Origin of the sequence: Paenibacillus sp. FSL H8-0332, assembly GCF_037963835.1 — a bacterium.
GTDB classification, from domain to species: domain Bacteria; phylum Bacillota; class Bacilli; order Paenibacillales; family Paenibacillaceae; genus Paenibacillus_AQ; species Paenibacillus_AQ rhizoplanae.
On record NZ_CP150145.1, the window covers coordinates 1,267,464 to 1,325,134 of the forward strand.

Sequence of the window (57,671 nt, forward strand, 5' to 3'; positions counted from 1 at the left end):
GATTCGGTCCAGGTATGCTTGCGTAATTTGTACCGAAGTAGCTTTACCGCTAATCATGTCCTGCTGCATGTCTGCAATGGACTTATTCGTAACATCATAAGGGGAGGAGGTTACGAATGATTTGGCTGCAGGAGCCTCAGGAATAACCAGGGTATCTCCAGTATCAAGCCCCTCGATAGCAGATATATCCCAGTTACTTATGGAACGGATCTGGGCGTTGGTTAAGCCGGTTACATCCAGCTGGCTATTCAGTCCATTTAGCACAGTCACCAGCTTCTTCAGCCCATCTTCACCGGCCTCACCAACTTGTACATAATGCACCAGGGATTTGGACTGACCCGGCTCCATATTCAGTGTATTAATGAACCCGTAGAAATTCGCCTCATTTCCCGACTTGGCTAAGGGGGTGGTGAATGGATTCTGCTGCTGATTGCCCAGGCTGGTTAATCCATTAGCAAATGGATGTGGAGACCCGACTGCAACGCCTAACGGCTTATTGTCTTTGGCGCTGCTGTCTACAACAATCCATGAATCATCCGTAGATACCTCCAGATCATTGGAGTAGGTTGCCTTGACTACGGAAGCATTCGCCCCGGTACCATAGCCTAAAGAGCCGCCGAAGGATACATCAACCTTGACAGCTACATCATTCTTATTCGTAAAAGTATCAAAGAATCTGGTTCGATTATTAATAGTATCCACATAGACATCACGGGTAACTGTTACATTGCCCAGATTAACAGATTGCGTCGAAGTGAATCTATTAACGCCATCGTATTTGAGGTCAAAGCCGCGCATCATTTGTCCATTCATCAGTGAAGCGGAAGGCGAGGATACCTTCACGAAGATATTACCGAAGCCTTGTACTTGTGTAGTACCAACTGTACGTAAACTTCCCGTGTCTAAGCTGGGAGCAAAAACATCGTGAATCTCCCATACGGTGCCGCTTTCGGAGGTCACCCTGGTTAAAGCATCAGCGGTTTGAAACGGAATGACTCCCGACGCAATGACAGATAAGGCGATAGAAGTAGCTATTACTTGCTTTTTGGTTCTACGCAGACGCTTTAGCTTACTCATGTAGGCAAATCTCCTTTTCTCTTATGTAAATTATTTAGTATGTTAGGAAATATAACATCGTTAATCTATTCAGTCAATAAATATTATAAATTTAATATATTTATGCAGTTTTGATACAGACTAAATACTATATTTATTAAAATGTGTAATTTTAATGGTGATTAATAGATATGTTAAATAACACTATATGTCATGTATTACTCGTATTGAGCAATTTTGTTGCACGAGCCCATTTCGCCACTTAAACTATACATTAAGAAGAGGACCAGGTTTCCTGGTCCTCTTCTTAAAGCTGGAGCTAATTTTGGCGGTATCAAATATCAAGATCCTGCTCACATGTTATATGATAATAAGTAAATTCTATTCTTATCAAGATTCATCATTCCAATTATTACATTGTCGAAGCTGGAGTTAAATACATCAGTCCCTGAAATTGAAGCGTTGGTTTGGTTATTTCTTATCACAAAGTATCCTTTGTCAGCATTGAGTGGTATTAGTTTAGAAGTTGTCTCATCTGTTATCGCCCTGATCTTTTTGAAGAATGAAGCCGCAAAATCTGAAGGAAGCGGGAGTTCGGACCAATGATTCTCCCGGCCCTTTTCTGCTATTATTTTCATGTTCTCAGAATCGACTTGATAGATATACACCCGATACCCATCTCCCATTGCCCCATATGATTTCTTACTCAGTATAATTTCGCTTTTTTTTGGCAGTTGTATTCCGAACGTATCGTTGAAAAATTCTATTTCTTTACTACTGTCAAAATAACCTTTATACAACACGGCCAATAAGATTATTAAAATAACGAATCTACCAATGATTATTCTTGTGTTTTTCATCATTTCATATCCTCTATTTTAATAGTGAGAGTAGGATTTGGGAATATACGGGCATAATTTAAATTCATATTATTTAAGAATGACTAGAAATTCATTACTACAGTGGATTGAGTAGTTCTAAGTCTTGCTAATTCGGCAGTTCCATTTGCCTGACTTTTATAGTATGGAGTGTATGAGCCCCCATTTGAAGATTGTTTGGCATAAGTTAGCAACTCAGAAGCCAATAGATAACCTTGTACATTAAAAAAAGCAATTATTGAACTTACCGCAGGAGATAGCACAGAGTCAGATACCCCAGCAGTTGAAAATCCATTTTTAAGTGAATTCTGTTGGGAAATATAATTTTCATATTCAGCGATATTTGTATCATAACCCGCAATTAAATCTGATAATTTACTTTTTCGGTTTCGTCAGTTTCATTCTCAAAATCCTTTTCAAGTCTTTCTTTGCCTTTAACAAGCTCATTTAAAACGGTTGTTCCTTGAGTTTCCATAAATATTTCAATCTCATTAATATTGTCTGTTAATTTTTGTTGAACTTGGGAATTGGTCAATTGATTATCTGAGATATGACTATTAAAAGTGGAAGTAGGGTAATTTTGCGCCCCTACTTGAGTAAGACCTGTTGTTCCAGCTAGAAATGTTGCAGTGCTCATCAATAATAAAAATTTTTTAATAGTATTCTTCATTCATCTGCCTTCAGTGAAATTTAATAAAACAGTCTTAAAACTATAAAGTTATTATTCCCTTACTATATATATTATTCCATTTAACTTACATATAATATCATAAATATGTATATAAAGTAATGGAAATCTAATTATGTATTAAATATTCTCGGCTCGTTAGTGGACGATGTGATCGATCTGATTAAAGAGGTGGATTTGAAGATTGAAAAAACAAGATCTATCATAATTTGGATATCTTTAATGATTGGAAGAAGGAAGTCGTGGGGGGCTTCCGGCTGGACACAGGCGGGGAAGAAAGGACGCAGCGTTAAGGAGAGAGATCTGTTAGTAGAAAGGTCTCTTCTTTTATTTTATGGGTGCACTATCAGTGGAGTGGATTCGGGGAAACGTAAAAATAAACCAATTCGAATCGGAAACGATCGCGATTGGTTTATTTTTTTACATCATATTGTTTCCATAACCTGATCAAGTTCATCATGAGTTCTATAAATCTAAGTAGTGAGGTCATGCATAAATTAGGAGATTGAACCGATAAGTTGTTAGAAGGATTAGAGAAGGAATAAGAGGAGTAACTCATGGTCATTAGTCTTTTTTTTGTTATTTGCAGTGCCGCTTGGGGGGCTTGGATATGGTATTTAATAATCAGGATATTATTATCTTTAGGAGGCGGTTTATTCGTAACACTTTATGATTCTGTATTCTTTTACATTACGATTCTGATAATATGGACTGCAACCGGACTTCTATTTGCGAATCATCTGAGGGAACAAAAACTGGATCTGTTGTTGTTTGTGTGTGGGATAACGTCACTTCTAGCTTTTTTTGTAGCAGCCATGTCTTTTCTGTTGTGATTTGATCTTCATTGGTATAATTGGGCTGATTAAGTTAACGAGAGCTATCGCCCGAACACGAAGCAGGTTGGTCTTTTTCTCGAATTTCTCAAAAGCTTCAAACGTTAAAAACGCAGCGATTCTTCCATTATTGGAGAATCGCTGTTTTTTGTTTTTGGTCGATTGCTTGATTCAATAGATTATAGATGTTGAAAAGTGTTTTCGTATCCCGCTTAAACAGCGGAAAGGACGGAACGATTGTGTAAAAGCGTCAGCGGTCGCCTTTGTCCCCGGATTTTCACCGCTAAGGAGAATCAATAAAATCTGGGGACAACAGCGATTGGAACAACGGTCCGTTCGTGGAGCGTCCACCCAAGTGCCTCCGTCGATCTTACTCTCAACATATATAAAATTTTAATCAAAACGATAAAAAAGTTTGATATATTTACATTTATTAGGATAAAGAGGTATGATTCGATATGTAATTATTTTACTTTAATTAGAAAAATATATGAGAATATGCCTTAGGAGGTGAGAGATTTGATCTACGACAATGTGCTGCAATTGATTGGGAACACACCGATTGTTAAATTGAATTACCTTCCGGAGCCTCTTGGGGCGCAGGTATTCATCAAGCTGGAGGGACTTAATCCCGGAGGCAGCATGAAGGACCGCACGGCGCTGTACATTATCAGCCAAGCGGAGGAAGCGGGTCTGCTGCAACCCGGCGGCACGATTGTTGAATCTTCCTCCGGGAATCTGGCGATCGGGCTTGCGCTTGTGGCCCGGCAAAAAGGGTACAAGCTGATTTGTGTAGTCGATCCCAAAATAAGCCCGGTCAATCTCAGCATTATCCAGGCTTATGGCGCAGAGACCGTGATGGTGGAGCAGGCTGACGAGTATGGAAACTTTCTGAGAGCGCGCATAGACAAGGTGCAGGCTCTCGTTAAGCAGCTCGGGGCATTCTGGCCGAATCAGTATAATAATCCCAGCAATCCGGAAGCGCACATCCAAACCACCTCACGGGAGATCTATGAAGCCTTCGGCAAGGAGCTTCACTGGGCGGTGATTCCCGCAGGGACCTGTGGCTTAATCACCGGTTGCAGCTTGGGGCTGAAGGAACATATTCCGCAGATCAAAATAATGGCTGTGGATGCAGTCGGCTCCGTTACCTTTGGAATGCCGCCGGGTGTCCGGTATCAGATCGGCATTGGTTCGGCCATTGTCCCGGGCAATATGCGGAGACATTTGTACGATGAGGTTACCCATGTGTCGGATGCTGAGGCCTTCGCTACTACCCGCAGACTGGTGAAGGAGGAAGGGCTGCTGGTTGGAGGTTCTGCAGGTGCGGCGGTGTTCGCTGCGCTTAAGCTTGCAGAGCGCCTGCCCGCTACCGAGAAAGTGCTGGCGATTCTGCCTGACCGGGGAGACCGCTATTACAATACTATTTTCTCGGATGAATGGCTGGAGAAGAACGCGATTGAACTGGATAAACACGCTGTCAAAATTTGAGCCGGGGGTGGACCCAATTTCTGTTTCGTTACGCCGCAATGTCGTTGACCGTGCAGTAAGACAGGCCCGACAGCAGCTTACCAGGCTGGCCTCATTGCCGCCCTCAGAGGAGATCAGACTTCCTTATGTCACGCATCACGGAAAATATATTCTCGGGGATAAGTGGTCGTCCGGATTTTTTATCGGCTTGCTCTACCGGCTCTACCAGCTGACCGGCGATCCAATCTATCTGGAGGAGGCGGACCACTGGATCGGCCTGATCGAACCCTACAAGAATCAAGGCGATTATCAGGATATTGGATTTCTGTTCTATTATTCTTATGCGCTGGGGTATGAGCTGACCGGTAAGGATGCCTATAAGGCCACCGCGCTTGAAGCTGCCGATCATCTCTTTGATTCTCAGCTTCCGGGCGGGTATCTGGAATGTAATTGGCTGCCCGAAGGGAAGCATTATGCCGGCATTGACAGTATGATGAATATCCGTTTGTGGTTATGGGCCAGCCGGGTAACCGGTGAGACACGCTACCATACCGCTGCCATGGAATCCGCACGTATTACCAGTGAAGCGATGATGAGGGAAGACGGCTTTACTTACGAATACATGCGAATGAACCCTTTTACGGGAGCCGCAGAGCAGCCCTATAACAAGAATGCAAGATTCGGCACCGAATCGGTCTGGGCCAGAGGTCATACATGGGCATTGTATGGAGCTGTACAGCTATATGTATTGAACCGTGAAGAGGAGTGGAGACACAAGGTCCAGCAGCTCTCCGCCTTCTACTTATCCCATGTCTGCACAGATGGTGTTCCGGCATGGGATCTGATGTTGTCCGGCGAAGATACAGCCTTGAAGGATGCTTCGGCCGCTGCCATTGCCTGCTCTGCATTTTTTCAATTCGCCGCAGCCTTAAGCGATCAAGATCCCTTGCGCCAGCCCTTCCTGCAACACGCAGAGCGAATACTGGATACTTTGACTTCTGCGGAATATGCTCCTTCGGGTCCTGACCACGAGGGAGTGCTGGTGCACGCCAGTTCACCCCTGCATATCGTTCAAACCGCAGGAGAATCCCAGATCTGGGGCGATTATTTTCTTCTGGAGGCTCTATATTACGCATTGGAGGTCGGTTCTTAGTGAATGTTAGTGTCGGATCAATAGAATCTAGCGATATTAAAATAGTTATCGAAGAGGGGCATCCTGCGATTCAATTCATCAATATGGTGCCGGAGCTCCCGGACCAGCAGGTCTATGATTATGTCGTCCCTCTATTGGAGCAATATGGACTGGCGGGCAGGTCCCCTCAGATCTGGTTCAATGGAGCCAATGAGTGGGTGGTCCGCAGCCGCTGCGAAGCATTAGCCTACTCTCTGAATCCTGTGAATCAGCGGGAAGGGGTAACGGGATGAGTCTAGCTGCCGAACAACTCGTCTATTTCTATGTTCCGGGATACAAACCGAATTACATAGAGTATGCTATGACCTTCTATCCTATGAATATTATTCTCTGCCTGGAAGACGGCACGCCGGAAGACAAGAAGCTGGAAGCCAGATACGTGGTTAAGAATGCGCTTCAGGAGTTCACAGACTCGGAGCATACTCTCATTGTCCGCATTAACAGTGTTCATACCCCGCACTGGGAGCGGGATCTGGAAGAGGTTGTGCCGCAGCGCCCCGACCGCATCCGCTTGCCAATGGTCAAGACGGCGGATGATCTGCGTCAGATTGAACGCAAGGTGCAGGAGATGTTGCGGGACCTGGGTCTGGACTATACTCCCAGCTATGAAGTCATGATCGAATGCTGTGAAGCTATTGCCAATATCGGCGACATTCACCAGGCCAGCGACAATATCTATGCCTTTACCTTTGGAGGAACAGATTATTTCAATGACTGTGTAGCTAAGGGGCTTGTGGACCCGGCCCGGGAGGTGCTTAGCGCCAAGCAGAAGCTGGGAGCTTACTGCCGGAGTATGGAGCTGCAGTGTTTTGACACCACTTATATGGCCTTCCGTGATCTGGAGGGGTTCCGCGAGGATTGTCTGCTGTCCAGGGAATATGGCTTCACCGGACGTTCAGTCATCCATCCTGACCAGGTTGCCGTTGTCCAAGAGATTTACGGAACTTCATTAGCGTAGGAGGCTGTTATGTTCACAACATACCGATTGGAATTACCTGAGCCTGTGACTCTGAATAAGCTTCAAATCCCTGTTTTCACCCATATGTTCCTGCAAAATGTATCTGCCCATAAGGTGCAGGTCGATCCGATTCAAGGGAAGCGCATCAGCGTCACTTATTTATCCGCCTATCCCAGGGAGCAAATCGAACAGGAAGTCGCTGGTTTTCTGGAACGGTTCGCCCCGAAGCACCTGGAGGATTCCTTATCATCCGATGAAGTACAGGAGCCTGCACTGAATGTGGTCGAACTGCCTGAGCCTCCATTAGAGCATCTGTGTTCCTGCTGCAAGCCGGGCAACGATCTGAACATCTCGGACGGCCTGCTGGAGCAGGGATGGCTCACTCTGCTGAAGAATCAGGAGCTGGCCTACCATCGCCCGATCATCCGTCTGCTGGAGTATTTTGACCAGAGTTATGTGGATTATGTCGGCCGGAGGATCGGGGATTGTCAGGAACGGCAGTATTCAGTTTTGTTGCCTGCTGCGTTCGCCGAGAAGATGAATTACTTCCATAGCGCACCGATGCATTTGCTGCTGGCCACTCATTTAAGCCATGATCATGAGACAATGAAATCCTTCGCTACAGATGTATCCGTGAATAACGGGAAGCTGCCGCAGGACTGCGGTCCTTATCTGGAGACGCCTCCCTATATCCTGCAATCTGCCCCCTGCTATAAAGTCTATATGGAAATGGAGGATCAGATGTTTGAGGACAATACCGCTTTTGTGCTCAAAGGCCAGTCCTTCCGCAATGAAGGCAAACGTGTATATCTGCTTGAACGGTTATTGAATTTCACCATGCGGGAATTCGTATTTCTGGGTACTCCCGAATACGTCACCCGGATGCGTGACTTGACATTAGGGTGGACCATCGAGTGGATGGAAGCCGTAGGGATGAAAGGCGAGTGCGCCTTAGCCAATGATCCATTCTTCCTGCCGGGTAAGGTGAAGCAGAATTTCAAAGTGCCCAAACATGTGAAATACGAGGTTCGTGCGGATATTCCGTATAAAAACGACACGATTTCTATTGCTTCCTATGATACGCATGGCGATTTTTTTGCGAAAACCTTTAACTTTAGACTGAGGGACAATACGGAAACGTGGTCGGGTTGCATCGGGCTAGGACTGGAGCGGGTAGTCTGGAGCTTCCTCCAGCAGTATGGCCTGGATCATGACAACTGGCCTGAGGCGATCCCGGAGAGCGCACAATGACAGCTTCGCAACAGGATACATCCTATTCGCTTGCTGAGGCGATGACCTACAGTGTTCTGGCGGAGGCGGTGAGCTGGCCTTCTCCCGGACTGGTCTCCGCCGTCAGCACGGGTTCTCACGGGGATATGGATATCTACACTTTTCTGCGAAGCGCACTCCGCATTCAGCCGTATTACCAGGCCGCAGCCCGCTTGGGCATAGAAGAATCTGCGGACAGAACCGGCAGGGAAGATCTGTTCAGAATGCTCCAGAAGCTCGGGCGGCGTGCCGAGGCTGGCATGCTGAGGGCTACCGGGGGAGTGAATACCCATAAGGGAACGATCTTCCTGGGGCTGATTCTATGTGCGGCTGCGGGAATAACCAGCCAAGGGCCATCCGGCGGCGCAGAACCACAGGACATCTGCCGGCTGGCCGGAGGGATCGCCGGGAGTCCGCTTCGTAAGCAGCTAACGGACATCCTGAAGGAGACACAGATTACAAGTACAGGCGGACGCGCGTACAGGGAATGGCGGATCAGAGGCATTCGCGGAGAAGTGATCGACGGATTTCCTTCCATTCTCCAGCAGGGTCTGCCTTCCTTCCGTTCTGCGCTTGATCAGGGGGCGAACATGCGAACGGCGGTTATTCATTGCTTGTTCTCCCTGATGTCTGTGGTTCAAGATACAACGCTTCTGAACCGTGACTTTGACAGGACGCGGATCAGTTATACGCAAGCGTGTGCGCTGGAGGCTCTGGACCGGGGGAGCCTGTTCACCTCTGAGGGCAGGGCCTATATCCGCAAGCTGGAGAAGGATTTCCAGCTTCGTTCCTTGTCGCCCGGGGGATCGGCCGATCTTCTGGCCATGACGGTTGCCCTGCACTTGTGGGACGAGCATCAAGGGGGGGAAGTATGTGGAGAACCACTCCGTTATGTCTGCCATTCTTCGTGACCGTGAGCGCCTCCCTGAGCTTAGAGAGGCGAGGGTTCCGGCGGCAGGCTCGCTGATCCAGATCATGATGAATATTCCCGGACCATCCAAGAGGCTGGATTGCACTTATGAATTGTTCGAGCTCTGTATCGGGGCTATGCAGAAAGCGCTGGCTTCATCAGCTTGTGAGGTGATGTCCGTGGAGCGGATCGACTTGAGTGTTGGTCCGGTAGCCTATATGCAGGTGTCATGGGAGGCTACAGCGTTGAAACGGTTCTGTTTGTCATTCGAACAGGGACATCCGCTGAGCGCCTATTGGGATATTGATATTTACAGTTCTTCGGGAAGAGCAGTGGGCAGGAGGGAGATCGGGGCCCCGCCGCGCCCCTGTTATCTGTGCAGCCAATCTGCCAAAGTGTGCGGATCACAGCGGCGCCATTCGCCGGAGGAATTAATAGGCCGCATGACCGCTGATCTGACAGCCTACAGACAGGCGCAGATGGGTGTGCCGATTGCAAGGAAGGCAGTCACATGAATCTTTTCCGAAAGTTAAAGGTGCCCCGGCCGATATTCTCCATTTGTCTGAACACGCTGGTTACCCATCTTGGCTTCTACGCCATGACGGCGATATTAACGGTCTATCTGTCTCAGGTCAAAGGACTGCCGCTGTCGGTTACCGCTGTAGTTACCATGATCTTCACGGTGTCTTACCGCAGTGCGAGATTCCTTACCGGACCCCTGCTGGACAACATGGACCCGTTCAAATGCATGTGGTTCGGCTGCCTGCTAACAGGGGTCTCCATCGCTATGGTAGATTTCTGGCAGTCTCCGGTGTTGATTACTATACAGCTTATCATTGCAGGGATCGGCTACTCTGTCCGAGGCTTATCCTCCAAGGCTTCTTTATCCTTCGTGGGGAGTAAGGATGGCAATGCCCTGTTTTATTTTGCGAATTCCAATATGTATACGAACGGTGCAGCCATTGCCGGGCCCTTAATCGGCTCCTTTCTGCTGACAAGCTCCTTGAAGAGCTTCACGTTGTCCTTCGTTGGAGGGTTTTATATTGCGGGTGCCATCCTGCTCAGTATCTTCCCGCCCGGGTGCAGCCTGCAGGACCGGGAACGGAAGCCGGTAAGCTTCTGGAAAGGATATCAGACCGTTCTGCTCGATAAAAGCTTCCGTAAGGTGCTGCTGTTCAATATGATCGGCTGCTTTTTCTTCACCCAATTGTTCAATTCCTTTCCTTATTTAATCGGCACTTATTATAACGCTCCGGAAAGGCTGGGAAGTCTGCTGATGCTGAACGGAATCCTTGTGGTGCTCCTGCAGATTCCTGTCGGGCGCTGGATGAATACCGCGTTGTCAGGCCAGCGTGAGGGATACCGGCTGATGCTGGCGTTTCTGCTGTTCAGTGTTTCTTTTTCTATGAATGCGTTCATCGGCTCAATCTGGGGTTATTACGTATTCGTCGCGCTGTTCAGCCTTGCAGAAATGTTATTCATACCCACGATAGATGCGTATGTCTCTAACGCTGCCCATCCGGATCTGCGTATCACGTATTTCAGTATCATCGGATTGTCCACAGCCCTTGGCGAAGGAATCGGTGTATATACCGGGCTACAATTCATACATATGTGGAGCATCTACGGAGAGCTGTCTTACTTCTGGTTATCATTAGCTGTTCTGTCGGGGCTGTCCCTTGTACTGTATGTAATGTTAAACCGGTCACCTGTTCATAACAAGGAGGAGGGGAAACTATGGCGGTATTAATTCTGAATCAAAGGAGGCGAGCCTTCGCTCCTTATCTGAGCTGGCTGGAGGATCTGGATGAAGAGGTATACCTGTATACTTCTCCGGCATATGGTGAGACAACGGAACCCTATGCCCTTGTACAGGTATTTGACAACTGGGTGACCAATGACCGGGTAGAGATTGATGCGCTACGTTTGTATGAAGATCATCCTTACCGTCTGATTATAGCCCTCGATGAGAGCGATCTGATTCGTGCAGCCCGGCTGCGTGATCGGCTACACCTGCCTGGACAACGGCTGGACAGCGCAACTGCTTACAGGGATAAGGCGGTGATGAAAAGTCTGGTAAGGCAGTCTGTGTTATGTCCGGCGTTTCGCAGACTGGATTCGCCGCTTCACTTGTATGATTTTGTACTGGAACATGGATTGCCGGTTGTGGTCAAACCGGTTGACGGCATGGGCTCCATGAATACGGAGATTATATGGACCCCGGAGCAATTGAACGAGGTGTGGGAACGCGGGCTTGGCAGCGGATTAATGGTTGAAGCATATGTGGAGGGAGAGATGTATGAGATTGACGGCCTTATGATGGGCCAGGAGATCCGGTTTGCTTCTGCGGGCAAGTATTCCTGCAAGCCGCTGGAGATTCTCCAGCAGGATTGCTTCGTAGAATTGCTCAGCCCCGGCTGCGCGGTGTATGAGCGGCTGGTTCATGAAGTTCAGCAGGTCATTGAAGCCTTGCCCTCACCGGGAGTCTCAACCTTTCATTGTGAAATGTTCCATACCCCGGAGGATGAATGGGTATTCTGTGAAATTGCCAGCCGGACCGCAGGCGGGCGGATCAGCGAATCCGTCAGTGCCATGTATGGTGTTAATCTGAACCGGGAGTGGGTCCGGGCGCAATGCGGTCTGCAGCTGAAGCTGCCCGCGTCCAGTCCGCCGCAGGTAGCGGGGGTCTATCTAATGCCGAAACGTCCAGGGACAGTAAAAACCATTCCGCAGACGCTGCCCTTTGAATGGGTAAAGGAATATGTGCCCCGGGTCAGAGAAGGCGAACAACTGGACGCTGCCCATTCCAGTGTGGATGCAGTGATGACCGTAATCATCGTCGGCGGGGATTCGGTCTCACTGCAAGCCAGGCTGTCACAGCTCCTGCAATATTTGGAGAGAGAAGTACAAATTCTGCCTGCACTGAAGGAGGTTGCATGGAGTGAAGCATCTGTTATTGGTAGAAAGTAATGAATCTATTACAGGCATTCAGGCTTGCCGAGAGCTGGGGTATACCGTTACTTTGATTACCCAGGATATCCAGCATTATCTGAAGGGCCAGCCGCTGGCGTCTCATCCGCTACATATGGTTGATTACATACATGAAGTGGATACCTTCAATGAAGAGGCTGTGGTCGATTTTGTAAAAGAGTACCACAAAGTACATCCGCTAACGGGAGTCATGTCTTTTGCGGAATTCTACGTGGTTCAGGCAACGGCTGCTGCGCATGCTATTGGTGTGCCGACCATGCATCCGCTGGCCGCCAAGAATGCCCGGAATAAATATAAATCCAGAGAACTATGCCTCCAGAACGGTGTTCCGGTTCCGGTCTCTTTGTTGGCAGCCAGCGTTGAGGAAGCTTGTCAGCATGCACAGGCCATGGGCTATCCCTGCATCATTAAACCCTGTGACGGGGCAATGAGCATTGGCGTGGTATTGGTTAACAATGAGAGAGAGCTGCGGCTCTCGTACGACAGCTATGTGAACAACCGGAATTATGGTCGGAATCTCTATGGAAGTGCCGATGTGCTCATTGAGGAGTTCGCAGCAGGGCCTCTGGTTAGTGTGGAGATGGTTACGTATCAAGGGAAGGATGTTCTGATCGGGATTACGGACCGCCGTCTGGTCGGGTTTCCTTATTTTGTGGAGACAGGGGCGAGCTTCCCGGTTCAATTGAGCAATGAGACGGAGATTGTTGAGGCTGTGAGCCAAGGATTACGTGCGCTTGGGGTTGATTTTGGCCCGACCCACACGGAGGTGGCCCTTACCCCTGAAGGTCCCAAGATCATTGAGTTCAATCCCCGTATGGTCGGAGGTCCTGTTCCGGAGATGATTAAATACGCAACCGGCATCCATCTGCCCGCTGAAGTGCTTCGTATGCATATGGGGGAAGAGCCGAATCTGACGGCAACGGTCTCCCGCGGAGCCGCTTCCCGGGAATTCTGTTCGCCGGTGGACGGGACGTTACTGGAAGTTACCGGCCTTAAGGAGTTAGAGGGGCGGCCGGATATCCTGAAGTCGCATTTCATTGCTGCCGGGCGCGAGGTATCCTATCCACGGTCTAATTTTGACTGGATTGGCAGAGTTACCGTTGGAGGGGACGATGCAGAGCAGGCTGAGCAGAAATGCAGTGAAATCCAGAATGGGATTGGTCTGCATATTGTTGCCAGACCTTTAAGCTGAGGAGGCCAACGATGTTATTCTTAAATACTGCAAATTTACAGAGCATTCAGCTTCCCTGGAGCAGAAGTGTCGATATGATACGAAGAACGGTTCAAGTGATGGCAGCGCACGAATTCTCCCAGCCTATTAAACCCTATCTGCTCTTTGATAAAGATCCAAGCAGCCGGATTATTGCCATGCCTGCTTATGTGGGCGGAGAGATCGGGATGGCAGGCATCAAGTGGATCGCCAGTTTTCCCGGTAACCATGCCAGGCAGCTTCCCCGTGCCCACTCGGTTACGATCCTGAATGATTCCGGCAGCGGGAAGCCTGTGGCTATAATCAACAGCCCGCTTATCTCCGGGATTCGCACAGCATCGGTCAGCGGGCTGATGATTCAGGAATACGAGAAGGTACACCCTTTTGCCGGTAAAATTATTGCCGGTATCGTCGGGTTCGGGCCGATCGGTCAACTCCATCTGTCGATGCTGAATCAGCTGCTCGGGGACCGGCTGGAGGAGGTTCGGATCTTTGATCCGAATCAAGATACACTGCAACCCATCCCGGAAGAGCTTGGTACAAGGGTGCGGCCTGTGGATTCCTGGGAGGATGCCTACGAAGGGGCTGATCTGTTCATCACCTGTACAATTTCTAGCTCCGGTTATATTGACCGCAAGCCCAAAGCACAGAGTCTGCTGCTGAACGTGTCTCTGCGCGATTTCACCCCGGCTATCTTAAGCTACACCTCTGCCATTATTGTTGATGACTGGGATGAAGTGTGCCGTGCGAATACGGATATTGAACATATGCATAATCAAAGAGGGCTGCGGAAGGAAGACACGGCGTCCATCGTCGAGGTGGTCTGCGGCAACGCGCTGGCGAAATTCCCGAAGGAGGAAGCGGTCATGTTCAATCCGATGGGAATGGCCGCCTTTGATATTGCTATCGGCGCCCTTTATTATCAGGAAGCGCTGAATCGCGGGTGTGGTAAGGAGTTAGAGGAGTAGGGGGCAAAATCAGCATATAAAATAGCCGGGCCGGATAAGAGATACTCTTGTCCGGCCCGGCTGTGTACTGCCTCGTCACAAGGCTACGGATTCTTGCGGTTCCTCTTCTCTTCCAGATCTGGTGCAAGGCCGGGAGCCGCTACCTCCGTGTCATTCCCCAGCACGGCGCCTACGATCTCATCCAGCTTGTCTGTTTCCGATTGACCGTCTGCCGGACTGGATTCGCCCTCCGGGATCGGGTGGACACCTGCGGTGCGTCCGTCAAGCGGAGCTTTTTGATCATCCTTCATCTGTCAGTCTCCCTTCTAAGTGCAGGTTCTGTCTTAGGATGTGTCTGCGATAACCGTTCTATGTAACGATAACCGCTGCGGAGGCTGATGAACCATACGGCTGGTTAGGATTGGTGGACCACTTCCATACTCTTTTCCAGGGCAGTCTTATAATAGTGGCATTTATGGTCTATGACTTCCATCGTTTTTCTTAATTCCTCCATTTGCGCTTCTACAGAAGCCTTCCGCTCCAGGAACATGTCGTATCGGCGCTGCAGGGTGGAATCTCCTTCGGAGCACCATTCAATGAAATGCTTAATCTCTTTGATGGGCATCCCGGAGGCCTTCAGGCATTCAATGATCCGCAGGGCCTCCATATCGGAGGGCTTGAATACGCGTTTGCCGCTGGGAGTTCTCTCTATAGAAGGGAGCAGGCCCTCTTTGTCATAATAACGCAGGGTATGCGGGGTCATGTTGAAATGCGCTGCGGCTTCGCTTATGGAATAGGTCTTCATCATCGTTCTCCTGTCCTGGATATTTCGGGCTTGACTTAGAGTTAACTTTAAGGAATATCATAGGCTTTGTAAAGCTTAAGGAATGATGTCTACTATTCTATTGAAAAGAGGTCTCACTATGATACAAGTTAACGCACGCGCTGCATTCAGCCAGGAAGGCCCGTTCAAGCTGACTACGATCGAACGCCGGGAGCTGCTGCCGCAGGATGTTCTGATCGAGATTAAATACGCCGGTATTTGCCATTCCGATATTCATACCGTCCGCGGGGAGTGGGGACCGGTGAAATATCCGCTGGTTCCGGGGCATGAGATTGCAGGTATTGTCAGCCAGATCGGTTCTGGAGTGACGAAATATGCTGTTGGCGACCGTGTCGGGGTAGGCTGTATGGTCGATTCCTGCGGTGAGTGCAGCAGCTGCCGGCAAGGCGAGGAGCAATATTGCCTGGAGGGGAACACGGGAACCTATGGAGCGACTGACCGCCACGGGCACTATACACAAGGCGGATATTCCACACATATCGTTGTCACTGAAGACTTCGTGGTGCGGATTCCCGACAGCCTTCCGCTTGACGCTGCTGCACCGCTGTTGTGTGCCGGAATCACTACTTACTCACCACTGCGCCACTGGGGAGCTGCTCCCGGCAAAAAGGTAGCTGTAGTGGGTCTCGGCGGGCTGGGGCATATGGCAGTGAAAATTGCTCATGCCATGGGGGCTGAGGTTACGGTGTTATCCCAATCCCTGAAGAAGAAGGAAGACGGCCTGCAATTGGGCGCAGATCATTATTATGCCACCACTGATCCGGAGACATTCAAGCAGCTGGCCGGTTCCTTCGACCTGATCATTAATACGGTCAGTGCGCAGGTGAATATCAATGCTTTCCTGTCACTCCTGGCGCTGGACGGGACGTTGGTGAATGTCGGTGCACCTGCTGATCCTTTGGCTGTTAATGCCTTCTCGCTGATCGGACACCGCCGTTCCTTTGCCGGTTCGATGATCGGGGGAATCCGCGAGACACAGGAGATGCTTGATTTCTGCGCTGAACATCAGATCGCTTCCGAGATCGAAGTGATTTCGGCTGACCAGATTGACGAAGCCTGGGAGCGTGTGCTGGCCTCGGATGTGCGTTACCGGTTTGTGATTGATATCAGCACGATGGGGAAGGCATAAGTATTTAGAGGAGCAAGATTCTTAATCTATACTGTTTGAAAAACAGCCTGCGGGAATGGAACTACTCCATTCCCGCAGGCTGTTGGTATTTCTGCCTAGCTTCTCCTACGAGAAGCTATATAACCGTACCCCGTGCGGAGGCACGGTGGTTTGTAGCACGCCGCCGCTAAGCTCAGCAGGCGTCTGGCTCCACAGCTCCGTACCTGCGGCCACGCCGCCGAGGCCGATCTCTTCGAGGCTCAGGTCAACCGGCAGCGGACTGTTGCTGGTGTTGAAGACGGCCGCATACCGGGTGCCGTCGTCATGAGCAGCAGTCCAGACAATCAGCTCATCGCGGTACAGGGCTTCCTTGGCGCCATGGCTCTCGCGCTGCATGCGCAGCACCTCGCGGTTGGTGAGCAGCGACAGGGTCCAGTCGTCATTGTCCCGCAGCTCGCCGCCGAAGATCAGCGGCGAACGGAAAATACTCCAGAGCGACATCATCGTCAGCTGCTCGTCCCGGGTGAAGCGGGTCCAGCGGTCATCCCCGCCGCCGTCGACGGAGCGGACGCCGATGTGGCCGAGCGGCAGCATGTCGCAATCCGGCCAGGAGCCGGCTTGCGGGACGCCCTGCCAGCTGCGGCAGCGGCTGAACATGTCCAGCAGCAGCTCCCAGCGGTCCCAGAAATCATCCGTTATGCGCCACATGTTGGCATGTTCGGTGAAATGTTGTGCGTATTCTACCGGAGCAGGGCCGGGTGAGAGGCTTAGCACCATTGGACGGCCGCAGTTCTCGATCGCCTGGGAGATCAGGTCAATCTCCGGCTGATGGGTATCGTACAGTCTGGAGGCGGCGATGTCATCCACCTTGATCAGATCGACGCCCCACTGGGCGTACAGTTCAAAGAGTGAATTGTAGTAGGCTTGAGCGCCCTCCTTGGAGGCATCGACTCCGTACATATCTGTATTCCACGGACAAATGGAGTTCGTGTGCGCGATCTCGCGGGCGGTTGCATCTGTACCCAGAACAGCAGTGCCTGCATGGGCCGCCTGGCGCGGAATGCCGCGCATAATATGAATACCGAACTTCAGCCCCAGGCTGTGGACATAGTCGGCCAGCGGCTTGAATCCCTGCCCGCCCGCTGCCGAAGGGAAGCGGTTCTCGGCAGGCATCAGCCGGGAGTATTCATCCATGATTAGAGGGACGAAGGGGCGGTACAGAGAGGACACGGCACCAGGCTCATACCACTGGATGTCAACGGTGATATAGCTCCAGCCGAAGTCTTTGAGATGCTCGGCCATGTATTCGGCATTGCCGCGGATTTCCGCTTCTGTTACGGCTGCGCCGTAGCAGTCCCAGCTGTTCCAGCCCAGCGGGGGGACAGGTGCTGCAAGCTTATGATTCATTGTGTAATCTCCTTGTCAGATGGATTATTGCTCCTCATAAGTCCATCATAATCAAGGATAAATCCAATATCTATAGTAATCTTATAAGCCGAATAGCACTATATTGCGCTTAGTCAAAAAAGAGCTGCCGGTAGGTCAGGCTCTCGCCCCCGCTGCGGAAATCGCCCGGTGTCAGTCCGGTCAGGCTGCGGAAGGCCTTGATAAAGTAGCTTCCGCTGGAATAGCCGATCTGCTGTGCAATAGCTTCAATGCTTAAGCTCGTCCCCCGGAGCAGTTCCATCGCCTTCTCCGTTCGGACCCGGGTCAGATAAGCGCCGGGCGTATGGCCGGTGCTGGCCGAGAAGCGGCGGATGAGATGATACTTGGACAGGGAGACATGCTCCGACAGCTGGTCGATGCTGATCATCTGTGAGTAATGCTGTTCGATGAATTCGGCAGCGCGCCTGATATTCTCTGACCAGTTGTCCCTGTCACGCAACGTAGCTGCCTGCATTCGGGTCAATTCGGTCATGAATTGATAGACGCTGGACGAGGCGATCAGCGGATCGGAGATTCTTCCTGCTCCGGCGTCCATTACAATCATCCGCGCCAGCCGGACGGGGGCACAATCTGCGGGTAACCAGGGCACCTCGCCCGCTTCGCGCAGGAATCTGCGCCAGTGGGGCAGGATTAGGCTTGGGCGCAGCAGCAGGAACAGGAACTCCCAGGGCTCTGCCGCATCCGGCGGATAGTAATACCGGTGAGGTCCCGGGATTTCCGCCAGCAGAGCCTGTCCGGCCCGGACCCGGTAGGTCCGGTTCTCTGACTCGAACACGCCTTCACCGGAGAGCGTATACTGGAACAGCAGCAGCGGGCCGTCGCTGCGCTCCATGCCGTCCCAGCGGTAAGCGGGATCGGAGACGGAATCATAACCGGCTGCGAACAATACGCACAGCTGCAGCTCCTTATCTTCGGCAAAGCGAAAGCCGTAAGTCCCTCTGGGGATGTCCATGGATATCCTCCTTTTTTCAAAATATAGAATTTATATGTTTCCGCTTGACAAGTACTTAATATCTTAACATATCATTGAAAATATAAAGCGCCTTTGCTACTGTTACGAATAGAAACGATAGAAGGAAGGTTATGGAATGTCCCAGATGAAAACGTACCAACCGGCAGCTAATCATGTCAGACTGATCGGACGGACCCACTGGATGGGGGAGGTGCTGTGGCTGGCTCTTTCGGGGAGCGGGGTGGAATTCTCATTTTACGGCCGGGCGGCCCGGATCACTCTGCAAGGCGATGATATCGCTGCAACCGGCAACAATCTGGCCCGGATTGGAATCAGTGTTAACGGCCAGCAGGTGATAGACGATCAGGTGGATCAGCTACGCAAAACGTATACAGTGTTCGAAAGCGACACCGAGCAAGAGATTACTGTAAGAATTACGAAGCTGTCTGAAGCAGCCATATCAACGGTTGGCATTGCAGAGATCGCGGTGCAGGCTGAGGAAGGGATTAAGCCGGCTCCATCTGCGCAGCATACGATCGAATTCATCGGCGATTCCATTACCTGCGGGTATGGCGTGGATGATGAAGAGGCACTGCATACCTTTTCTACGGCTACAGAAGATGTAACGAAGGCTTATGCCTACCTGAGCGCAGAACATCTTGGTGCGGATTACAGTATGGTGTGTTACAGCGGCTACGGCATTATTACCGGCTATACAGAAAATGATCAGAAGCTGACCACGCATCTTCTGCCGGATTACTACGAGAAGGTAGGTAAGTCTGAAGGGAGGTTCGGCGGCAGTCTGCTGCCTCAGGAGATAGCTTGGGATTTCAGCAGATTCACGCCGGAGCTGATCGTCATTAATCTGGGGACCAACGACGATTCTTACACCAAGGATGACCCCGCCAAGCAGGCGGATTATGCAGAGAACTATGTCGCTTTTCTACAAATGGTCAGACGGAATAATCCCGATTCGGCCATACTATGTACGCTCGGGATCATGGGGGACAGGCTGTATCCTGTCCTGGAGCAGACGGTGGACCGCTATGCCCGGGAAACCGGCGACAGCAGGATCTCAGTGATGAAATTCGAGGTGCAGCGCGAAGAGGACGGCTACGCCGTTGACTTCCACCCTTCCCGGGTGACCCACCGCAAAGCAGCAGACAGACTGACGTCCGAAATCCGGAAGCTGATGAAGTGGTGAGCTGGCGGAGTATGGCTGGTGAGTAGGTAAGCGGCTGGTTGGCACGGAAAGCAGGCTGACTGGCTGGGAGCTGAAATGAAAGGGGAAATCCCTTTGGATCGACTGGAAGTGGGCTGGCTAGTGAAGAAATGGAGCGGGTAGTCCAGTGGTGATTGCACTATGTGCAATAGAAATTCATAAAACACCTCTAAAAACAGTCTCTATTGTATTTAGTACAGTAGAATGCTGGAGAGAAGCTCAATATGGGCAAAATCTCTAAATTCTGCTGTACATAATACAGTAGAATGGCTAGAAAGGTAGTTTTATAGCTAAATCTAATGTATAAAGTACAATAGGCGCATACTTAAGGGTGATACTCCGCCCGCGCTCATCACAACCCCGCCGATTCCCCGCCCGTCGCCCGCGTCTAACTCAACCCCGATGAATCCCCTTCTCACGTACAAACTTCTCCAGCACCCCAAACTCCTCCGTCACCTTGGTGAACGGCAGGGCGGCAAGGACTTGTTCCCGGTACGGGTTGCGGGCTCCGGCCGACAGGCGGGAATCCAGGATGCTGAGTACACCGAGGTCTGTCTCGCTGCGGATCAGGCGCCCGGTGCCTTGCCGCAGGCGGAGCAGCATGTCCGGTACGTAGACCTCCATGAGCGGATTCGCCGCCTGCGCAGCCTTGTATTCGTAGACGGGATCGGCCGGAACCGGGAACGGCAGCCGGAAGACGATCAGATGCGACAGGTCCGCCCCTTCGATATTCACGCCTTCCCAGAACACACCGGTACTCAGCAGCACGCCCTTGCTCGCCCGGAATTCAGTGATTACCCCGTCCTGGGATGAGCCTTCCCGCTGCATATGCAGCGCCCACTTCAGCTTCTCTGCGCTCAGCTTTTTGTGAATGTACTTCATATCCTCTTTGGCCGAAAAAAGCACCAGGGTCCGCCCGTCCGTTACATTGCATAGCCGCAGCAGCTCCTTATATGCCGCTTCCAGATAAGCTTCCCGGTTGTTGTGGTTATAGTAAGGGACGTCCTTGGCAATATACATCATCGTATGGTTGTCATAATCGAACGGTGAAGCCTGACGCTCCATATACTCTCCTCCGTAGCCCAGCGACCGGGTCAGATAAGCGTATTGTTCCTCCAGCGTATCGCCGGACTGGCTGAGGGTTGCGGAGGTCAGGATGACAGAGCTTTTCCCGCTAAATAGACTATATTTCAGGAATTGGCTGATCCCCTTAGGACAGATACTGACGGTAGCTTCTCCCCGGGGCTGGCTTGCCCAGAGCAAATAGTTGTCTTCCGTCCCGGCTAGCACCTGAAAGAGGTCAATCATTCCGTTAACCGCTTCGAAGGTATTATCGATCTCCCGCTCATGCCGGGAAGTCAGGACCGAGAGACTAAGGCGGAACTCTTGCAGAATTTGCACGGCCTGCTCTAGCGGGACTCCCCCAATCTCCGATACTTTAATCCGGTCAGTGTCCTGCTTGGCGGTGTGCAGCAGGTCTGCTTCTATCTGTCTGAACAGCTCTTTGGCACAGCGCCGGACGAACTGGCAGGACTTCATCAGGCTGCGGTCCGCCGACTGCTTGAACAGAAGCTGCATGGCATCCTCCAGCACCCGGGAGATCTGCCGGAAGGTGAATTCAAGAGTCTGGGCATCCCTGACCTTGGCTTCCAGATTATGCGCTTCATCTATAATGATCAGCGCAGGCCGCTCGGTGATCAGGCCTTTGGTCCCTTCCTTTTTCTTGATCAGGTCTCGGATCAGCAGGTCCTGGTTCACGATGATGATATCCATCTCGCCCGGGCCGGCATTGATCTTGGCCCGCATGTCGTAGAAGGCGCAGGTATGCTTGTAGTGGCAGTGCTCGAACTTGCAATCCGTCACACACACGTTAGACCATAAGGCGTCACTGACCCCGCCCTTCAGATCTGCCCGTTCGTTGATTTCTGCATTCAGGATACCCTCTGCGAGTACAGTGAGCGGGGAGCCGGGCTCTCCGGACGGGAACAGGTCCGCTGCCCGGTACCGGCAGGCATATTGCCCCATGCCCTTGCCGACTACAGAGCGGACCATCGAGAAGCCTAGCCGGCTGCCGATGAACCGCAGATCCTTATGGATCTGTTCGGAGAGCTGGATGGACGAAGTGGCGATAATGACCGGCCGCCGGGAGAGCTGGTTGATGAGCAGGCCGGGAATCAGGTAGGCGAAGGATTTGCCGATACCGACTCCGGCTTCAATCATTGCATTTCGGCCATGGATATAAGCGTCGGCAATATCCAGCGACATATCCTGCTGGCCTAGCCGTTCTGTGAGACCAAGCCGTTTGAACCGGTCATACATCCGGAAGATGGCATTGACCAGAGCAGGCTCGGCGTCTTTTGCCGGCTCCTTCTTCTGTAATTTGTAGAGATCATTTAGCCAGCTGATGACGACCGCCCCTTTTCCCTGTCAATGTTATTATTCTTGTCCTGCATGGATTACGGCAGAGGTTGTTATTATCTTAGATGGCGGGCGAACAGTCAAGGGTAATATCTATTATAATGAGGGCATAATCTGCGTACTGATCACGAAAGGAGAGATGGGATATGAGCGAACGTCTGCCTTGTCAGACCCCGGGCTGCACGGGAAGCATTCTTCCTGCAACGGCGCAGAGAACAGGCGGTATCTGTATGCCCTGCCAGCAGCGGAAGCTTGCAGAAGAGAGACAGGCTTATATTGAGCAGAACCGGAAAGAGATCAATAGATATGCAGGTGTGGAAGATCGGGTTGAAATTCTGACAATCATGCACAGCCCGCAGAAGCCTGATCCGCTTATCCGGGAAGTGCCCTACCCCCAAACTGAGCAGGAGCTGTATCATGAGCTGACCGTGGAAGAACGGGAGCGAATGGAGAGCTACGCGGTTCAATTATTGGAAGAAGAGGAGGTTGACCAGGCTGAGACGATTCTGTTGTCCCTTGTCTGTTACACAGATACACGGCTCGGGCCGGGCCTCGAAAGCTTCCTCCGCACTGAGAATTATTATCCGGCGATTCTCTACAAGGATGCGGACGCGGTGATCCGGGACCGGCTCATCGCTCAGGTGGAGACTGATCAGGGGAACCGGAATCACCTGCTGCTGGCACTGGCCTGGATTGGTGATGAAGAAGTGGTCAGGCTGTTTGCGGCATGGCGGCAGTCCCCGCCGGCGTGGGCGTCAGCGTTATATATAGCTCCCGAGATGTATGCCCGTGAAGCGGGCTGGGAGCTTGATGCCGGAGGCGGCAAGAGGCTGCTTATATACCCGGAGTGTTATCCATTCAAAGTATATAAGGAAGAAATTGCGGAAGCTCCCCGCACTCCTGCGGCGGTGACAGCGCTCCAGACAGGGGCGGCGTCCTGTCCGTGGTGCGGAGGCGAATTGACCGTCTTATTCGATTACGATTTGCAGCATCCTTTGCTTCAATTCATGAAGCTGCCCGGCAAGCGTCTAAGGATTGCCGCCTGTATGCACTGTAATTGCTACGGCACCGTGTTCATGAACGTTGATCTGGAAGGCGGTTATTCATGGAGTCCATATAACACTGTTCCTGAATATCTGCCTGACAATAACGGAGGGCAAGCGTCCCCCGTATGGCATGTGATGCAATTATCGGAACAGCCTGCAGGCACTTATGAAAGTGCGCATTGGACGCTTGAGGCGCCGGCATCGCAGATCGGGGGACATCCAGCCTGGATTCAGGATACGGATTATCCGGCATGTCCCTGCTGCTCGCAGACGATGACCTTTACCGCACAGATGGATATGGAGCAGGCGGAAGACAGCGAGGGAATCTATTATGCTTTTCTATGCGGGGATTGCCTGATTACAGCGGTGAATTACCAGCAGAGCTGAGCCGCTTTTGTCACAGATAAGTTACGGGCAAAGTGCTACCATGGAATGAAAAACAAACTGGCTGCGGGAGCTGCTATATGAGTTGTTTCTCAGTTCATCAGATGATGCATTATTCACTGTATTCTTTTGCCGAGCACAGCCCGGACCCGATGTACATTCTGGGTATGGACAACAAGGTGAGCTACGCCAATTCCAGCTTCGTTGAGCTGTACGGCTGGACAACGGAGGAATTGAACCTCCATGATTTCCCCCATGTTCCGCGGGAGCTTAGGGACGAGCTGAATCAGATGTATATCTTCATCAATCAGGGAAAGCGTCTGTTTGTCCTCGATACCTTCCGGATTAAGCGGGACGGGGAGTTGATCAGTGTCAAAATAACGATATCCCCAGTAAAAGATCTGGAAGGATGCATTACGGCTTATGTATGTGCATTAAGGGATGTAACGGAGATCAAGTTCTCAGAGCTGAAATATTATAAGCTATTTAATGAGGCGAATGATCCTATTTTCATTTATGAACAGGATGAGGAGGGCAAGCCCTCGAAGTTCCTGGATGTGAACGAAGCTGGCTGCCGTATGCTGGGCTATACACGTCACGAGCTGCTGGACAAGACCCCCCGTACTGTTACCGCAGAAGCACTGGTGAGAGAGGTGGATAAGACGTTCGGGTCCATTCTCAGCGGAGAAGGAAGGTTCGTCGAATGGGTTCAGGTCACGAAGGACGGAAGGGAAATACCGGTGGAGATCAGTGCGAAGCCGTTCAGGCTGAATGGCCGCCAGATGATAATCTCGATTACCCGCGACATGACTGAACGAAAAAAAACAGAAGAGTTCCTGAGATACAACGAGAGTCTGTCTATGATCGGTGAGCTGTCTGCAGGCATCGCCCATGAAATCCGTAATCCGCTGACCAGCATCCGCGGGTTCGTCCAGCTGTTGTATTCCCGCTCTAAGATGAACAGGGAGCTGCACGAGATCATCCTGTCAGAGGTGGACCGGATCAATTCAATAATTGGTGAACTGTTGCTGCTGGGCAAGGAAATGCCGTCCGAACTGGCAGACTGTAATCTGGCCGGGCTGCTCGGACAGGTAGTTGTGCTGCTGAATGCCCAGGCGCATATGACAGACAACGAGATTGTAATGCACTCGGATCTCGACAGCCTGCTCATTCGGTGCGCAGTTAACAAGCTGAAGCAGGTTTTTATCAATGTGCTGAAAAATGCGATAGAAGCAAGCCCGCACGGAGCAGAAATTACCCTGGAGCTGAAGCTTGAGGAGAATGCAGCCATTATTCGCATCATCGACACCGGGCCGGGCATACCGGCAGAGCTTCTGCACCAGATCGGTGCTCCGTTCTTCACGACCAAATCGGGAGGGAATGGACTAGGTGTTATGATTAGTAAGAAAATTATCCATAATCATAAGGGGACTCTCCAGTTCAAGAGTAACCAGCCGGTGGGAACAATAGTTGAGATTACGCTGCCTTTGCTTCATGAATTACAACATACATAAGCGTTATCCGAACGGAGCAGTGAGGTCAGACCAGACCCCGCTGCTCTTTTGATTATCTGCGCTCAGGGGAAGTTCGCTATAAGAATGACCGGGTTTCGGGATTTGAAATTTTGGGTATATAAGCTATATTTTCGAAATATAAACGTAAGCAAGCCACAGGTTGGAAAGTGAGGTCCTCATGGATTATCCAATCAACATCCTGCTCGTAGACGATCATCCCGAAAACCTGCTTGCCATTGAGGCCGTGCTTAGCGGAGAGTCTTACCGGTTATTTCGGGCCTATTCCGGGATTGAGGCTTTGCGCTGTTTGCTGGAAGAGGAATTTGCGGTCATTGTAATGGATGTGCAAATGCCGGGAATGGACGGGCTGGAGACGGCCCGCCTCATCCGCACGCGGGAGAAGAACAATTTCGTGCCGATTATTTTCATGACCGCTAACAGCACTACCATGGAGGATATCTTCGCTGGCTATTCCGTCGGCGCTATGGATTACATGACGAAGCCCCTCGTCCCACAGCTGTTCAAGTCCAAGATTGAGGGTTACGTCAGCATGTATGAAGCGAATAAGACGCTGCAGCTCCAGAGTGAGATGCTGAAGCAGCAGGCCCGGCAGCTGGAGAAGACGAATCAGGAGCTGAGGGAAGCGAAGGAAGCCGCAGAAATTGCCTCCAAGGTGAAATCGGAATTCCTGGCCATGATGAGCCATGAAATCCGCACGCCGCTGAACGGGATCATCGGAATGTCTGATCTGCTGCTGGCTTCGGATCTGCCGGAGGAATATTGTGAGATGGCGGGAATTATCCACACGAGCAGCAATGCCCTTCTGTCGGTGATCAATCCGATCCTCGATTATTCCAAGCTTGAATCCGGCAAGCTGGAGGTGGAAGAGGCGCCGTTCTCGCTGCAAGACTGCCTGAGCGAGACGGTTGCCCTGTTCACCGCTAGGACCCGTGAGCGGAAGCTTGATATGGTGGTGATGATTGACCCCGCCGTGCCGCCCTATCTGTCGGGAGATGTGAACCGCCTCCGCCAGGTGCTGAATAATCTGGTAGGCAACGCAGTGAAATTCACCCATGCAGGCAGTGTATACATAATGGTTAACAAGCTGGGGGAAGCGGCGGATAAGCTTACGCTTGAATTCACAATCAGAGACACAGGAATCGGAATTCCCCCGGATAAAATCGGCGAGCTGTTCCAGCCCTTCTCCCAGCTTGACGCCTCTACCACACGCAGATTCGAAGGCACGGGGCTTGGCTTATCGATCAGCAAAGCTCTGGTGGAGCTGATGGGCGGAAGCATCCGGGTAGAGCCGTCGAATGAACCTGGGGCTACGTTTGTTTTTACAATTGTCGTTTGTGAGCATCTTGGATTGGAGAGCAAAAATACGTGCTGAATAAGGGGCAGGGTTGATACTATGAGCGATGACAACCAAATCAAAGAAAACCATGGCGATGGAATAGACGCCGGTGAACTGCTGAGCGCCTTGATGGCGATGAAGAAGGGCAATTTCTCCCACAGAATGCCTTATGACCGGACGGGGATCGCCGGTAAGGTAGCGGATACGTTCAACGAGATTATGGACATTCAGGAGAGCCTGGTAAACGAGGTCCAGACGGTGGCGAGAGTGGTCGGCAAGGAAGGAAACCTGTCCAGACGGTTCGTGCAGAAGAATCTGGGCGGGTCCTGGGAGATGGTTACCGATTCCTTGAACGGCCTGGTGATTGATCTGATTCAGCCGACCAGCGAGATGGTCCGGGTCATTAACGCCGTAGCCAAGGGCGATCTGTCCCAGCAGGTGGAGCTGGCGATTGAAGGACGGCCGCTTACCGGCGAGTTCCAGCGAACGGCAAGCAATATTAATATGATGGTGAATCAGCTCAGCACGTTCGCCTCTGAGGTTACACGCGTAGCGCGTGAGGTGGGTACCGAGGGTATTTTGGGCGGACAGGCTGATGTGAAGGGGGTCTCCGGCACCTGGAAGGATCTGACCGACAGCGTCAATTATATGGCGACGAATCTTACGGATCAGGTGCGCAATATCGCGGCAGTGACTACAGCCGTAGCGAACGGCGATCTGTCGAAGCAGATTACGGTCAATGCGCGTGGCGAAATTATGGAGCTGAAGAATACGATCAACACGATGGTGGATCAGCTCTCCATGTTCGCTTCTGAGGTGACCCGGGTGGCGCGTGAGGTCGGGACCGAAGGCAAGCTCGGCGGACAAGCCGATGTGAAGGATGTCTCCGGCACCTGGCGGGATTTGACCGAGAGCGTGAACTACATGGCGTCCAACCTGACCAATCAGGTGCGGAACATCGCGGTGGTGACTACGGCGGTTGCCAACGGCGATCTGTCGAAGAAGATTACGGCCGATGTGCAGGGTGAAATTCTGGAGCTGAAGAACACGATCAATACGATGGTAGATCAGTTATCGACCTTTGCTTCCGAGGTGACCCGGATGGCGCGTGAGGTGGGTACGGAAGGGATTCTCGGCGGGCAGGCGGACGTCAAGGGCGTGTCCGGCACCTGGCGGGATTTGACCGAGAGCGTCAATTATATGGCTTCCAACTTAACGAATCAGGTGCGCAATATCGCGGAAGTGACCACGGCGGTAGCCAAGGGCGACTTGTCGAAGACGATTACCGTCGATGCGAAGGGCGAGATTCTGGAGCTCAAGAGCACCATTAACATCATGGTGGACCAGCTCAGCAACTTCGCCTCCGAGGTCACGCGCGTGGCGCGCGAGGTATCTACGGAAGGGATTCTCGGCGGGCAGGCCGATGTGAAGGGCGTCTCCGGGACCTGGAAGGATCTGACCGACAGCGTGAACTTCATGGCCGGCACGCTTACGGATCAGGTGCGCAATATTGCCGAAGTGACGACAGCGGTGGCCAAAGGGGATCTGTCCAAGCAAATTACCGTGAATGCGACAGGGGAGATTCTGGAGCTGAAGAACACCATTAACACCATGGTGGAGCAGCTGTCGATCTTCGCCTCCGAGGTGACGCGCGTGGCGCGCGAGGTCGGCACTGAAGGCATGCTGGGCGGACAGGCCCAGGTGAAGGGCGTAGCCGGGACCTGGCGGGATTTGACCGAGAGCGTGAACTACATGGCATCTAACCTGACGAATCAGGTGCGCAACATCGCGGTGGTAACGACAGCGGTGGCGAACGGGGATCTGTCCAAGAAAATCACTGCGGATGTGCAAGGCGAAATCCTGGAGCTGAAGAACACGATCAATACGATGGTGGACCAGCTCTCCATGTTCTCTTCCGAGGTGACGCGTGTAGCGCGCGAGGTCGGTACAGACGGTAAGCTGGGCGGACAGGCGCAGGTGAAGGGAGTCGGCGGCACCTGGAAGGACTTGACCGAAGGCGTAAATAACATGGCCCGCAATCTGACGGATCAGGTGCGTAATATTGCAGATGTGACCACGGCGGTAGCCAAGGGCGACCTGTCCAAGAAGATTACCGTAGACGTCAAGGGCGAGATTCTGGAGCTGAAAAATACGATCAACACGATGGTGGACCAGCTCTCGATCTTCGCCTCCGAGGTGACGCGTGTAGCGCGCGAGGTGGGTACGGACGGCAAGCTGGGCGCGCAGGCCGAGGTGAAGGATGTCTCCGGCACCTGGAAGGATCTGACCGATACGGTGAACTTCATGGCGAGCAACCTGACGATTCAGATGCGCAATATTGCCGGTGTAACCACGGCGGTAGCGAACGGGGATCTGTCCAAGAAGATTACGGTGGATGTCAAAGGCGAATTGCTTGAGCTGAAGAACACGATCAACACGATGGTGGATCAGCTGAATTCGTTCGCGTCCGAGGTGACGCGTGTAGCGAGCGAGGTCGGCACGGACGGCAAGCTGGGCGGACAGGCCCAAGTGCGCGGTGTCGGGGGCATCTGGAAGGATCTGACCGACAACGTGAATATCATGGCGACCAATCTGACCGATCAGGTGCGGGGCATCGCCAAGGTTGTGACGGCGGTGGCGAACGGTAACCTGAAGCAGAAGCTGACGGTCGAGGCCAAGGGCGAGATTGCCGAACTGACGGATACGATCAATAACATGATCGAGACGCTGGCTACCTTCGCTGATCAGGTAACTACTGTGGCACGCGAGGTTGGAGCCGAAGGGAAGCTGGGCGGACAGGCCAGTGTGCCGGGGGCTGCGGGTACCTGGCGTGATCTGACCGACAACGTCAATTACATGGCGAGTACGCTGACCACACAGGTGCGGGCCATCACCAATGTGGCGACAGCAGTGACTAACGGCGATCTGTCACGGGCGATTGATGTGTCCGCCTCCGGGGAGGTTGCCACGCTCAAGGATAACATCAACGAGATGATCCGTAATCTGAAGGAGACGACCCGCATCAACACCGAGCAGGACTGGCTGAAGACCAATCTGGCCAAGTTCTCGCGGATGCTACAGGGGCAGCGCGATCTGTATGCAGTCAGCCGGATGATCCTGTCCGAGCTGGCTCCGCTGGTATCGATGCAGCATGGCGTCTTCTATATTAATGAACCCTCCGGCGGGGAAGCGGTCCTGAAGCTGTTCGCCAGCTACGCGTATCAGAACCGCAAGCATCTGGCGAATGAATTCCGGGCGGGGCAGGGGCTGGTCGGCCAGTGCCTGATTGAGAAGCAGCGGATTCTATTGACCAACGTTCCGGGCGACTATGTGATGATCTCGTCCGCACTGGGAGAAGCAACGCCGCTTAATATCATTCTGCTGCCGATCATCTTCGAGGATCAGGTGCTGGCGATTCTGGAGCTGGCGACCTTCCGGCCTTACAGCGATATCGACATCGCTTTCCTGGATCAGCTTACTGAATCCATAGGCAGTGTAATCAACACGATGCAGGCGAACCAGCGTACGGAGGAGCTGCTGATTCAGTCCCAGTCGCTCACCGAGGAGCTGCAGAAGCAGCAGCTGGAGCTGCGGAGCACCAATGACGAGCTGGAGGATAAGGCGAAGCTGCTGGTACTGCAGAAGGCAGAGGTGGAGAGCAAGAACCATGAGGTAGAGGTGGCCAAGCGTTACCTGGAGGAGAAGGCGGAGCAGCTTGCCCTGACCTCCAAATATAAATCTGAATTCCTGGCCAACATGTCCCATGAGCTGCGGACCCCGCTGAATTCCTTGCTGCTTCTGGCAGAACAGCTGGCCGAGAACCCGGATGAGAATCTGCACGAGCTTCAGGTGAAGTTCGCCAAGACGATTCAGGATTCGGGACTTGAATTGCTGCACCTGATCAATGATATCCTGGATCTGTCCAAAATCGAATCCGGCACGATCACGCCGGACTTCAGCGAGGTCTCTCTGGCAGAGCTGACGGGCGGACTGGACCGCACCTTCCGCCATATGGTGGATGCCAAGAAGCTCGACTACCGGATCAGCGTTGATCCCGGTGTACCGGCCAGCATCGCCACGGATTCCAAGCGGCTGCAGCAAATACTGAAGAACCTGCTCTCGAACGCCTTCAAGTTCACGGAGCAGGGGCAGATTATGCTTCAGATCCGCAAGGCAGAGGATGGCTGGCACCCGGACAATGAGTCGCTGAAGCGGGCCAGAACGGTGATCTGTTTCTCCGTAAGCGATACAGGGATCGGCATTCCGCAGGAGAAGCAGCAAATTATCTTCGAAGCCTTCCAGCAGGCGGACGGCAGCACGAACCGGGAATACGGGGGAACGGGCCTGGGGCTTGCCATCTCCCGCGAGATTGCCGAGATGCTGGGCGGAGAGATTACCCTGTACAGCGAAGTGGGCAAAGGGAGCGTATTTAATCTGTACCTGCCAACGGAAGCGGAATTCACAGAGCCGGTGCTCCCGCAGACTCATGTCCCCGAGGTCATTGATATCACCCCGGCCAAACGCAGAAGCAGCCTTGTCAAGCCGGAAGAGGAGCCTTTCTTGGATGACCGCGATGGGATTGAACCGGGAGACCGGGTGTTCCTGATCGTTGAGGATGACCAGAAGTTCAATGAGATCATTCTGGGGATGCTCCACAAAAAAGGGATCAAAGCGGTTATCGCCACCAGCGGCTGGGATGTCCTGGAGCTGGTTCAGAAATACCAGCCGGCGGCCATCACGCTGGATCTGCATCTTGGCGGAGATACGGACGGCTGGCTGGTGCTTCAGCAGCTCAAGAACGATATCGGGGTGCGGCATATTCCGGTCTGCGTGATGACTGTGGATGAAGACGAGGTGCTGCTGCTGCAGAAGGGTGCTTACGATTACTTCCGTAAGCCCGTGACCAATGAGGAGCTGGAGAATGCGCTGGACCGGTTGAACCGGTTCGCGGATCACGCCACGGCTAATCTGCTGGTTGCCGTCCAGGATGAACAGGAGCGCAAGCATATAGCCGAGCTGCTGGACAACCCGGATCTTACGCTCACCGCCGTAGAGACCGGGCGCAAAGCCTTGAACCAGTTGAACAGCAAGACGTTCGATGCGATCGTGCTGGACAGCAGCCTGGCGGACATGAATCTGATTCGTTTCCTCCGGGAGATGTACAAGAACGCCAGGAACAAAAGAATCCCCGTTCTGGTGCAGATGAACCGGAAGCTGACGCCGGAGGAAGAAACCGAATGGGATGAGCTGGCGAAGATGGCGGTGCTCAAAGAGGTGAAATCGGATGCCCAGCTGATTGATGAATCCACCCTCGCCCTGCACCGCAAGGCAGAGAATCTGCCGCCGCTCTCCAGAGACAAGCTGGTGAAGCTGTATCAATCGGATGAGATGATCGAGTATAAAAAGGTGCTTGTCGTGGATGATGATATCCGCAACATCTTTGCGCTTACCTCCATTCTGGAGCGCCATCAGATGAAGGTGATCCCTGCGGAGAATGGCCAGGATGCGATCACGCTGCTGGAGCAGACGCCGGATATCGGGATTGTCCTGATGGACATCATGATGCCGGGAATGGACGGCTATGAGACAACCCGGGCGATCCGGGAGAAGCCGGAATGGGGGGACCTCCCGATACTAGCGCTTACAGCCAAGGCGATGAAGGGGGACCGGGAGCTGTGCCTGGAAGCAGGCTGCTCGGATTATATTACCAAGCCGGTGAACAGCGGACAGCTGTTATCAATGATGCGTACCTGGCTGGACAAATAGAGCAGGACGAATAGGACAGGACCCTAGAATAGGAACAGGAGCCAACCCCTCAGCCGCGATCAGGCGGTTAGGGCTGGCTCCTGTTTTTTTGCAAATAGGCTGTGAATGTAGCTGACTAATCCGCAGAGGGTTCGAGCCTCCGGCAGGAAGCTCTCTCGATAAAGAGGGTGTCGACTTTGACCTTGGTGCTGACTGCGGGCTGCCGGTGAAGAGAAGCGGTGAACAGATCGACTGCCCATGCGGCCATCCGTTCTTTCTCCACATGTACCGTGGTTAGCTCCGGGGCTACAATCTGCGATTCATTGATATTATCGAAGCCGATGACGGATACATCCTCCGGGATGGAGAAGCCCAGCTCGCCAAGTGCCTTGATCGCGCTGATGGCGATGTAGTCACATTCACAGAAGAAGGCGGTGGGAAAAGGCTGTCCGCTGTCCTTCAGCCGCTGCAGCTTGTCCCGTAACGGCCCCTGCGAGGAAAATAAGGTCGGCGGCACCGCCAGCATATTGCTCCGGGGGATATCCGCCTGCGCCTCCGCCACGGCATCCATGAACCCGCGCTGCCGCTCCTTGAAGTTATGAATCCGCTCCTCGGATGCGATATAACCGATTCTCCGGTGCCCGTGGCCGGTCAGATAGGTGCCTGCCTGATAAGCCCCCATATAATTGTTGATCTCCACAAAATGGACAGGCAGCGCATCGAAGCAGGTGTCCAGCACGATCAAGCCGGGCAGCTTGTCCGCAATATCGGCTATTCTGGCCGCATCCAGGCTGGTCCCGAGCAGAATCACGCCGCTGGTCGGCTCCTCCATCACTGATTGAATGCCCTGCTCATAGTGCTTCTCTTCAATTGCGGAGAAAATAAGGCTGTATCCCCCCATCCGGCAGCGCTCCTCGATATGATGAATCAGCTCCCGGAAGAAGGGCTGCTGATAGTACTCCTCATGAACCAGCCCGGCATTGGTGAACACCAGGAATCGCAGGGTGGTGGGGTTCGCCTCAGCGGCGGCCGCCTTTCCCCTGCCGGTATATCCATAGGTCTCCGCCAGGCGAAGGATTCGTCCGCGTGTCTCCGGACCGACCCCCGGCTTCCCGTTCAGTGCCAATGAGACGGCCCCTTTGGAGACCCCGGCCAGCCGGGCAAGCTCCTCCATATTCAATGACAAGACCTCCATTCAGCATCGTAGCTTAAGTATGTTTAGTGTAAGGGAAGGCGCTAAATTTAGCAATGAAGTGTAAATTGTATCTTTGTTTAGTTATGTTTAGTTCATTTGGTATATAATCGAGGTTGATATACAAGTTTAATTAAGTAGGTTTTTAGCTTGAATAAGAACATTGACGATGGCATGAAGGTGTTGTAGGATTGCTTTATAATAGATTTATAGTTAATAATATTATTTTTGTTTAGTTATTGTTTAGTTTGATGTTGCTATTTGTATATCTGAGGATTCATACAGAAGGGAGCAGGACTTATGGCTAATCCGAAGGAAGCAGGGCAGGCTGAAGCATTCCAGGGGAGGGTCTCCGTATCGGTACCTGACCAGACTTCACAGTGGGGCGTATGTGAAATTGTACTGCAAGGAGGTCCTGCCGGGGGCAATCCGTTTACGGAGGTAGCGCTGCAGGCGGAATTTTCGATGGGAGAACGTTCGGTTCTTGTTCTGGGCTTCTATGATGGAGACGGGGCGTACCGCATCCGCTTCATGCCAGAACATCAGGGGAAGTGGACGTTCAGGACCAGCAGCAATGAGCCTGCTCTGCATGAGCTTGAAGGGGAACTGGAATGCACGGCTGCTGCGGTCGGGAATCATGGTCCGGTCCGGGTGCGGAATACCTTTCATTTTGCCTATGCGGACGGAACGCCTTATCTTCCTGTCGGCACGACCTGCTACGCCTGGACCCATCAGGGGGATGAGATGGAGCGCCAGACGCTGGATACGCTGAAAGCGTCTTCTTTTAACAAAATAAGAATGTGCGTGTTCCCGAAGTCCTACTCCTATAACGAGAATGAACCGGAATATTATCCCTATGAAGGCTCGGTGGAGGAAGGCTGGGATTACAGCCGGTTCAGTCCGGCGTTCTTCCGGCATCTGGAGGAGCGGATTGCAGATCTTGGGGAGCTGGGCGTCGAGGCCGACCTGATTCTGTTCCACCCGTATGACCGCTGGGGCTTCGCAGATATGGGCAAGGAGGCGGATGACCGCTATCTCCGGTACCTTGTAGCCAGGCTCTCGGCTTACCGCCATATCTGGTGGTCGCTGGCTAACGAATATGATTTCATGAGCAACAAGCAACTTACTGACTGGGAGCGGTATGCGCATATTGTAACGTCGTATGATCCTTACGGGCACCTGATCTCTAATCACAACGGTATTGCCTTCTATGATTTCAACCAGCCCTGGGTTACGCATTGCAGTATTCAGCGTGTGGATGCGTACAAGACTTCTGAGCATACGGATGAATGGAGACGGCGCTGGAATAAGCCTGTCGTGATCGATGAATGTGCCTACGAGGGCAATGTCGAGCATGGCTGGGGAAATATTACCGGGGAAGAGATGGTCCGCCGTTTCTGGGAAGGCGCGGTCCGTGGAGGGTATGTCGGACATGGGGAAACCTATCTGCACCCGGAAGATAAGCTCTGGTGGGCCAAGGGCGGCCGGCTGTATGGCACGAGCCCTGAGCGGATTGCTTTTCTGCGCCGCGTGCTGGAGGAAGGGCCTTCAGAGGGGCTGAACCCGCTGCCTTCGGATTGGGATCTGCCCAGAGCCGGGGTGGAGGATGAATATGTTCTGTATTATTTCGGGTTTAACCGGCCGGGCTTCCGCCAGTTCACAATGAACCCTGATATCCGCTACAAGGTGGAGCTGCTGGATACCTGGAACATGACGGTGGATGAGCTTGCGGGTAGCTATCAGGGAACCTTCAGGGTCGATCTGCCGGGACGGACATATATGGCGGTGAGAATGACGCGCCTGCGCGACGAGTATGACCTGGAGGCGAAATAAGATGTGGAAGGTTGGTGTTGTGGGCGCCGGGTACTGGTCGGATAAGCATTTACAGGCATGGCAGCGTATCCCCGGCGTTCAGATTCAAGGCCTGTGCGACCTGGATTCGGACAAGCTGCGCAGTAAGGGGGAGGCATACGGGATTCCCGAGGACATGCTGTACTCTAAGCTGGAAGACATGCTGTCTTCTGCGGAGCTAGATATAGTAGATATTATTACCGCGCCGGATACTCATCCTGAGCTGGTCGGACTGGCCGCACGGGCCGGGAAGCATATCATGTGCCAAAAGCCGTTTGCCCGTTCTATGGAGGAAGCTTGTGAGATGGTGGAAACGACCCGTGCTGCGGGCGTCCGGCTGATGGTTACAGAGAACTGGCGCTGGCTGCAGCCGATTCAGGCCATCCGCAAGCTGCTGGATCAGGGAGCGGCAGGACGGCTTCAGACGATCCGCTATATTCACACGGATTATTATTCACCGCGCTTTGCCCCGGAGAATGAGCTGCCGCAACCGTTTTTCCGGGAGATGCCGAAGCTGCTGTTCTATGAGATGGGGGTTCACTGGTATGATACGTGGCGCTTCCTGTTCGGGGAGCCTAAGCGGCTATATGCAGAGACCCGGAAGGTCAGCCCGTTTATTGCCGGAGAGGACGCCGGGCTGATTACTCTCGGCTACGAGGATTACATGGGCCTGATGGATATGAGCTGGGCCACCCGGCAGAATCTGCCGGGCAAGCTCACGCTGCCTGTGTTGCCGGACCATAAGGAACAGCTGATTATTGAAGGCGATCAGGCCACGATCAAGCTGTACAGCAGCGGCACACTCAGCCTGATTGATAACAGCGGGCTGGAGACTACGATCTCGGAGGATCACGGCCTTGATTTTGAAGAGAGCCATTACCGCCTGCAGTCGCATTTCATTGAATGCCTGAATACCGGTGAGGAATTCCAGACGAGCGGCGAAGATAATCTGAAGACGCTGGAGCTTGTATTCGGGACCTACCGGAGTGCGGAGGAGCATGAGGTCATTCATTTGGGGCAGCCCTAACGCGGCAACCGCCTCATTCCGTAGGTGAACAGGCTTGCGAGTAGAGGAATATAGCGGTATCGGGTCCACCGGCGGAGTGGGGAAGCTGAGGGAGTAATGGAAATGAGGTGCACAAGTACACCCGAATTGGCTGAAAGCGGGCGGTGAGCGGAAATGAGGAGCATTAGTGCACCTGAATTGGCTGAAAGCGGGCGGTAGGCGGAAATGAGGAGCATTAGTGCCAATGTCATTAAGTTAAGATATAGAGCCAAAAACAAGAAAAAAAGCAGGTTATCGAAAAGATAGCCTGCTCTTTTTCTGTACAAAAAAATCTTGACAATCCGTTGAAAATGTGTGGCGAAGCCCCTTGAAAAAACGAGGAGGTTTCACCAATGAATACTTATGCTAATTCGCTGAAAGACAGACTGACATCTCTCATCCGAGAGATGGCGGCTGCCCCCGCACCTTATGTCAAAAAACCAGGGAAAGATTTTACCCGAACGAAGAAACTCTCCTTTGAAACGGTCATGCAGACCTTGATCTTCATGGGGGGGAACAGTCTCTATAAGGAACTGCTGGAATCACAGGGCTATGATGTCAACACCGCAACTTCTTCTGCTTTTGTTCAGCAACGTAATAAAATCTTGCCGTCTGCGGTAGAATCTTTGTTTCACACCTTTACAGCGTCCCAAACGGAATTCAAGGATTATCGAGGCTATCGATTATTGGCCATTGATGGTTCCGATCTGCATATCGCAACAGATCCTACGGACCCGTTGACCTATTCTCAAAGTCAGCCCCACTCGAAAGGCTTTAACCTTCTACACTTGAACGCAGCCTATGACCTCTGTAACCGGCTTTATGTGGATGCCATTGTTCAACCTCGAAAGTTCCGCAACGAAGGAAGGGCGCTGGCCACAATGGTGGATCGCTCCCCCATTCAGGGTAACGTCCTTGTGACGGGGGATCGAGGATTTGAAAGCTATAATACGTTCGCACATCTGGAACGGAAAGGATGGAATTACGTCATACGCGTCAAGGATTTGCATTCGAATGGTATTCTTTCGGGTTTGCACTTGACCTTGGACGGAGCGTTTGATCAGGAGATTCATCTGACGCTGACTAAAAAACAAACAAAAGAGTTCAGGAATCGCCCCGAAATCTATAAAGTTCTTCCGGCTACCTCTAGCTTTGATTTTCTGGACATGGAGGAGAACTGGTTTTACCCCATTTCCTTTCGGGTGGTTCGTTTCCTCCTGCAAAGTGGTGATTATGAAACCGTCATTACCAATCTGTCTACTGCTGAATTCTCACCGGATGAACTCCGGGATCTGTATCACCTGCGATGGGGCATTGAGACCTCTTTCCGGGCTTTGAAATACACCATTGGTTTGACCCATTTTCACGCAAAAAAGCAAGAGTCCATTACCCAAGAGATATTCGCAAGAATGATCCTCTACAACTTCGCTGAAATGATTACCTCGCACGTAGTCATTTCCCAAAAGGATAAACGGCACCTCTACCAAGTCAACTTCACGGTGGCCGTTCACGTCTGTAGACATTTCCTGCGCTCCAAGGGCGATGGACCCCCGCCTGATGTGGAAGCTTTGATTCGCAAAAATATTTTGCCGATTCGTCTCACCCGTCCTGGGCAAAGGAATACACGCAGAATACGTAGCAAATCCGCCATTAGCTTCGTCTACAGAGTAGCATAATTCGGTTCGCATGAACATTTTTTTAAGTGGATCTTCCATCCGCTTTGTTTGCTATGCGCTTTTTCCTTCCTTACACCCAAAACAAACGGCATAGGGCTTTTCCCCATACCGTTTTGGATTCCGTTTTTAATTCCAAACTTATCTTTGAGCTTATCTTAATGACATTGGCATTAGTGCACCTGAATTGGCTGAAAGTGGGCGGTGAGCGGAAATGAGGGGCACAAGTGCCCCTTAATTGCTCTTACCGTTGAAGTCCTGCATCCTCGGCCTTTATCCTTAAGCCCTCAGCCTCTCAGCCCGCTGGTATAGCGACCCAGTGGCCTTCTGAGATCTCGACCAGGCTGGACTGGTCGAGGTTATATTTATCGACACCGCTGCTCTGCTCCTCCAGCAGCACCCGCTTCTTGGCCGCTTCGATCTTTGGATCGGGCACGGGGATGGCGGCCAGCAGCGACTTCGTATATTCATGCTGCGGATTAGTGTACAGCTCCTCGCTCTCAGCCAGCTCGACAATCCGGCCATTGTACATGACGGCCACCCGGTCGCTGATGTGCTTGACCATGGACAGGTCATGGGCAATGAACAGGTACGTCAGGCCGAGCCGCTGCTGCAGCTCCTCCAGCAGCTTCACTACCTGCGCCTGGATGGACATATCCAGCGCTGACAACGGTTCGTCGCAGACGATGAACCTCGGCTCAACGGCCAGCGCGCGGGCGATGCCGATCCGCTGCCGCTGGCCGCCGGAGAATTCATGCGGGTAGCGGATGGCGAATGCCGGGTCCAGCCCGACCAGATCCAGCAGCTCCTCGACCCGCTTTTTCCGCTCCTTCTTGCTGCCGGCAAGCTGGTGGACATCCAATGCCTCACCGATAATATCCATGACCTTGAAGCGCGGATTCAAGGATGCATACGGGTCCTGGAAGATCATCTGCATATGGCGCCGCATGATCTTCATCTCCTGGGCCTTAAGCCGGTTCACCGCCATGCCCTGGAACAGCACATCGCCGCCGGTCGGCTCATGCAGCCGGAGAATCGAACGCCCGGTCGTGGACTTCCCGCTGCCGGACTCACCGACCATGCCGAGCGTCTCTCCTTCGCGGATGTGGAAGCTGATATCATTGACCGCGCGCAGCACCCGGCCCTTGCCCAGATTGAAATGCTGCTTCAGCGATCTGACCTCCAGCAGCGGCCGATTGCCTTCTCCTTGAATAATCAGACCGGGCGGCTTGGGCTTCTTCTTCTCATCCAGCCGGGGCAACGCATTCAGCAGCCGCTGCGTATACGGGTGCTGCGGGCGGGCGAAGATGTCCTCTGTGCGGCCTGTCTCCACAATCTCCCCGTCCTTCATAACCGCTACACGGTCACACATCCCCGCAACAACGCCCAGATCATGGGTGATCAGAATGATGGAGGTGCCCAGACGCTGCTGCATATGCTTCATCAGATTGAGAATCTGCGCTTGAATCGTCACATCGAGTGCGGTAGTCGGCTCGTCTGCAATAAGCAGGGCCGGCTGGCAGACCAGAGCGATAGCGATCATGACCCGCTGCCGCATCCCGCCCGAGAATTCATGCGGGTACTGCTGGTAGCGCATTTCGCTGTCGCGGATGCCGACCTGCTTCAGCATTTCCAGCGCTTCCTGCTTCGCAGCTCTGCGGGACAGCTTGCGGTGCTTGATCAGGCTCTCGCTGATCTGCTCGCCGATGCGGATGGTCGGGTTCAGGGAGCTCATCGGGTCCTGAAAGATCATACCGATCTCCTGCCCGCGGATATTCTCCATCTGCTTCTCCGTTTTATCCGCCAGGTTATCTCCCAGGAAGACAATCTCCCCATCCTTCATAAGTGCGGGCGGGGAAGGCAGCAGTCTCATGATGGAGCGGGCGGTGACGCTTTTGCCGCTGCCCGATTCACCGACGATCCCTAGCGTTTCCCCTTTATAGACTTCAAAGCTTACGCCGCGTACAGCGGCACGCTCTTCGTCATGGCTCTGGAAAGAGATGTGCAGATTATTTACTGTCAAAATCGGTTCCATGGTTCCACCTGCCACTTTTCTAATAATTTTAAATAACATACCTTGACTTTAACCAACTCTATTAATAAAATATACCTTATCTATCGGAATAGTACAAATTCAAATTAGAGAGAAGGAGGACAGGTCATATGGAGGCGGCAAAAAGTGGGGGTCAGCCTTTTGCAGAGGCCATAGGTGATTCTTACAGCAAACTGCTGCAGAACGCCTCATATCGTTATTTCGCCCTGATCCTCGGCGCGCCTGTTAATCTGTTCACACTGCTCGTCCACCGTTCCCGTAAGGCCGGGGATGTTCATACTTCCGTGCTGCAGGAGACCCGTGAGGAGCTGCTGGCTTCCGGGCTTCAGGAGGAGCTGCACGCGGAATTCACAGCGCAGCTGCAGAGCAAGGCCAGATTCTTCAAGGAGCAGCTTACGGAGACCGAAATGGAGGCAGAGGCACAGAAGCTGACTGCAGAACGGTTCGAGCGTATGGCTGCCGAAAGGGCAGACCGCAGGCTGAAGGAGCAGGGACTTACCAGATCAACATTCATCAGTACCTTTCGCTCACTGCTGCAGCATCCGTTATTTTTACCGTTATCATTCATTCCGGGCCTGCCGCTATATCTGTTAATTTGGCTATATAGCAGCCCGTATCTCAAATACATATTTGAAAGATTGGTCATGACGGTATTTGTTATTTTCGGAGTGGCAGTGCTTGTATTCACCATATTATATATCTCACCGTTTGATCCTGCGGTCAATATTCTCGGCCAGACGGCTACCGATGCGCAGATCATCGAATTCAACAGGGTCTACGGGCTGGATCAGTCTTATCTGGTGCAGCTATGGGACAATGTGAAGGGGATTGCCATGTTCGATCTCGGCAAATCGTTTGCGGGGAACGAAGAGATTGTATCAGCCATCGGGCGCAAATTCCCGGTTACGCTGGAGCTGACGCTGTTCTCCCTGCTGATGGCTGTGGGGATCGCCATTCCCATCGGGATTATCTCGGCAGCGAAGCCCAATTCCTGGTTGGATTATACCTTCATGCTGATTGCCTTAATCGGCTTGTCGATCCCGAGCTTCTGGCAGGGGCTGGTCTTCATCCTTGGCTTCTCCATCAAGCTGCAGTGGCTTCCGGCGACGTTCAATCCGGGGAACTGGATGACCTTCATTATGCCGGTGGTGGTCCTGGGGACAGGCCTCACGGCGGCGATTGCCCGGATGACCCGGGCGTCTACCCTGGAGGTTATCCATGAAGATTACATTATAACTGCCACTGCCAAAGGCTTGAGCAAACGCAAGGTGCTGCTTAAGCACGCGGTACGCAATGCGCTGATCCCGATTGTCACGGTCATCGGCCTGCAATTCGGCGCGATGCTGGGCGGGGCGGCCGTAACGGAGAAAGTATTCAACATCAGCGGACTGGGCAGCTATATCGTCGATAAGCAGTTTATTCCCGACATTCCGGCCATTATGGGCGGGGTGGTCTATACGGCTATTACCATTTCCTTAATTAATGCACTGATCGATATTCTATACGCTTTTGTGGACCCGCGTATCCGGTCCCGGATGAAACAATACTGATAGCAGGTGACATTCATGGTTAACACAAACGCTGACAGGCGTGCAGCACAGCTTAGACTCACGGCCTCTCCGGATTACCGGCAGGCAGGTTTTGCCTGGGTGGGGTCGCTTATCATAACACTGATCCTGCTGCTGAGCAGCTATGACTGGGAGAGTCAGGCCATCAAGCCTTATATAGGAATGGCTACCCTGGCTTATGGATTCTTCACGCTGTTGCAGGTGCTGATTACGCTGCTGATCCGCAGAGATCTGATCGCACAGGGAGAGATCCGCAGCGGGACAAGGGCTTTGGGGTATGTCCAGCTCCTCAGCCTTGCTACGGGCAATGTGTTCCTGGTGACGGCTGCCCTTCAACTGATCCAGAAGCGCAAATCACCAGAGTACACGCTGGCTGTATATGCTCTGCTGACGGAGATAGCGGTGATTGCCGTCTCGGCCTTGAACCTCTACAAGCCTTACGTAGCGGACACCTTCCTCACAGGAATGTTCATCCTGCTGGCGGTAGCTGCGTTCCATCTGCTAGTGGTCGTGCTTACCGCCAGATTCGTACGCCGCCGCCAGATTCCCCGGAGGATGGTCTGGGTAGCTTATCCGCTGCTCCTTACCTCGCTGACCGGTAATCTGTTCGCGCTGGCCCTGGGTATTATTCTGCTGGTCCGCATCCGTAACCGGGACAACCCGGCAGTAGCCGGGTGGGAGGATGTGCTGGAGCGGCTGACCCGTAACACGACAGCGATGCTCGGTCTGCTGTTCGTCGCCTTTCTGTTCTCCGTCTCCGTCTGCAGCTATGTTACCTTCGATTACGGCATGGCGGTAGACAACAATTATTCACTGATTTTGCAGCCGCCGTCACTAGCGTATCCGCTGGGTACGGACAATTTCGGACGCTGCCTGTTTACACGGATTATTTTCGGCGCGAGGATCTCGCTGATTGTCGGGGTGATGTCCACGGTTCTGCCGCTTATACTCGGAGGCGTTCTGGGAGCGATATCGGGCTACTACGGACGTTATACGGACAACATCATCATGCGTGCACTGGATGTGCTGTATGCCATTCCGGGTATCCTGCTGGCGATTGCGATTATCGCCGCCTTCGGCGTAAGTACGGTCAATCTGATTCTGGCGCTCAGCGTCGGAGCCATCCCGACGTATGCCCGGACCATGCGGGCGAGTGTGCTTCAGGTCTCTACTTATGAATACGTGGATGCCGCGCGGGCCTTTGGCTCCAGCCATTCAGCGATTATTTTCAAGCATATTGTTCCGAATTCACTGGCTCCCATGATCGTTAAGGCCACACTGACCATCGGCGGTGCGGTCATTTCTACCAGCAGCCTCAGCTTTCTGGGTCTGGGGATCGAACCTCATATCCCGGAATGGGGCAATATTCTCAAGCTGGGCAGCACGTATCTGGAGACGAACTCCTATCTGGCGATTTTCCCGGGACTGGCCATTATTGCGCTGGTGCTGTCGTTCAACTTCTTCGGTGACGGGCTGCGCGATGCGCTCGATCCCAAGATGGATTAACCGCAATTTTGGAAAATGCGTCTTAAGCTGACGTTTTTCATAGAGACATAATAGATAGATACCGGGGAGGAAACTGTAATGAAAACAAAATCTACACTGGCTCTGCTGCTGACGCTGATCCTGGTCCTTAGCGGATGCTCCGTAGCAACCAAATCGAATACGGCTGGCCAGACGGCTGAACCGGCTACTTCGGAAGCACCGGCCTCTGCGCCTGCGGGCGACAGTACACCTGTCAATATTGAAGTGCTTGGCATGAGCAGCAATGAGTCGGATATGAACATTGTCCGCGACCAGCTCACCAAGAATGGGTTCAACGTGAAGCTGAATGTCCAGCCGGATTACGCCAGCTTCAAGGCCCAGGAGGATGCAGGCAACTATGATGTGTCTCTCTCTGGCTGGACGACTGTCACCGGGAATCCCGATTATGCCGTGAGATCGCTGTTCACCACCGGCGGGGACTACAGTATTCAGTCCGATGCCGAGCTGGATGCTCTGATTAATAAAGCAGCCGCGCAAACGCCGGAAGAATATCTGCAGACCTACAAGGATTTCGAGCAGCGCCTGGTCTTCGATGAAGCCCGCATTGCTCCGCTGTATGTCTCTATGAAGAGCCAGGCGGTCAACAAAGAGGTGCTTAAAGCCGATTCGGTAAGACTGTCCAAATCCCGTGCACTGGCTTGGGAAGATATCGACTTCGTGGACACGGCGAAACGGGCAACCACTCCGCTGATTCTCTCTCAGGCGCTCTCCAACCTGACGTCCCTGGACCCGATCAAAGGCAATGACGGCTCGATCAACCAGCTTAATACGAATATGTATGTACGCCTGGTCAATCTGACCGATGATGACAAAATCACTTCCGACGCTTCGCTGTCCCGCAACTATAGTATTGCAGACGGCAATCAGGACTACTATTTCATCCTGCGCGACGACATCAACTTCGCCAAGATCGACAACAAAAAAGCTGTAGATACCGGTGAGCGTGTAGGCGGAGACGATGTCGTGTTCTCCCTGGACCGTGCCAAGAACAAGGATTCTGTGCCGGATCACCGCACCTACAGCTTGCATGAGCATATCAACACGGTAGAGGTATTCACGGACCTGGACGCCCTTGGCTCGATCAAGCAGGCAGGCGGCAAAGGGACCGTTAAAGAAGCGCTGGAGCAAGGCCTGGAAGCGCCGATCTCCGGGCTTGTGAGCGACAAGAAGCAGGCTGACAACAAGCAGGGGAAATATCAGGTTATCAAGCTGACGACGACAGAGCCTTTTCCGCAGGTGCTGAACTATCTGGCGCATCAATCTGCCGGTATTGTCTCCAAGAAGCAGGTAGAGAGCATCAACACGTATGATGTAGCCAAGTTCGATGTGAACAAGGATATCCCTTACGGTGACCAGAATACGGTAACGGAAGGCGCCAAATACGACAACAAGCTGTATGCCAGCGGTCCTTACATCCTGTCCTATAAGAATGACTATGAAGGAGTTTTCCTTAAGAATCCTGCTTATCAAAAAGGTACCGACAACGAAGCGCTGATCAACCAGGTTAACGTGCGCTTTATTGCCGACGCTGATAGCACTCTGTCTGCCCTACGCAGCGGTGAAATCTATGTCTACTATGGCGTGCCTGAGACGAAATACGATGTGGTAGAAGGCGACAGCAAGCTCCAGCTGAAGAGCATTCCGAGCAACGCGATGAGCTACCTGCTGTTCAACACCAAGAACCGCGATGTAGCAAACAGCACAGATCTCCGCAAGGCTGTACTCTACTCCATCAATCAGGATGAGATTCTGGCCTTCTATAAGGGGAAAAAGATCAAAGCCGTCTCCACGCTCAGCCCGCTGATGGATACCGGAAATGAGCTGAAGGCCGATCCGGCCAAGGTGAAGGAATTCCTGGCTGCCTATCAGGCAGGCAAGTAATAGATTGGGAGCTGTCTGCATAAGGCTTAGCTGAATGCATCATCAGGAAGAACCGGGCAGGGATTGTCCGGTTCTTTCTTGTGTCTGCAGACAGAGATTAGCTGAACAGTGTTTTTTGGCGTACACTAAGCTTAATAGAGTCATTACTGAACTGAACTGCGGGGTGAGAAGGATGGAGAAGCTGCTGGAGCAGATCACGGGCGAGCTGCTGGGACAGGTTAGTATCGAGAGCGTGAATCCGCTGGAGCCGGTGAAGGTAGGCGGTGTGCCCAAGCCCTGGAAGCTACTCGGAACCGGAAATTATGCGGCTGTCTTCTGCCGTCAGGGGGCTGAGGAATACGCAGTGAAGATCTACGCGCCGGGCAGGCCGGGCATTGAGGAAGAAACAGAGGTGTACCGCCTCCTCGGGCAGCATCCGGCCTTCTCGGAATGCTATTATGCCGGAGCGGATTTTCTGGTCCTCAAAAGGCTGGGAGGAGTCACCTTCTACGATTCTATGCAACGCGGCATTCTCATTACCGGACAAGCTATTGAAGACATTGACAACGCGCTTCAGTATGCGAGGTCACGGGGACTGCGCCCGCATGATATCCACGCCAAGAATGTGATGCTCCGGGACGGCCGGGGACTAATTGTAGATGTCTCGGATTTCCTGAAGGATGATGACTGCAGCATGTGGGAGGATTATAAGCAGCTCTATTACCGTTTGTACCAGCCGGTTGCTTCCCGCCGGGTATTTCCGGTTCCCCGTCTGATTCTGGAGGCGGTCCGCAGAGGCTACCGGTTCTGGCGGCGGCGGAAGCAGGGGCGGAGCGGGTTCACTCTTTTTCGAAAATGATAGATGTTTCTATAGCGGTGCTTGCAGCCTGCAGACTTGAGCAGATCAACGGCTTCAGCCCTTCGGAATGCGGCGGTAGCTGGAAGGAGAGAAGCCGGAGATTCTCTTGAACAGCCGGGAAAAGTAATAGGGGTCGTTGATCCCTACGGCAGCGCCGACCTCCTTAATGCTGAGTTCGGTAAGATCGAGCAGATGGCCGGCCCGCTGGATTTTGAGCCGCAGGAAATACTCGACCGGGGAGACCCCGGTCTCGGCGTTGAAGATATAGATCAGATGCTGCTTCGACACGCCGACATGCTTAGCCAGTTCAGGCAGGGTAAGTGTGGCGTCCAGCCGTCCGTTCATATATTGAATGGCCTGTTCCAGATACGTCCTGCGTTTCTTCTCCTGCGCGGATTGGCTTGCCGTTATGCCAATGCCGGAGAGCAGCTGTCTGCCCGTCTGGGCGATGTGCACATGGGTAGCCAGGGCGTAGGTCTGCTCAGCGAGCAGCTCATAGACCGGGACGAACCAGTCGATGAGCCGGGCCTTGCCGCTCGGGGATAAACTCAAGGGAGCCCCCGACAATCCGAACAGCTCCACCAGCCTATCCGCGTGGCTCCCTTGGAAATGAAACCAGTAAATGCTCCATGGGTTCCCAAGTATGGCCCCGTACCGGTGCGGGGTGCCCGGCGGAATAATCACCATATCCCCCGGCTGCATGGTCATCTGCTCCCCGTGGTTCAGCTCCACCCAACCCTCCCCCGCTTCACAAAAGATAAAGATATGGGACGCGCTGCCTTCCCCGCGTTCTCTGTAATGGTACTGGGCATTGGGGAAGTACCCAATGTCCGTAATGAACAAGGAGGCAGTCAGCTCCTCCTGCTCCAGTTCCTTCATCCAATATTCCGGCAGCACATACAGCTTCTCCTCGATAAACCCTTCCGGCTTGCGGATTTGACCATGATTCACGCTGGTTCCCTCCCTAACGGACAGTATGTTAACAAGTTTGCACAGAATAAGAATATAATCCATCACTTCCCGCATTTCGTCAATTGGAACCTTCCCGGCCAGAGGCTAGAGTAGAACTATCAAGTCAAGGGAGGCAGTGAAGGCATGAAGCATGCAGGTAGCGGTAAGATGCCGGAGGCAGCCGGGGACAACGCGGGCAAAGCGGACCACGTGGACAATACGGACGGAGCAGACCGGGTGCAGGTAAGGGAGACCCGTGTGATTATACCAACCTATGAGGCGGGCGCCGCTGATCCGAGTCCTATGTTTCTGGAGAAAAGAGTCTATCAGGGAAGCTCGGGGCGTGTATACCCGCATCCCGTGATTGAGAGCATCTCGGATGTGAAGCAGGATAGATCGTACAAGCTGATTATTTTGGAGAATGAATATCTGCGCATAGAGATCATGCCGGAGCTTGGAGGGCGGATCTACCGGGCGCTCGACAAGACGAATAACTATGATTTTGTCTATTATAACCGCGTAATCAAGCCTGCTCTGGTCGGCCTTGCGGGTCCTTGGATCTCCGGGGGCATTGAGTTCAACTGGCCGCAGCATCACCGCCCGAATACGTTCGGACCCGTTGAATATAAGCTTGAGGCTGCTGAGGATGGAAGCGCTATCGTATGGGTGAGCGAGATTGACCGGATGTACGGGACGAAGGTTACGGCTGCATTCAGGCTCTATCCGGGCACCGCCTATCTGGAGGTCCATGCCCAGTGTTATAACCGGACGCCGCAGGCGCAGACTTTCCTTTGGTGGGCCAACCCGGCGGTCGCGGTTAATGAGCAGACGCAGTCTGTTTTTCCACCTGATGTCACAGCCGTCTTCGATCATGGAAAAAGGGATGTATCGCGCTTCCCAATGGCTACCGGCACCTATTACAAGCAGGATTATTCGGAAGGCGTGGACATCTCCCGCTATAAGAATATTCCGGTTCCGACCTCCTATATGGCCTATAAGTCGGATTATAATTTTGTCGGCGGATATGATCACGGCGTCCAGGCGGGGCTGCTGCATGTGGCTAATCATCATATCTCACCGGGGAAGAAGCAATGGACCTGGGGGAACGGGGAGTTCGGGCAGGCCTGGGACCGCCAGCTGACCGATGAAGACGGGCCTTATATTGAACTCATGACGGGCGTATATACCGATAATCAGCCTGACTTCACCTGGTTGCAGCCGTATGAGGAGAAGAGCTTCACCCAGTATTTCATGCCGTATAAGGGCATCGGTCTGGTGAAAAATGCCTCGGTAGACGCTGCGGTCAATTTGGAGGTTGATGCGGAACTGGCTCAGGCGGTGGTAAAGGTATACGTGACCTCACGGCTTGAACAGGCCGTTATCCGGTTAAGCGGAGCCGCTGGCGAGTATCTGCGGGAGACTGCAGATCTGTCTCCGGCAGAGGCTATAGAGCGTAAGGTCATGCTGGACCATGGAGAGCAGGAGCATGACCTCAAGCTGACGGTCCATAGTGCCGAGGGCAGGCTGCTGGTCGCCTATCAGCCGAAGCGGCCGGAGATCGGGCGTATCCCTGAGGCGGCGAAGCCGCTGGCACCGCCCGAAGAGCTGCGTTCAGCAGAGGAGCTATATCTGGCCGGCCTGCATCTGGAGCAGTATCGGCATGCCACCTTTGAGCCGGAGGCCTATTATCTGGAAGGGCTTAAGCGGGACAGCGGGGATATCCGGCTGAATGTAGCGTATGGAACACTGCTGCTCCGCCGCGGGCAATATGCGCAGAGTGAACCCTTGTTCCGCCGCGCCATTGAACGTCTGACCTCGCGTAACCCTAACCCTTATGACAGCGAAGCCTATTATCAGCTGGGGGTAGCCCTGCGCGGCCTAAACCGCCTGGATGAGGCTTTTGCCGCGTATTACAAAGCGGTATGGTCGGCAGCCTGGCAGGATGCGGGGTATTTCTCGCTCGCTCAGATTGCCTGCCAGCAGGGCCGGTATGCCGAGGCGCTGGAGCTGGCGGAGCGTTCGCTGATCCGCAATGCGCGTAATTATAAGGCGAGGAACCTCAAGTCTGCTCTCCTGCGCAGACTTGGTCGGCCGCAGCAGGCGAGAGGATTCGCCAGCGAGACTATGCAGCTTGATCCTGCTGATATTGGCGCATATAACGAACTAGCTCTGGCTCTTGCAGCACTGGAGGACCCTGCTGCGGCAGAAGAGGCGCTGAGCGAATTGGAACGGCTTATGCGTGGTGACGCACACAATTACCTTAATCTTATGGCAGATTATATGGGCTGCGGACTGTACACGGAAGCTCTTGCTGTAGGGGAGAGGGCGGCCCAGCGGGGCAGCTCCGAACCCGAATCTGAACTCGAACTAGAAGTCGAATCCGTCTATCCTATGCTGTATTATGCCCTTGGCGAATGTTATGAGCGCACGGGACAAGTTGAGCAGGCACGGGAGGCCCGCCGCAAGGGGCAAGCGGCCCGCCCGCTGCACTGCTTTCCGAACACCCTGTCCGAGCTTGAATGGCTGTTAAGCGCCGTCCGGGCGAATCCCCGGGATGATAAGGCCCATTACTATCTCGGCAATCTCTATTACGACAAGAAGCGGCCGGAGGAAGCGGCGGCGAGCTGGGAACGTTCGCGTGAACTGAGAGGGGATTTCGCCATCGTTCACCGCAATCTGGCCCTGGCCTATTATAACAAGCAGAACAAGCCTGAGGCGGCGCTCGCTTCACTGGAGCAGGCTTTCGCCTGTGCGCCGCAGGATGCGCGGATTCTGTATGAGCTGGATCAGCTGCGCAAGAAGCTCGCATGGTCTGCGGGGGAACGGCTGGATCATCTTGAAGCCCAGCGCAGCCTGGTGGAGCAGCGGGATGATCTGTATCTCGAATATGTTACGCTGCTTAACCAGCTTGAACGCTATAACGAAGCGGTTAGGGCATTAAGCTCGCGTAACTTCCATCCCTGGGAGGGCGGAGAGGGGAAGGTGACCGGGCAATACCAATTCGCCCACAGCGGACTTGGCAGACAGGCCCTGGAGAACGGGCAGTATGAAGCCGCGCTTGAGCATTTCCGGCTGGCCCTGGCCTATCCGCATAATCTGGGCGAAGGGAAGCTGGAAGGGGCGCAGGAGAATAATATCCATTATGCTCTTGGCCGGGTATACGAAGGACTTCAGCAGGAAGAAGAGGCTGTCCACTGCTACAGGGCGGCGTCACAAGGTCTGGCGGAGCCGGCAAGTGCGGTGTTCTACAATGACCAGCCGCCGGAGATGATTTTCTACCAGGGGCTGGCCTGGCTGAAGCTCCAGCAGCCGAAGGAGGCGAAGCGCCGCTTCAATCTACTGATCGATTATGCCGAGCGTCATCTCTTCGACGGTATCAAGCTGGACTATTTCGCCGTATCGCTGCCGGATTTCCTGGTGTTTGAGGATGATCTCAACCGGCGCAATGTCATTCATTGCCGCTATATGCGGGGACTCGGGCTTCTCGGGCTGGGCCGGTATGAAGCAGCGGTAGCGGAGTTTGATTCAGCTCTTGCCCTGGACCCTAATCATCAGGGAGCCGGAGTTCACAGACGGATGGCCGGAAGTGTCCTGAACCGATAAAATAACCTAATTCTAAGGAGTGAAAAGAATGGATGCATTGCTGAGCAGGCTGCCGCGTAAGCTTACCCTTACCATGTGGGATTTCTCCTGGTACACGATGACCTTGCCGGGCGAGCCTTATCATGATCTGGCGGCAAGATGCAAGGAAGCGGCGGACAGAGGGTACAACACCATCCGGATCTGTGCCATGCCGTTCCTGTTATTCACAGCGGAGGGCAAACGACCCGGACCGCTGCACTTCGGCAGTCTGGGGGAAGTGGGCCAGCGTACCCGCTGGTACAACTGCCGCGGCGGTGCCGAGCTGGACGGACATGCGCATCTGCTGGAGCTGTTCAGACAGGCCAAGGCGCACGGACTCTATATTATGCTGTCTTCCTGGGAATATCAGCAGAGCCCCAGCTTCCTGGCTTATCCCGCGCTGCGAGATGAGCTGGCTGCAATTGCTCCCGCAGAGCGGTTCATGACCCTGGCCCGTTCAATGGATCAGCTCCTCAGGTATATCAAGGCGGAGGGCTTTGCCAGTCAGATTGTCTATGCCGAGCTGCATAATGAAGTGGAGTTCGGACAGCTTACCGCTGTGGGTACCGCACAGGGAATCGGTGCAGCCGATACGCCCAGGCTGGTGGAGGCCATGCAGCCTTATATTGAGGAAGCGGTAGGGTATCTTCGGGAACAGCATCCCGATGTTCTGATCACGGCCAGCTATACGCTGAACGAAGCTTATCCGAAGGCATATGTAGCCCGTAATCTGCAGGTGGCCCACTATCATCTCTATATCAAAGGCGTGCTGAATGAGCTTATGGACGCGGCGGGGTTGAACGATGAGGAGCTGCCTTTTCCGAATGCCTTTGTCCTGTCTATGCTGAGGGAGGATGCCCCTCCCTTCGGGGAATGGACCCTGCCCGCAGGGCAGGAGTGGCGGATGGAGGGAAATCCGGTCGGGATGAAGCTGATCTATCTGCATGATTGGGCTGACCCTGATCTATGGGATCTCTACCTGTATGACCGCTACGGAGCCCACAAGCTGGCGATGCTGCAAAAAGCGGACATGCGCCTGGAAGAAGCGCAAGAATGGGCTGTACATTCAGGCCTGCCGGTGGTAATCGGCGAAGGCTATGTCGGCTATACCCCGCTGCTTGCAGGCTTTGAGGAGGGACCGGTCGGGAAATTCATTGCCGAGTACGCGCTGCGTAAGGGGATGGCCCTGGGCTTCTGGGGCATGACGCTGTGCTCCAACTGTGCGCCGCATCATCCGTTCTGGCAGGATGTGGCCTGGCAGCAGCGGTGGAACCGGTACATTCTTGAAGCGGAGTAGCTGCATCCCTCCAGGACGGACAGCCGTTGGAGGTGGAGTAGGCTCCGTGGTATATTGGTGTAATAGGGGTGAGCAGGAGGGATGCAGCATGGGAGAGTCATCCGGCGGGAAAGCCGCTGATGCTCCGTACGCTATAGGTCTGAAGCGGATCTATGAGCCTGCGGATCCCGGAGACGGATACCGGATTCTGGTGGACCGGCTGTGGGCGCGCGGAGTGACGAAGGAGCAGGCGGCCATTGACGAGTGGATGAAGGACATCGCGCCAAGCCCGGCGCTGCGTATATGGTTCGGGCATCTGCCGGAGCGGTTCGCGGCATTCAAGGAACGGTATACCAGGGAGCTGGAGGAGAATCCGGAATGCGCGGGGCTTGCGGAAGCGATCCGGGAGCGGGCGCTTGAACAGAGGGTTACGCTGGTCTATGCTGCGAAGGACCCGGTGCATAACCATGCGAAGGTACTCTATGAATGGCTGATCTCACGTTAAAAAAACGGGCCTCCTCCGAATGAATATCCGTTCGGCAGGTGGCCCGTGTGCTTTTAGCTGAACAATCTACGCGTTGCTTAGCTGCAGGGCCGGTCCGAAGAACTCATAATGAATCTGAGCCTCGGTCATTCCGAACTTCCGCAGTTCGCCAATCATGGCTTCCATAAAAGGAACAGGCCCGCACACGTAAGCATCTCCGGTAACATCTACATAGCTCTTTAGAATTTCGCCTGTAATCACGCCATCCGGTCCGCCGGAGTAGAAGGTTCTGGTCTTGATGTTGCTCAGCGCCGCCGCATGCTTCTCAATATCTTTACCAAAGGCAGCAAGCGATTCGTTCCGTGCAGAGTGGAGGAAGACAACCGGCCGGTCCGGTGTTACATTAGCCACAGTCTCGAGCATGCTCATCATAGGGGTGATGCCTACGCCGCCTGAGATGAAGGCTACAGGGGTAGTTACGGAAGTATCCAGCAGGAACTCGCCGGCAGGGGCGCTCACCTCAACGGTATCACCCTCATTCACTTCGTTATGAAGATAGACAGATACCACGCCATTCGGGTCATTCGTCTCCTCGCGTTTCACAGAAATACGGAACTCATCCGGCTTCGGCGCTTGGGACAGGCTGTATTGGCGGATCATGGTGTATTGCTCTCCAGGAATCAGCACACGGACAGAGATGTACTGGCCCGGCTTATAGTCTGGTACATTCGAGCCGTCGGCCGGCTTCAGATAGAACGATGTAATGCTGCCGCTCTCCTGAACCTTACGCACCACGGTAAAAGGCTTAAAGAAGTTCCAGCCGTTGTCCTGTTCCCTCGCTTCCTTGTACATGCTGTCTTCCACTCCGATGAATGCATCAGCAATCACTCCGTACGCGGCTTCCCAGGCACTGAGGATCTCATCCGTAGCGGCATCGCCTAGCACCTCCTTGATGGCCTTCAGCAGGAATTCTCCGACGATCGGGTAATGCTCCGGCTTGATGCCGAGACTGACATGCTTGTGGGCGATCTGGACCACCGCTGGGAGAATGTTCTCAAGATTGTCTATGTGGACTGCCGCTGCATACACCGCATTGGCCAGTGCCGCCTGCTGGCGGCCTTGCGCCTGGTTGGCGTGGTTGAACACATTCAGCAGCTCCGGGTGGGCCTCGAACAGATTCCGGTAAAATACCGTGGTAATGGTAGTCCCGTGTTCCGCCAACACAGGCGCTGTGGATTTGACAATGTCACGAGTCTCTTGAGTTAAAATATCGATCATCCCCTCTCCATATAGTACAAAATTAATATATACGGTTTTGAAGATAAAAGATATATTTAAAATACCACTTTAACAAAATGGACAAATAATATGATATCCTCTGTAAAAAATACCACTTACTTGAGGCGAAATGCGTATCTTCCTTCTTCGCTGGTTGGCTATACGTGCCTATAGGACAAGCCGGGATGTTAGATGGCGTGGTATAGTTGGATGGAGGGTATGACTGGTTTCGTGGTGCATTTGTAAACAGAATGGAGAGAAGAGAATGAGGCTGACGTTATATACCGACTACTCCTTGCGCATCCTCATGTATCTCGGAGCGAAGCAGCGGGAAGAACTGACTACTATACAGGATATCTCCAGTGCTTATGGCATCTCCAAGAATCATCTGATGAAGGTGTCGCATGAGCTCGGCAAGGCGGGTTATATTGAGACGGTCAGAGGGCGCGGGGGAGGGATCAGACTGGCGCTTGCGCCGGAGAAGATCAATATCGGGGAGGTCGTGCGCCGGATGGAGGATGATTTCTATCTCGTCGAATGCTTCCAGCCTGCAGGCGGCAGTTGTCCGATCTCCCCGGTGTGCAGACTCAAAGGTGTGCTGGGCAAAGCCCTGAACGCCTATCTGCAGGTACTGGGCGAGTATACGCTTCTGGACCTGTTGATGAATAGAGATGATCTGCATGCCATTCTGCAGGAGAGCAGCAGCCATGCTACTCCCCGAACAGAAGACGTTCCTCATCCCGGCTATGAATCGCATTCACTACCAGCAGCGCGTGGAATTGGTGAAGCACCGCAGGAGTAAGCCCTTCTTCCGCCAGCAGGACTTTGACATCCTGTACGATGATCCGCAATAGCTCATGATCCCGCTTCAGCCGGGTAACGGCTTCCTGCAGGCTCGGCTGCTTCGCGGTCATCTCCTGGTAGAAGCCGTCTTCTTCCGCATCGGCGTGGCTGAGAATCCGCGTCTCCCAATACTCAATCAAGTGGTCAGCCGCCTGGCGGGCCACTTCGGCTTCCTTCATCTCCAGCAGTTCTTCCACTTCTTCTGTCTTGGCTACAGCACCGGAGAGCCCGCCCTGATGTATGGCATGATGGGCGTGCAGCTGGCGCAGTGAGGGTCCTGACATCCTTATTCATCCTCCCATGTATTGCACCTATAAGATTTCATATGTTCCACAGTATAACACATAGGGCTGCAGTGGAATTCCCGCTAAGAGCTTCCCCCGGGTATAAAGAGGGAACTCCCTAATGGGGACTCCTGCCCGGCAGGTTCCATGCAGAATCACAGCTTTTCTCCTCAGCGGGAAAGGCTTGTTTGCTGTGGGCTGAGATCGAGGGAATTCCCGAGGTTCAATAGGTGTTTCCCTAATGGGAAGCGCGGCCGGGTAGATCCATAATGAGATTAATTGAATAGATTCGCGGAAAAGGAGTGTTCTGGATACATGAAGAAGAAATTCGGCCTTAACTTTTTTAAGCCGGTGGAGAGCTATTCCGGGAACTGGTCCATACTTGAAGAGAAAAATAGAGATTGGGAGAACATGTACCGCCAGCGCTGGTCTCACGATAAAGTAGTACGCACTACCCATGGGGTCAACTGTACAGGCTCCTGCAGCTGGAAGGTGTTCGTGAAGAACGGAATCATCACCTGGGAGAACCAGCAGATCGACTATCCGTCCTGCGGACCGGACATGCCGGAGTTTGAACCGCGCGGCTGTCCCCGCGGAGCCACCTTCTCCTGGTACGAATATAGTCCGCTGCGCGTGAAGTACCCTTATATCCGGGGGAAGCTGTGGCGGCTGTGGCAGACGGCGCTCCAGGAGCATGACAATTATGTCGATGCCTGGGCCAGTATTGTGGAAGATCCCGGGAAGGCCAGCCTGTATAAGAAGGCGCGCGGCAAAGGCGGTCATGTCCGGGTAGCCTGGGACGACGCATTGCGGCTGATCGCGGCACAGCTGATCTATACGATCCGTAAGTACGGTCCTGACCGTATCGCCGGGTTCACCCCGATTCCGGCTATGTCGATGGTCAGCTACGCTTCGGGTGCACGGTTCATCTCGCTCCTGGGCGGTCAAATGCTGAGCTTCTATGACTGGTATGCCGATCTTCCTCCGGCTTCGCCGCAGATCTGGGGCGAGCAGACTGATGTCCCGGAATCCTCGGACTGGTACAACGCCGGTTACCTGATGATGTGGGGCTCGAACGTACCGCTTACCCGGACGCCGGATGCCCACTTCATGACCGAAGTGCGTTATAAAGGAACCAAGGTCGTGTCGGTAGCTCCGGATCTCGCCGAGAACGTCAAATTCGCCGACAATTGGCTGGCACCGAATCCCGGTTCGGACGCAGCGCTTGCCCAGGCCATGACGCATGTCATCCTGCAGGAATTCTACCAGGAACGCCAGGAGCCGATGTTCCTGAATTATGCGAAGCAATATACCGACATGCCGTTCCTGATTCTGCTTGATCCCCATGAGGATCACCTGAAGGGCGGACGGTTCCTGCGGGCGAGCGATCTTGGAGATACCTCCCCGCATTCAGACTGGAAGCCGGTCATCTTCGATGAGGCTACAGGTGAGATGATGGTTCCGAACGGTACGATGGGGCAGCGCTGGGAAGAGGGCAAGAAGTGGAACCTGATTCTGGAGCGGGAGGACGGCAGCAGGGTCGAGCCGGCCCTGACCATGGAAGGCCATGGGGAAGAGTGGACAGAGATCGTGTTCCCGTATTTCGACAATGCCGGTAACGGCACGTTCAGCCGGATCATTCCGGCCCGGAAGATGAAGCTTGCGGACGGTACAGAACGTTATGTAGCCACGGTCTATGATCTGATGATGAGCCAATACGGCATTAAGCGCAGAGACAGTCTGCTGAACGCCAAGGGGTATGAGGATGCCGGATCTCATTACACTCCGGCCTGGCAAGAGAAGATTACCACCGTGAAGGCAAGTGTTGTCGTTCAGATTGCCCGTGAGTTTGCCCAGAACTCCATTGAGACGGGCGGACGCTCCATGATTATCATGGGGGCAGGCATCAACCACTGGTTCAACAGTGATACCATCTACCGCTCCATTCTGAATCTGGTCGTACTGACTGCCTCCCAGGGCGTCAACGGCGGCGGCTGGGCCCATTATGTCGGCCAGGAGAAATGCCGTCCGATTGAGGGCTGGTCAACCGTTGCATTTGCCAAGGACTGGCAGGGGCCGTCGCGGCAGCAGAACGCAACCTCGTTCTTCTACTTTGCCACAGAGCAGTGGCGTTATGAGGAGAGCGGCACCGATTCGCTGAAATCGCCGACAGGCGGGGATGTAGCTTACCAGCATCCGGCGGATTACAACGTTCTGGCTGCGCGTCTCGGCTGGCTGCCTTCCTTCCCGCAATTTAACAAGAACAGCCTGCTGTTCGCCGAGGAAGCTGCGCAGCAGGGCAAGAAGACGAACAGTGAGATTATCAGCCACACCGTGGAAGAGATCACCTCGCGGAAGACACGTTTTGCTGTGGAAGATCCCGGCGCACCGGAGAACTTCCCCCGTTCCCTGTTCATCTGGCGCTCGAACCTGATCTCAAGCTCCGCCAAAGGCCAGGAATACTTCATGAAGCATTTGCTCGGAGCCTCGGACGGTCTGTTGGCGGAGCCGAATGAAGAGCAGAAGCCGGAGGAGATTGTCTGGCGCGGGGATGTGGAAGGCAAGCTGGATCTGATGGTGGCCCTGGATTTCCGGATGACGACTACGCCGCTGTATGCGGATATTGTGCTGCCTGCCGCAACCTGGTATGAGAAGACAGATCTGTCGTCCACCGACATGCATCCGTTCGTCCATCCGTTCAATCCGGCCGTGAATCCGCTATGGGAATCCCGTTCCGACTGGGATATCTACCGCCAATTGTCAGAGGTATTCTCCGAGATGGCGAAGTCGCAGCTCCCTGGCGTCTATAAAGATGTGGTGATGTCTCCGCTGGGCCATGACTCCATCAGT

General features: G+C 53.2%; 41 protein-coding genes and 1 pseudogene (2 of these 42 cut by a window edge). 29 read left to right on the forward strand and 13 right to left on the reverse strand.

Translation table 11 applies throughout. The features are described from left to right. The 3 genes from NST43_RS05600 to NST43_RS05610 form a co-directional block, all read right to left on the reverse strand. On the reverse strand, window positions 1-1,077 hold the 5' end (the start) of the coding sequence (locus NST43_RS05600) for an amidase family protein (protein WP_339223039.1). The gene continues 2,037 nt to the left of window position 1, outside the view; the window shows 1,077 of its 3,114 coding nt (coding positions 1-1,077); its start codon is at window positions 1,075-1,077; the stop codon falls past the left edge of the window. Between the two features lie 332 nt (window positions 1,078-1,409). Continuing rightward, the gene (locus NST43_RS05605; protein ID WP_339223040.1) at window positions 1,410-1,919 is read right to left on the reverse strand and encodes a hypothetical protein; all 510 of its coding nucleotides are present in this window, start codon (window positions 1,917-1,919) and stop codon (window positions 1,410-1,412) included. Between the two features lie 376 nt (window positions 1,920-2,295). Continuing rightward, complete coding sequence (locus tag NST43_RS05610; protein ID WP_339223041.1) at window positions 2,296-2,604, reverse strand: hypothetical protein; 309 nt, start codon at window positions 2,602-2,604, stop codon at window positions 2,296-2,298. Between the two features lie 1,370 nt (window positions 2,605-3,974). Here NST43_RS05610 and sbnA point away from each other — a divergent pair. The 11 genes from sbnA to NST43_RS05665 are packed head-to-tail and all read left to right on the forward strand — an operon-like array spanning window position 3,975 to window position 14,423. Further along, a complete protein-coding gene (sbnA, locus tag NST43_RS05615) occupies window positions 3,975-4,946 on the forward strand; it encodes a 2,3-diaminopropionate biosynthesis protein SbnA (protein WP_339223042.1) in 972 nt (323 codons plus the stop codon). 7 nt (window positions 4,947-4,953) lie between these two features. Next, window positions 4,954-6,078: a glycoside hydrolase family 88 protein gene (locus NST43_RS05620; RefSeq protein WP_339223044.1), complete on the forward strand. Its 1,125-nt coding sequence runs from the start codon at window positions 4,954-4,956 to the stop codon at window positions 6,076-6,078. After that, window positions 6,078-6,350, forward strand: coding sequence for a hypothetical protein (locus NST43_RS05625; RefSeq protein WP_173130892.1), 273 nt, complete (start codon window positions 6,078-6,080; stop codon window positions 6,348-6,350). The genes NST43_RS05620 and NST43_RS05625 overlap by 1 nt, the downstream gene beginning before the upstream one ends. Further along, window positions 6,347-7,075 carry a CoA ester lyase gene (locus NST43_RS05630; protein WP_339223046.1) on the forward strand — a complete coding sequence of 243 codons (729 nt, stop codon included), beginning with the start codon at window positions 6,347-6,349 and terminating at the stop codon, window positions 7,073-7,075. Before NST43_RS05625 ends, NST43_RS05630 begins: the two co-directional genes overlap by 4 nt. Window positions 7,076-7,084: 9 nt before the next feature. Beyond that, on the forward strand, window positions 7,085-8,326 hold the full coding sequence (locus NST43_RS05635) for a hypothetical protein (RefSeq protein ID WP_339223047.1): 1,242 nt from the start codon (window positions 7,085-7,087) through the stop codon (window positions 8,324-8,326). Then, on the forward strand, window positions 8,323-9,255 hold the full coding sequence (locus NST43_RS05640; protein WP_339223048.1) for a triphosphoribosyl-dephospho-CoA synthase: 933 nt from the start codon (window positions 8,323-8,325) through the stop codon (window positions 9,253-9,255). Before NST43_RS05635 ends, NST43_RS05640 begins: the two co-directional genes overlap by 4 nt. Next, window positions 9,236-9,769: a citrate lyase holo-[acyl-carrier protein] synthase gene (gene citX / locus NST43_RS05645; RefSeq protein ID WP_339223049.1), complete on the forward strand. Its 534-nt coding sequence runs from the start codon at window positions 9,236-9,238 to the stop codon at window positions 9,767-9,769. The genes NST43_RS05640 and citX overlap by 20 nt, the downstream gene beginning before the upstream one ends. After that, the gene (locus NST43_RS05650; RefSeq protein WP_339223050.1) at window positions 9,766-11,004 is read left to right on the forward strand and encodes an MFS transporter; all 1,239 of its coding nucleotides are present in this window, start codon (window positions 9,766-9,768) and stop codon (window positions 11,002-11,004) included. The genes citX and NST43_RS05650 overlap by 4 nt, the downstream gene beginning before the upstream one ends. Further along, window positions 10,992-12,224 carry a hypothetical protein gene (locus tag NST43_RS05655; protein WP_339223052.1) on the forward strand — a complete coding sequence of 411 codons (1,233 nt, stop codon included), beginning with the start codon at window positions 10,992-10,994 and terminating at the stop codon, window positions 12,222-12,224. The genes NST43_RS05650 and NST43_RS05655 overlap by 13 nt, the downstream gene beginning before the upstream one ends. Next, a complete protein-coding gene (locus NST43_RS05660; protein WP_339223054.1) occupies window positions 12,196-13,437 on the forward strand; it encodes an ATP-grasp domain-containing protein in 1,242 nt (413 codons plus the stop codon). Before NST43_RS05655 ends, NST43_RS05660 begins: the two co-directional genes overlap by 29 nt. Before the next feature lie 11 nt (window positions 13,438-13,448). Then, on the forward strand, window positions 13,449-14,423 hold the full coding sequence (locus tag NST43_RS05665; protein ID WP_339223055.1) for a 2,3-diaminopropionate biosynthesis protein SbnB: 975 nt from the start codon (window positions 13,449-13,451) through the stop codon (window positions 14,421-14,423). 83 nt (window positions 14,424-14,506) lie between these two features. On the opposite strand, the gene NST43_RS05670 is transcribed toward NST43_RS05665, so the two are convergent. Next, window positions 14,507-14,713 carry a hypothetical protein gene (locus tag NST43_RS05670; protein WP_339223056.1) on the reverse strand — a complete coding sequence of 69 codons (207 nt, stop codon included), beginning with the start codon at window positions 14,711-14,713 and terminating at the stop codon, window positions 14,507-14,509. A gap of 104 nt (window positions 14,714-14,817) precedes the next feature. Then, window positions 14,818-15,207, reverse strand: a complete 390-nt coding sequence (locus tag NST43_RS05675) for a MerR family transcriptional regulator (RefSeq protein WP_036723871.1) — start codon at window positions 15,205-15,207, stop codon at window positions 14,818-14,820. A 118-nt stretch (window positions 15,208-15,325) separates the two neighbouring features. On the opposite strand from NST43_RS05675, the gene NST43_RS05680 reads away from it, so the two are divergent. Further along, window positions 15,326-16,375, forward strand: coding sequence for an NAD(P)-dependent alcohol dehydrogenase (locus NST43_RS05680; RefSeq protein ID WP_036723869.1), 1,050 nt, complete (start codon window positions 15,326-15,328; stop codon window positions 16,373-16,375). 105 nt (window positions 16,376-16,480) lie between these two features. Here NST43_RS05680 and NST43_RS05685 read toward each other — a convergent pair whose 3' ends face one another. Further along, complete coding sequence (locus tag NST43_RS05685) at window positions 16,481-17,761, reverse strand: glycoside hydrolase family 27 protein (protein WP_339223059.1); 1,281 nt, start codon at window positions 17,759-17,761, stop codon at window positions 16,481-16,483. A gap of 109 nt (window positions 17,762-17,870) precedes the next feature. After that, a complete protein-coding gene (locus NST43_RS05690) occupies window positions 17,871-18,752 on the reverse strand; it encodes an AraC family transcriptional regulator (protein WP_339223060.1) in 882 nt (293 codons plus the stop codon). 136 nt (window positions 18,753-18,888) lie between these two features. On the opposite strand from NST43_RS05690, the gene NST43_RS05695 reads away from it, so the two are divergent. Beyond that, entirely contained in the window at window positions 18,889-19,956 is a 1,068-nt protein-coding gene (locus NST43_RS05695; RefSeq protein WP_339223062.1) for an SGNH/GDSL hydrolase family protein, read from the forward strand. Window positions 19,957-20,367: 411 nt separating this feature from the next. Here NST43_RS05695 and NST43_RS05700 read toward each other — a convergent pair whose 3' ends face one another. Further along, window positions 20,368-22,293 (reverse strand): ATP-dependent DNA helicase, encoded by a 1,926-nt coding sequence (locus NST43_RS05700; protein WP_339223063.1) that lies wholly within the window; start codon window positions 22,291-22,293, stop codon window positions 20,368-20,370. Window positions 22,294-22,538: 245 nt separating this feature from the next. Between NST43_RS05700 and NST43_RS05705 the strand changes: the two genes are divergently transcribed. The 4 genes from NST43_RS05705 to NST43_RS05720 all read left to right on the forward strand — a co-directional run bounded on the left by NST43_RS05705 (window position 22,539) and on the right by NST43_RS05720 (window position 32,459). Continuing rightward, window positions 22,539-23,825: a DUF1963 domain-containing protein gene (locus NST43_RS05705; protein ID WP_339223064.1), complete on the forward strand. Its 1,287-nt coding sequence runs from the start codon at window positions 22,539-22,541 to the stop codon at window positions 23,823-23,825. Window positions 23,826-23,926: 101 nt separating this feature from the next. Next, complete coding sequence (locus NST43_RS05710; protein ID WP_209993629.1) at window positions 23,927-25,336, forward strand: PAS domain-containing sensor histidine kinase; 1,410 nt, start codon at window positions 23,927-23,929, stop codon at window positions 25,334-25,336. A gap of 178 nt (window positions 25,337-25,514) precedes the next feature. Continuing rightward, window positions 25,515-26,729: an ATP-binding protein gene (locus tag NST43_RS05715; protein ID WP_209993628.1), complete on the forward strand. Its 1,215-nt coding sequence runs from the start codon at window positions 25,515-25,517 to the stop codon at window positions 26,727-26,729. A 21-nt stretch (window positions 26,730-26,750) separates the two neighbouring features. Beyond that, window positions 26,751-32,459, forward strand: a complete 5,709-nt coding sequence (locus tag NST43_RS05720; RefSeq protein ID WP_209993627.1) for a HAMP domain-containing protein — start codon at window positions 26,751-26,753, stop codon at window positions 32,457-32,459. 115 nt (window positions 32,460-32,574) lie between these two features. Here NST43_RS05720 and NST43_RS05725 read toward each other — a convergent pair whose 3' ends face one another. Further along, complete coding sequence (locus NST43_RS05725) at window positions 32,575-33,612, reverse strand: LacI family DNA-binding transcriptional regulator (RefSeq protein WP_339225343.1); 1,038 nt, start codon at window positions 33,610-33,612, stop codon at window positions 32,575-32,577. A gap of 318 nt (window positions 33,613-33,930) precedes the next feature. Here NST43_RS05725 and NST43_RS05730 point away from each other — a divergent pair, with 318 nt between their 5' ends. From NST43_RS05730 to NST43_RS05740, 3 genes are all read left to right on the forward strand, one after another. Then, window positions 33,931-35,463 (forward strand): DUF5605 domain-containing protein, encoded by a 1,533-nt coding sequence (locus NST43_RS05730; protein ID WP_339223066.1) that lies wholly within the window; start codon window positions 33,931-33,933, stop codon window positions 35,461-35,463. 1 nt (window position 35,464) lies between these two features. Next, complete coding sequence (locus NST43_RS05735) at window positions 35,465-36,508, forward strand: Gfo/Idh/MocA family oxidoreductase (protein WP_339223067.1); 1,044 nt, start codon at window positions 35,465-35,467, stop codon at window positions 36,506-36,508. 371 nt (window positions 36,509-36,879) lie between these two features. Then, complete coding sequence (locus NST43_RS05740; protein ID WP_339223069.1) at window positions 36,880-38,202, forward strand: IS4 family transposase; 1,323 nt, start codon at window positions 36,880-36,882, stop codon at window positions 38,200-38,202. 292 nt (window positions 38,203-38,494) lie between these two features. Here the strand turns inward: NST43_RS05740 and NST43_RS05745 are convergent, their stop codons facing one another. Then, entirely contained in the window at window positions 38,495-40,234 is a 1,740-nt protein-coding gene (locus NST43_RS05745) for an ABC transporter ATP-binding protein (protein WP_339223070.1), read from the reverse strand. A 128-nt stretch (window positions 40,235-40,362) separates the two neighbouring features. On the opposite strand from NST43_RS05745, the gene NST43_RS05750 reads away from it, so the two are divergent. The 4 genes from NST43_RS05750 (at window position 40,363) to NST43_RS05765 (ending at window position 46,084) form a co-directional block, all read left to right on the forward strand. Continuing rightward, on the forward strand, window positions 40,363-41,802 hold the full coding sequence (locus NST43_RS05750; protein ID WP_339223071.1) for an ABC transporter permease: 1,440 nt from the start codon (window positions 40,363-40,365) through the stop codon (window positions 41,800-41,802). Between the two features lie 15 nt (window positions 41,803-41,817). Next, window positions 41,818-43,326 carry an ABC transporter permease gene (locus NST43_RS05755; protein ID WP_209993621.1) on the forward strand — a complete coding sequence of 503 codons (1,509 nt, stop codon included), beginning with the start codon at window positions 41,818-41,820 and terminating at the stop codon, window positions 43,324-43,326. Between the two features lie 78 nt (window positions 43,327-43,404). Continuing rightward, window positions 43,405-45,246 carry an ABC transporter substrate-binding protein gene (locus NST43_RS05760; RefSeq protein WP_209993620.1) on the forward strand — a complete coding sequence of 614 codons (1,842 nt, stop codon included), beginning with the start codon at window positions 43,405-43,407 and terminating at the stop codon, window positions 45,244-45,246. Window positions 45,247-45,418: 172 nt separating this feature from the next. Further along, window positions 45,419-46,084 carry a serine/threonine protein kinase gene (locus NST43_RS05765; RefSeq protein WP_339223074.1) on the forward strand — a complete coding sequence of 222 codons (666 nt, stop codon included), beginning with the start codon at window positions 45,419-45,421 and terminating at the stop codon, window positions 46,082-46,084. Between the two features lie 54 nt (window positions 46,085-46,138). On the opposite strand, the gene NST43_RS05770 is transcribed toward NST43_RS05765, so the two are convergent. Continuing rightward, window positions 46,139-47,035 (reverse strand): helix-turn-helix domain-containing protein, encoded by an 897-nt coding sequence (locus tag NST43_RS05770; protein WP_339223075.1) that lies wholly within the window; start codon window positions 47,033-47,035, stop codon window positions 46,139-46,141. Between the two features lie 144 nt (window positions 47,036-47,179). Between NST43_RS05770 and NST43_RS05775 the strand changes: the two genes are divergently transcribed. From NST43_RS05775 to NST43_RS05785, 3 genes are all read left to right on the forward strand, one after another. Continuing rightward, a complete protein-coding gene (locus tag NST43_RS05775) occupies window positions 47,180-50,638 on the forward strand; it encodes a DUF5107 domain-containing protein (protein ID WP_339223076.1) in 3,459 nt (1,152 codons plus the stop codon). 28 nt (window positions 50,639-50,666) lie between these two features. After that, on the forward strand, window positions 50,667-51,953 hold the full coding sequence (locus NST43_RS05780) for a cellulase-like family protein (protein ID WP_339223077.1): 1,287 nt from the start codon (window positions 50,667-50,669) through the stop codon (window positions 51,951-51,953). Window positions 51,954-52,041: 88 nt separating this feature from the next. After that, on the forward strand, window positions 52,042-52,437 hold the full coding sequence (locus tag NST43_RS05785; RefSeq protein WP_209993617.1) for a DUF488 domain-containing protein: 396 nt from the start codon (window positions 52,042-52,044) through the stop codon (window positions 52,435-52,437). A 66-nt stretch (window positions 52,438-52,503) separates the two neighbouring features. Here the strand turns inward: NST43_RS05785 and hmpA are convergent, their stop codons facing one another. Continuing rightward, the gene (hmpA, locus tag NST43_RS05790; RefSeq protein ID WP_339225344.1) at window positions 52,504-53,685 is read right to left on the reverse strand and encodes an NO-inducible flavohemoprotein; all 1,182 of its coding nucleotides are present in this window, start codon (window positions 53,683-53,685) and stop codon (window positions 52,504-52,506) included. Between the two features lie 274 nt (window positions 53,686-53,959). Between hmpA and NST43_RS05795 the strand changes: the two are divergent. Beyond that, window positions 53,960-54,385, forward strand: a pseudogene (locus tag NST43_RS05795) (Rrf2 family transcriptional regulator); the annotation flags it as partial. Between the two features lie 19 nt (window positions 54,386-54,404). On the opposite strand, the gene NST43_RS05800 reads toward NST43_RS05795, so the two are convergent. Continuing rightward, window positions 54,405-54,821, reverse strand: a complete 417-nt coding sequence (locus NST43_RS05800; RefSeq protein WP_209993615.1) for a hypothetical protein — start codon at window positions 54,819-54,821, stop codon at window positions 54,405-54,407. Window positions 54,822-55,136: 315 nt separating this feature from the next. Between NST43_RS05800 and NST43_RS05805 the strand changes: the two genes are divergently transcribed. Next, window positions 55,137-57,671 carry the 5' portion of a nitrate reductase subunit alpha gene (locus NST43_RS05805; RefSeq protein WP_339223079.1) on the forward strand. The gene runs 1,140 nt beyond the window's last position, so 2,535 of the gene's 3,675 nt are visible here — the first part of the coding sequence; its start codon is at window positions 55,137-55,139; its stop codon lies beyond the right edge, outside the window.

Bases quoted from the DNA above. Each gene is read 5' to 3' on its own strand.
- NST43_RS05605 (WP_339223040.1), bottom strand. From the start codon at position 1,919: ATGATGAAAAACACAAGAATAATCATTGGTAGATTCGTTATTTTAATA.
- NST43_RS05610 (WP_339223041.1), bottom strand. From the start codon at position 2,604: ATGAAGAATACTATTAAAAAATTTTTATTATTGATGAGCACTGCAACA.
- NST43_RS05630 (WP_339223046.1), top strand. From the start codon at position 6,347: ATGAGTCTAGCTGCCGAACAACTCGTCTATTTCTATGTTCCGGGATAC.
- NST43_RS05635 (WP_339223047.1), top strand. From the start codon at position 7,085: ATGTTCACAACATACCGATTGGAATTACCTGAGCCTGTGACTCTGAAT.
- NST43_RS05640 (WP_339223048.1), top strand. From the start codon at position 8,323: ATGACAGCTTCGCAACAGGATACATCCTATTCGCTTGCTGAGGCGATG.
- citX (WP_339223049.1), top strand. From the start codon at position 9,236: ATGTCTGCCATTCTTCGTGACCGTGAGCGCCTCCCTGAGCTTAGAGAG.
- NST43_RS05650 (WP_339223050.1), top strand. From the start codon at position 9,766: ATGAATCTTTTCCGAAAGTTAAAGGTGCCCCGGCCGATATTCTCCATT.
- NST43_RS05655 (WP_339223052.1), top strand. From the start codon at position 10,992: ATGGCGGTATTAATTCTGAATCAAAGGAGGCGAGCCTTCGCTCCTTAT.
- NST43_RS05665 (WP_339223055.1), top strand. From the start codon at position 13,449: ATGTTATTCTTAAATACTGCAAATTTACAGAGCATTCAGCTTCCCTGG.
- NST43_RS05670 (WP_339223056.1), bottom strand. From the start codon at position 14,713: ATGAAGGATGATCAAAAAGCTCCGCTTGACGGACGCACCGCAGGTGTC.
- NST43_RS05675 (WP_036723871.1), bottom strand. From the start codon at position 15,207: ATGAAGACCTATTCCATAAGCGAAGCCGCAGCGCATTTCAACATGACC.
- NST43_RS05680 (WP_036723869.1), top strand. From the start codon at position 15,326: ATGATACAAGTTAACGCACGCGCTGCATTCAGCCAGGAAGGCCCGTTC.
- NST43_RS05685 (WP_339223059.1), bottom strand. From the start codon at position 17,761: ATGAATCATAAGCTTGCAGCACCTGTCCCCCCGCTGGGCTGGAACAGC.
- NST43_RS05690 (WP_339223060.1), bottom strand. From the start codon at position 18,752: ATGGACATCCCCAGAGGGACTTACGGCTTTCGCTTTGCCGAAGATAAG.
- NST43_RS05695 (WP_339223062.1), top strand. From the start codon at position 18,889: ATGTCCCAGATGAAAACGTACCAACCGGCAGCTAATCATGTCAGACTG.
- NST43_RS05700 (WP_339223063.1), bottom strand. From the start codon at position 22,293: ATGTATGACCGGTTCAAACGGCTTGGTCTCACAGAACGGCTAGGCCAG.
- NST43_RS05705 (WP_339223064.1), top strand. From the start codon at position 22,539: ATGAGCGAACGTCTGCCTTGTCAGACCCCGGGCTGCACGGGAAGCATT.
- NST43_RS05710 (WP_209993629.1), top strand. From the start codon at position 23,927: ATGATGCATTATTCACTGTATTCTTTTGCCGAGCACAGCCCGGACCCG.
- NST43_RS05715 (WP_209993628.1), top strand. From the start codon at position 25,515: ATGGATTATCCAATCAACATCCTGCTCGTAGACGATCATCCCGAAAAC.
- NST43_RS05720 (WP_209993627.1), top strand. From the start codon at position 26,751: ATGAGCGATGACAACCAAATCAAAGAAAACCATGGCGATGGAATAGAC.
- NST43_RS05725 (WP_339225343.1), bottom strand. From the start codon at position 33,612: ATGGAGGAGCTTGCCCGGCTGGCCGGGGTCTCCAAAGGGGCCGTCTCA.
- NST43_RS05730 (WP_339223066.1), top strand. From the start codon at position 33,931: ATGGCTAATCCGAAGGAAGCAGGGCAGGCTGAAGCATTCCAGGGGAGG.
- NST43_RS05735 (WP_339223067.1), top strand. From the start codon at position 35,465: ATGTGGAAGGTTGGTGTTGTGGGCGCCGGGTACTGGTCGGATAAGCAT.
- NST43_RS05740 (WP_339223069.1), top strand. From the start codon at position 36,880: ATGAATACTTATGCTAATTCGCTGAAAGACAGACTGACATCTCTCATC.
- NST43_RS05745 (WP_339223070.1), bottom strand. From the start codon at position 40,234: ATGGAACCGATTTTGACAGTAAATAATCTGCACATCTCTTTCCAGAGC.
- NST43_RS05750 (WP_339223071.1), top strand. From the start codon at position 40,363: ATGGAGGCGGCAAAAAGTGGGGGTCAGCCTTTTGCAGAGGCCATAGGT.
- NST43_RS05755 (WP_209993621.1), top strand. From the start codon at position 41,818: ATGGTTAACACAAACGCTGACAGGCGTGCAGCACAGCTTAGACTCACG.
- NST43_RS05760 (WP_209993620.1), top strand. From the start codon at position 43,405: ATGAAAACAAAATCTACACTGGCTCTGCTGCTGACGCTGATCCTGGTC.
- NST43_RS05765 (WP_339223074.1), top strand. From the start codon at position 45,419: ATGGAGAAGCTGCTGGAGCAGATCACGGGCGAGCTGCTGGGACAGGTT.
- NST43_RS05775 (WP_339223076.1), top strand. From the start codon at position 47,180: ATGAAGCATGCAGGTAGCGGTAAGATGCCGGAGGCAGCCGGGGACAAC.
- NST43_RS05780 (WP_339223077.1), top strand. From the start codon at position 50,667: ATGGATGCATTGCTGAGCAGGCTGCCGCGTAAGCTTACCCTTACCATG.
- NST43_RS05785 (WP_209993617.1), top strand. From the start codon at position 52,042: ATGGGAGAGTCATCCGGCGGGAAAGCCGCTGATGCTCCGTACGCTATA.
- NST43_RS05800 (WP_209993615.1), bottom strand. From the start codon at position 54,821: ATGTCAGGACCCTCACTGCGCCAGCTGCACGCCCATCATGCCATACAT.